This window comes from Streptomyces sp. NPDC047971 (assembly GCF_040653355.1).
Lineage (GTDB): Bacteria > Actinomycetota > Actinomycetes > Streptomycetales > Streptomycetaceae > Streptomyces.
Genome location: NZ_JBEZNW010000012.1, coordinates 114,076 through 170,000, shown reverse-complemented (window position 1 = coordinate 170,000; position 55,925 = coordinate 114,076). Strand labels below are relative to the sequence as shown.

The following is a 55,925-nucleotide window of genomic DNA, read 5'->3' as shown; positions in this document are numbered from 1 at the left end:
GTCGCGATGATCGAGATTCCGCGACCCGCCTCGTCCTCCGTTTCCGCCCTGCGGCGGCGCGGCAGATGGTCGTCGCCGTCCGTGACCTCGATGATCAGGCGCCGGTCGGTGCGGCGCAGGCGCAGGCGCATCGGCGGGGTTCCGTGCTTGAGGGAGTTCGCCACCAGCTCGCTGGTGGCGAGGACGCCGAGGTCGCGCAGTTCGACCGGGAAGCGCCAGCTGGAGAGGACGCCCGACGCGAAGGCACGCGCGCGTGGCGCGGCCTCCACTCCGCCGAGGAGCTCCAGGGCCGCGTTGTGGAAGAGCTCGGCGTCCGCTCCCTTGCGGGCGGGGTGCTGGACGACCAGGACGGCCACGTCGTCGTCGTGCTCGGCGGTGACGCCGAGCGAACGCAGCAGCCGGTCGCAGACGACCTGCGGGGTGCCGAGGGCTCCGGCCAGGGCGCGCTCCAGCGCGGCGACGCCTTCGTCGATGTCCTCGCGGCGGCGTTCGACCAGACCGTCCGTATAGAGGACGGCGGTGGAGCCCGGGGGCAGGGCGATCGTGCCGGAGGTGTGCAGCCAGCCGCCGGTGCCGAGCGGGGGTCCGGTGGGGTCCTCGGCGCGGCGGACCGTGCCGTCCTCGTCCCTGACGAGGATCGGGAGGTGGCCGGCGGAGGCGTAGACGAGCTTGCCCTCGTTGGGGTCGTGGACCGCGTAGACGCAGGTGGCGATCTGGCTGGCGTCGATCTCGGCGGCGAGGCCGTCGAGGAGCTGGAGGACTTCGTGCGGGGGCAGGTCGAGCCGGGCGTAGGCGCGGACGGCCGTGCGGAGCTGTCCCATGACGGCGGCGGCGCGTACGCCGCGGCCCATGACGTCGCCGATGACGAGCGCGGTGCGGCCCGCGCCGAGGGTGATGACGTCGTACCAGTCGCCGCCGACCGCCGCGTCCGTGCCGCCGGGCTGGTACGTGGCGGCGATCCGCAGGTCGTCGGGCTGTTCCAGCTCCTGCGGGAGCAGGGAGCGCTGGAGCGTGACGGCGGTCTCGCGGTGGCGGCGCTCGCTGGCGCGCAGCCGCTCGGCGGCCTCGGCGTGGTCGGTGACGTCGGTGGCGTGGACGAGGACGGCGCCGCCGTCGAGGCGCGGTGAGTCCACGGGCAGGCAGGTGACCGTGTACGAACCGCCGTCCTGGGTCTTGCGCGACTTGACCGTGCGCGGCTTTCCGCTGCGCAGGACCTGGTCCATGAGCGGCAGCAGACCGAGTTCGTGGGCTTCGGGGCAGGCGTCGGCGACGGTGGCCCCGGTGGGGCGGGGGCCGAAGGCGGAGGCGTACGCGTCGTTGACGTAGGCGATGCGGTGCTCGGGGCCGTGCACGAGCGCGACCAGGCCGGGGAGTCGGCCGATGATCTCCCGTACGGAGAAGTCCTCCAGGGCGGGGACCTCGTCGGGGAGGGGCTCAGGCTGCTGCTCGTACTCCCCGCGGGCCGCGGGCACGGAGCCCTCGGTCCCCCGCGCCGCCGTGCGGCGCTGCGTGCCGGGGAGTCGGGCGCTCCAACGGGTGAAGTTCACGGATCTGTATGCCTCGTGGTGTCGTTGGCCGTGCTGAGTCACTCTGTGCAGGTGTGAGCCCACCTATGGTCACACGTCCAGTGTGACCGACCGTACTGACATCGGTGTCAGTCGGGCTTCGGACCGTTCTTGGGCGGCGGCGGCGCGGCTGCGAGTTCGAACTCGGCGCGCGGGTGTTCCAGCGAGCCGAGCGAGACGATCTCCCTCTTGAACAGGCCGGACAGGGTCCATTCGGCCAGGACACGGGCCTTCCTGTTGAAGGTGGGGACGCGGCTGAGGTGGTAGGCGCGGTGCATGAACCAGGCCGGGTAGCCCTTGAGTTTGCGACCGTAGACGTGTGCCACGCCCTTGTGAAGGCCGAGGGAGGCGACGGAGCCGGCGTATTTGTGGGCGTACTCCTTGAGCGGCTGTCCGCGGAGGGAGGCGGCGATGTTCTCGGCGAGCACCTTCGTCTGGCGCAGGGCGTGCTGGGCGTTCGGCGCGCACTCGGCGCCCGGCTCCTGCGCGGTGATGTCGGGGACGGCGGCGGCGTCGCCTGCCGCCCAGGCGTGTTCGACGCCGTCGACGGTGAGCCGGGCGGTGCACTTGAGCCGGCCGCGGCCGTTGAGCGGCAGGTCGGTGGCGGCGAGGACGGGTGCGGGTTTGACGCCCGCCGTCCAGACGACCGTGCGGGTGGGGTGGCGCGTGCCGTCGCTGAGGACGGCGACCCGGTCCTCGCAGGATTCGAGGCGGGTCTCCAGGCGTACGTCGATGTTGCGGCCGCGCAGCTCGCGGATGGCGTACTTGCCCATCTTCTCGCCGACCTCGGGCAGGATCCGGTCCGACGCCTCGACGAGCACCCATTTCAGGTCCTCGGGCTTGACGTTGTGGTAGTACCGCGCGGTGTAGCGGGCCATGTCCTCCAGCTCGGCGAGCGCCTCCACGCCCGCGTAGCCGCCGCCGACGAAGACGAAGGTGAGGGCGGCGTCGCGGAGGGCCGGGTCGCGGGTGGAGGAGGCGATGTCCATCTGCTCGATGACGTGGTTGCGCAGTCCGATGGCCTCCTCGACGGTCTTGAAGCCGATGGCGTAGTCGGCGAGGCCGGGGACGGGGAGGGTGCGGGAGATCGAGCCGGGCGCGATGACCAGTTCGTCGTAGGTGAGCTGGGTGCTCCCGGTTCCTTCCTCCTCGGTGGCGAGGGTGGAGAGCGTCGCGGTGCGCTTGGCGTGGTCGACGGCGTGGACCTCGCCGATGACGATCCGGCACTTGTCGAGGACGCGGCGGAGCGGGACGACGACGTGGCGCGGGGAGATCGAGCCGGCGGCCGCTTCGGGGAGGAAGGGCTGGTACGTCATGTACGGCTCGGGTGTGACCACCACGATCTCGGCCGCACCGCTTCTGAGCTCGGTCTTGAGCTGCCGCTGCAGGCGCAGCGCGGTGTACATCCCGACGTAGCCACCGCCGACAACGAGAATGCGCACAGGTTCGGTCACTGTCCCATGACGCAACGCCGTCCGGGGTTTGTCCACAGGCCCGGCAAATTGTGTGACCGGCGGGGTGTGGAGGCGTGGGGTGGCGCACGCCGTGGGTACTGCGGGAAGTGCGCAGGTCAGAGTGGGCGCGCGAGGGGAATCGGGGGGTCAGAATCGGGAGAGTTCAGGCCCTTGCTCCGATCGGGGGGCGCACCGTGCGGAACTCCCCCTTCTGAATTGACCTCGTCTCAACTATGTTCGTACCTCGTCGGGGTATCGGATCGCTGCGCGTAGACCAGTGCGTGGGTCCGGTCGATCCCGTGTCAGCAGGGCGGGGAGTCTCCGGGGGGAGACATCATGAGCGGGGGAACGCTTATGCACATGCAGGATTCGCGTTGGCAGGCCGTCGTCGGCACGACGGACGGTTCGGTCGACGGACGGATGGGAGTGACGGCGCCGGTGGGCCGCTCGGCTCCGCTGCGGGTGGACGCGCAGCGGAATCTGGAGCACGTCCTGCGCGCCGCGCGCGAGGTCTTCGGTGAACTGGGTTACGGGGCGCCGATGGAGGACGTGGCCCGTCGCGCCCGGGTCGGCGTCGGCACGGTCTACCGTCGCTTCCCGAGCAAGGACGTCCTGGTGCGACGGATAGCCGAGGAGGAGACCTCCCGGCTGACCGACCAGGCCCGTGCCGCGCTCGGGCAGGAGGAGGAGCCCTGGTCGGCGCTCTCGCGCTTCCTGCGCACCTCGGTCGCCTCGGGCGCCGGGCGGCTGCTGCCGCCGCAGATCCTGCGGGTGGGCGTGGACGCGGAGGACCTGGTGCTGCCGGCGCGGTCGGCGGAGGACGCGGCTCGCGTGCCGCACCAGCGGAACGTCGGCGATCAGGCCGAGCAGCGTGTGGCCGGACCGCGTGCGGTGGCGGAGGCGGAGCCGGACGACGCCGGGGCGGCGGAGCTCCTGGAGGTCGTGGGGCGGCTGGTCGAGCGGGCCCGTGAGGCGGGCGAGCTGCGGACGGACGTGACCGTGGCGGACGTCCTGCTGGTCATCGCCACGGCGGCGCCCGCGCTGCCGGACGCGGCGCAGCAGGCGGCGGCCTCGGCGCGGCTCCTGGACATCCTTCTGGAGGGTCTGCGCTCGCGGTAGCGGGGGCCGGCCGGGCTCGTGGCAGCGGGTGCCGGACGAGGCGTCGATCGGTCCGGGCGGACTGTTGAGCATTGCACGAACGGGTGAGCGGTTACGCCCGGATGCAGGAAGTCGCCCCGGACGAGTGGTAAGTGGACGGGAGGGTTCGGCCATTCTGCGCTCTGTGGCACGCTGGGCCGGTGTTCGGGTCTGAGGGTGCGTACGGGGGCTTCCGCGATGAGCGGTGACGGTCGGGACGATGCACTGGGCGTCGGCGGTGCCACGGAGACCGGGAGCCTGTCTTCCCGGCAGGTGCCGAGCCAGGGCGGGCCGGGAGGCTCGTCGGGCGCGCCCGCGGGCGCTTCACTCTCGTCGCCGGGTTCCGCCGGACCGGGGTCCGCCGATCCCAGCGTGCCCGCGCAGCGTGACGGCGGGCTCGGCGCGGCCGGTGACGGTGCCGATGAGTCCGCCTCCGTCCTGCCGCCGCCCCTCGAACTGCCGCCGTCCGACGCCGATCTCGTCCAGTTGATGCGGGACGGCGACGACAGCGCGTACGCGGAGCTGTTCCGCCGCCACTCCGACGCCGTGCGGCGCTATGCCAGGACCTGCTGCCGCGACGCGCACACCGCCGACGACCTGACGGCGGAGGTGTTCGCCCGCACGCTCCAGGCGGTTCGGGGCGGGGCGGGGCCCGAGCAGGCCGTCCGCGCGTATCTGCTGACCACGGTCCGGCGGGTGGCCGCGAACTGGACGCGGACGCAGAAGCGGGAACATCTGGTCGAGGACTTCGCGGTGTTCGCGGCGCAGGCCGCCCGCGGCTCCGAGGTCTCGGACCAGAGCGCGTCCTTCGGGGCGGGCCTCGATCTCGGCGCCGATGTCCTCGCCATGCACGAGGCCGAGCAGTCGCTGGCCTTGCAGGCGTTCCGCTCGCTGCCCGAGCGGTGGCAGGCCGTGCTGTGGCACACCACGGTCGAGGAGGAGTCGCCGAGCGAGGTCGCGCCGCTGTTCGGGCTGACCGCCAACGCCACGGCCGTGCTCGCCAGTCGGGCCCGCGAGGGCCTCAAGCAGGCGTACCTCCAGGCTCATGTCAGCCAGTCCCTGACCGCCGGCGGGGACTGCTCCCGCTATGCCGACCGGCTCGGCGCCTATGCGCGTGGCGGGCTGCGGATGCGGGCCGAGCGCGGGCTGCGCAAGCACCTGGAGGAGTGCGCCAAGTGCCGGCTCGCCGCCGGTGAACTGGCCCATGTCAACGCCGGGATCCCCGCGCTGCTGCCGATCGCCGTCATCGGCTGGTTCGCCGCCGGTTACTCGCTCAAGGCCGCGGGGGTCGTGGCCGGTGGTGTGGCGGGCGCGGCCGGTGCCGGTGCGGCCGCCGCCGCGACGGGAGCCGGTTCGTCGACGTCGGCCGGGGCGTCCTCCGCTGCCGCCGCCGAGGGGCTCGGTGCCCCCGCGAAGGCCGGCATCGCGGCGGCCGTGGCGGTCGCGGCGACCGCGGGTCTGGTGTGGGCGCTGTCCGGCGATCCGCAGCCCGTCGCGCAGCCCGTGCCGTCGCCGCCGGCCGTGGTGCCCGTCGCGCCGCCGGAGCCGACACCGCCGCCGAAGCCGACGCCCACGCCCACTCCGCCGCCGGCGCCGCCCGTACAGGCCCCGGAGCCGACACCGACGCCCACTCCGCCCCCGAAGCCGAGTCCCACGCCCAGCCCGAAGCCGGCCCCGCCGGCTCCCGCCCCGAAGCCGAAGCCCAGCCCCACGCCCACTCCGAAGCCCACCCCGCCGCCCGCTCCGCCCACCGTGTACCAGGTCAACCGGCTGGAGTACGGGATCTTCGGCGACGGCACCGAGCCGGAGGTGCGGCTCGGGGAGAGCGGCTGGATGTGGCAGCGGGACGGTCTGGCGATCGCCGGTACGCGGTACGCGCATGGGGTGAGCGTGCATGCGCCGTCCGCCCTCACGATCGATCTGAACCGCCGGTGCACCGGCTATGACGCGGTCGTCGGCGTCGACGACCTGAGCGCTCCCCTGCGGGTCGGCGGCGTCCGCTTCTCCGTCTACGGCGACGACGAGCGGCTGTGGCGATCCGAGGTGATCCGGCCGGGCGACCCCGCGGTCCCCGTGCACGTCGGCCTCGCCGGCCGGAAGACGATCCGCCTGGTGGTGGAGGAGAACACCCCGTTCGGACGGGCGGCGGTGGCGGACTGGGCGCAGTCCCGGATCAGCTGCGTGTGAGCGGGAGGGACGGGGCTCTGAACTCGGAGGTGTCGCGTGCGAAGGGTGCGACGCTCCCGGCGTAGGCCCGACGCCCGGGCGGGGTTCCGGAGGACGTTCACGCGCGCGAGCGTGCCGTCACGTTGCGTCGAGCAGCCCACCGCGCGTACCCCGTACCCCCGTGGCCCTCACGCCGGAAGCGACCGTGTCGACGGCACCAGCGGGCCCACCACCGCCCGTTGGCGCGGTGGGGCCTCCGTGCCCGTCCAGCAGGTGCCGCGGCGGGCCAGGAGGCGGTGGAGCCAGAGTTCGGTGGAGACGAGGTCGGCGAGGCCGTCCAGGGGGACCGGTTCGCCCTCGGAGGCGGCGCGCAGGGCCTTGCGGACCACGCGGGCCTCGATCAGGCCCGCGTCGGCGAGGAGCGGGGCCGAGAACAGGGCCATGAGGTCGGGGAGCGCGGCGCGCAGGCCCGCGCGGACGGCCGAGGCCGGCACCGCGGGGTTCGGCGTGCCCCAGCCCGGCGGAAGGTCGTGGATGCCCGCGCCCGCGAGGACCGTGCGCAGGACGGCGGCCCTGGCGCCCGGCTGGACCCGCAGTGATTCGGGGAGGTCGCGGCAGGCCCGTACGACCTGGTTGTCGAGGAAGGGCGCGTGCAGCCGCTGGCCGCGGATCTCCGCCGCCTGCTCCAGGACCCGGTGGTCGCCCGCCGCTCTGGCGAGGGCCGCACGCGCGCGTGCCTCCCCCGGCCGCTGCACCGATGTCGGCAGGGTCGCCGCCCGGTTCAGGCGAACCGATACTTCAGCCAGTGCCTCGCCCGTCAGCCACCGCGCGGCGGGACCGGGGCGGGACCAGGTCAGCGCCGAGAGGGACGCCTCCAGGGGACCGAAGGGCGCCTGCCCCGGGCGGTTCGCCTCCAGGAGCCGGGTCGCCGCCACCTCCAGGCCGGACCGGTAAGGGGTACGGGCGAGCCGGCGAGCCGCCCGGTAGACCGTCAGCGGCACCAGCAGCGAACCCGCCGACGGCCCGGTGGCCTTGGCGAGCGCCGTCACCGGCCGCACCAGCGACCTGCGCCGCCGGTCCATCAGCAGATCGGCCAGGCGCGCCGGGTGCGCGTCCAGCACCTGCCGCGCGCCCAGTCCCGTGAAGTGGTCCGCGCTGCCGCCGGCGAGGCGCCGCCGGTGCCGGTCGGCGACCACGAGCGAGGGGCCCGGCTCGTCGGTCAGCGGACCGTCCAGCTCGGCGTAGGGCAGCGCCTCCTCGCCCGCGGCCACGACCACATGGTGCAGCCGCGGGTTCTCCGCGATCGTCCGGGCCCGCTCCAGCTCGGCCTCCGGGACCGACGCGCCGCCCGAAGGCCCCAGAGCGGTCAGGTCGTTGAAGGTGACCGCCAGCAGGCGCTCCCCCGCGCCCGTGCCGTGCCCGAGGATCGTCCCGGGCACGCCCGGGAGGCCGGCCGCCAGCAGCGCGAGCGTGCCCGAGGCGCTGCCACCGGAGAGGTCCGCGCCGATCCCGGGCGCGGGGCCGCCGCCCCGGGCCGCCCGCCGTTCGGCGGGTCCCATGCCGGGGACGGGCCCGGGGTCCGGCAGCGGGAAGTCCGGCGCGTGCCGGGGGGCGGTGAGCCTGGCCCGTACGGCGTCGACCAGCGCGTCCCGTACGCCCTCCACGGCCCGGCGCGGTTCGACCTCGGCCGCGGCGACCGCGAGCGAGGCCACCGGTTCGTACCCGGTGATCTCCCGCGAGCCCTCGCGCAGGATCAGCGCGTGCCCGGGCGGCACCCGCTTCACCCCTTCGTACGGTGTGGAGTCGCGCAGCGCCTCGGGGGTCTCGGGGCAGGCGAGCAGCGCGGCGAGGTGCCCGATGTCGAGCTGGGCCTCGATGAGGTCCGCGAGCGGCAGGGCGGCGGTCGCGTACGCCGTGCCGTTGGCCCACGGGGTGTGGAACACCGGCCGGGCGCCGGCCAGATCGCCCGTGACGGTGATCCGGCGGCCGACCTGCACGACGGCGGTGTAGCTGCCGGCCCAGGCGGTGAGATGGCGCAGTGCGCCCCCGCGCGCGGTCAGGAGCCCGAGCCTCAGCTCCTCGTCGCTCGCCGCGCAGCATCCCAGGACGGCGAGTCGGGTGTGCGTGTCGATGCTGATCAGTCGCACCTCGTCGGGGCGCCAGTCGCCGACCGCCCACAGCGGATCGGGGTCGCCCCAGAGCGGCTGGGCGCCCACCGGCTGGACCGTGCGCCCCTCGGACGACGCACCCCCCACGGCACCGGCCGTTCCCGTCGGACCGAAGCTCGCGGCGACACTGCTCCAGCCCACCAGCCATCGCATCGGCGCCTCCACAAGAGTTCAGTGGAGGAACATGCTGCCACGACAACGGCGCGGAGGAGGGTCTCCGGGGTCGCGCGCGCAAAGGCGAATGCGCCCCTGGCATGGGCCAGTTGTGGCCGGTTCGCGCACCGTCGTCATTCGGCCATTCTCGGCGGCGCGAGGAGTAAGCCGGCCGTCCCTGGGAGAGTCCGGCAGTCCGGGAGGCGCAGTCCGCCTCCCGGAGCCGTCCGCCGCCCGCGGGGAGCGGGGCGGCGGTATCCCCCAGCCCACCGGTCCACAGCCGGGTGGGCCGACCCACGCAGCACTCATGGAAGCGCTCCCGCTCCGACCGGGCGAGAGCGCACGGCCGGGCGCACGGCCACACAACCGGAGCACGCGCCCGGCGCCGCCCCCACGGGCGCCGCCCCGCGATCCGAGCGCCGACGCGGCTACGCCATCCGGCCCCCATCCGTCTGTTCACACAACAATCCCGCCATACGGAACTCCGCCCCTTAACGGTAGGGATGCGGCGAACTACGCTGTGTTTACGAATGCCGCACGCCTATGCCCGGCGTCGTGGCGGCCGTCTTGGGTGTCGAGGGGTGGCGTCATGTCCAGGGAGCAACGCGGGCCGAACGAAAAGCTCGGCACGGTTCTCGCCCTCGCGGGAATCAGCAACGCCGGTCTGGCGCGACGCGTCAACGACCTCGGGGCGCAACGGGGCCTGACGCTTCGTTACGACAAGACCTCGGTGGCCCGCTGGGTGTCGAAGGGCATGGTGCCGCAGGGCGCCGCGCCGCATCTGATCGCCGCCGCGATCGGCCAGAAGCTCGGCCGGCCGGTGCCGCTGCACGAGATCGGCCTCGCCGACGCCGACCCGGCGCCCGAGGTGGGTCTCGCCTTCCCGCGCGACGTGGGCGAGGCGGTCCGCTCGGCCACCGAGCTGTACCGGCTCGACCTCGCGGGCCGACGTGCCGGCGGCGGTGGGATCTGGCAGTCGCTGGCGGGATCCTTCGCGGTCAGCGCCTATGCGACCCCCGCCTCCCGCTGGCTGATAACGCCCGCCGACGCGTCCGTCGAGCGCCTGCTCGACCCCGTCGAGGGCCCGGGGCCCGAGGGACCCGAGACCGGTCCCCACGCGCGCGTGGGCCACAGCGACGTCGCCAAGCTCCGCGAGGCGGCCGAGGACGCGCGGCGGTGGGACTCCAAGTACGGGGGCGGTGACTGGCGTTCCTCGATGGTCCCGGAGTGCTTACGGGTCGACGCCGCACCCCTGTTGCTCGGCTCGTACTCGGACGAGGTCGGCCGGGCGCTCTTCGGCGCCACGGCCGAGCTGACCCGGCTGGCCGGCTGGATGGCCTTCGACACCGGTCAGCAGGAGGCCGCCCAGCGCTACTACATCCAGGCGCTCCGGCTGGCGCGCGCCGCGGCCGACGTGCCGCTCGGCGGATACGTCCTCGCCTCCATGTCCCTCCAGGCCACCTACCGGGGCTTCGCCGACGAGGGCGTGGACCTCGCCCAGGCCGCCCTGGAGCGCAACCGCGGGCTCGCCACCGCCCGCACCATGTCCTTCTTCCGGCTCGTCGAGGCGCGGGCCCATGCCAAGGCCAACGACGGACCGGCGGCCGCGGCCGCGCTGAAGGCGGCCGAGGGCTGGCTGGAGCGGTCCCGGGACGGCGACGCCGACCCGTCGTGGCTCGGCTTCTACTCGTACGACCGGTTCTGCGCGGACGCCGCCGAGTGCTACCGGGACCTGAAGGCGCCGCGCCAGGTGCGCCGCTTCACCGAGCAGGCGCTGTCCCGGCCGACGGAGGAGTTCGTCCGCTCGCACGGGCTGCGGCTCGTGGTGTCGGCGGTGGCCGAGCTGGAGTCGGGCAATCTGGACGCGGCGTGCGCGGCGGGCACGCGCGCGGTGGAGGTGGCGGGCCGGATCTCGTCCGCCCGCACCACCGAGTACGTCAGGGATCTTCTTCACCGACTGGAGCCGTACGGGGACGAGCCGCGGGTCATCGAGCTGCGTGAGCGAGCGCGCCCGCTGCTGATGGCTCCGGCGTGACGCGTGTCCCACCGTGTTTAACCGCATTGTCAGTGGGTCAGTGCACTATCGGGGTGGGAGGTGGTGCAGGTGTCGGTGTCCGCACGGTCGGTACGCGACGTGGACTGCGATGTGCTCGTCGTCGGCGGCGGGATCGTCGGTCTGTCGACGGCGTACGCCCTGACCCGTGCCGCGCCCGGCACCCGCGTGACGGTCCTGGAGAAGGAGCACGGCCCGGCCCTCCATCAGACGGGGCGGAACAGTGGGGTGATCCACAGCGGGATCTACTACCGCCCGGGGTCCCTGAAGGCCCGGTTCGCGGTCGCGGGCGCGGCCGAGATGGTCAAGTTCTGCGCCGAGTACGGCCTGCCGTACGAGGTCACGGGCAAGCTGATCGTCGCGACCGGGCGGGACGAGCTGCCCCGGCTGCACGCGCTCGTGCAGCGCGGCAGGGAGAACGGCATCCCGGTGCGCGAACTCGGCCCCGCGCAGATCAGCGAGTACGAACCGCGCGTGCGAGGGCTCGCCGCGATCCATGTCGGCACGACCGGGATCTGCGACTACGGAGCGGTGGCGGCGCAGCTCGCCGAGTCCTCCGGGGCTCGGATCCTGTACGGCTCCGAGGTCACCGCGGTCGACCGCCGGCCCTGGGGCGTCGCCGTCCGCACGGCCGCCGGGGCGGTGGTGCGGGGACGGGTCCTGGTGAACTGCGCGGGGCTGCACTGCGACCGGGTGGCGCGCCTCGCGGGCGACGAGCCGGGGATGCGGATCGTCCCCTTCCGCGGCGAGTACTACGAGCTGGCGGACCCGTTTCTGGTGCGCGGCCTGGTCTATCCGGTGCCCGACCCGGCCTTCCCCTTCCTCGGGGTCCATCTGACGCGGGGCGTCGACGGCGGCGTGCACGTGGGACCGAACGCGGTGCCGGCGCTGGCCCGCGAGGGATACGGCTGGTCGGCCGTCCGGCCCGGCGACCTGGCGGGGACGCTGGCGTGGCCCGGGGCGTGGCAGATCGCGCGGGAGCACTGGCGGTACGGAGCGGGGGAGCTTCGGCGGTCGCTGTCGAAGCGGGCCTTCACGGAGGCCGTGCGCCGACTGCTGCCGGTGGTGGAGGAAACGGATCTGCGGCGGGCGCCCGCGGGCGTGCGGGCGCAGGCGGTGCTGCGGGACGGCACGCTCGTGGACGACTTCCTGATCCGCGAGGCCCCGCGGACGATCCATGTGCTGAACGCGCCGAGCCCGGCGGCGACGGCCTCCCTCCCGATCGGCCGGGAGATCGCCACGAGGGCCCTGTCGTTCCTGTAGTCAGCGCCACAGCGGAGTGGGGTGAGCGCGCCCGTAGAATTGTGGGCATTGTGTCTGAGTCTCGAGAAACCGCCACCCGCCCCGTCGCCGAGCCCGTCGTCTTCCAGCGGGGCAGCCAGAGGTTCGCCGCCGGGGAAGGGCCGCTGCCCGATCCCGCCGGTTCGCACCACGAACGGCGTATCCGCAGCTTCCAGCCCCGCCGCAGCCGCGTCACCGCGGGGCAGGCCGAGGCGATGCTCAAGCGGTGGCCCGACTGGGGTCTCGACATCGACGGCAAGCGGATCCTGGATCTGCGGGAGATGTTCGGCGGTCTGCCCGTCGTCCTGGAGATCGGCTTCGGCATGGGCGAGGCCACCGCGAAGATGGCCGCCGCCGACCCCGGCACCGGCATCCTCGCCGTGGACGTCCACACCCCCGGGCAGGGCAACCTCCTCGGTCTCGCCGACCGCAACGGCCTCGAGAACGTCCGGGTCGCCAACGGCGACGCGATCATCCTGCTGCGCGAGATGCTCGGCGCCGACGCCCTCGACGGCTGCCGCGTCTACTTCCCGGACCCCTGGCCGAAGAAGCGTCACCACAAGCGGCGCCTGATCCAGCCCGAGTTCCTGACGCTGCTCGCGACCCGGATGAAGCCCGGTGCCGTCCTGCACTGCGCCACCGACTGGGAGGAGTACGCCGAGCAGATGCTCGAGGTGCTCTCCGCCCACCCCGGTTTCGAGAACACCCAGGCCGACGGCGGCTACGCACCCCGCCCGGCCTTCCGCCCCCTCACCCGTTTCGAGGGGCAGGGCCTCGACAAGGGCCACGTCGTGCACGACCTGCTTTTCGCCAGGGCGTAGGAGGCCGGGGGCGGAACTCCCTCGCGGGCTGTCAGTTCCTGTCGTTAGGGTCGCTGACGTGTCGAACCACGTGCCCGTCCCCGCCCGGGACACCGAGGAGCCCGCCTTCCCGGCCGTCCCGGACCGCGCCCAGTGGCGCTACCGGCCCCGCCGCGCCTTCTGGCGCAGCAGGGTGGTCCGGGTGGTCGCCGTGTTCACACTGCTGGCGCTCTGCGCGCTGGTGATCCTCGCGATCGTGCGGGACGAGACCGGCACCGAGGGCTTCCTCGTCGGCCTCGGTCTGGCCGTCCTGCCGGTGCCTCTGCTGGTCGCCGCCTTCCGCTGGCTCGACCGCGTCGAACCGGGCCCCTGGCGGAACCTGATCTTCGCGTTCTGCTGGGGCGCGTTCGCCGCCGCGCTCGTCTCGATCATGGCCAACTCCTTCGCGGTCCGATGGATAGCCACCGCGACCGCCGACCCGGCCTCCGCCGACACCCTCGGCGCCACGGTCGTGGCACCGGTGGTCGAGGAGAGCGCCAAGGCCGCCGCCGTCCTGCTGATCTTCCTGCTGCGCCGCCGCGACTTCACCGGTCTCGTCGACGGCGTGGTGATAGCGGGCCTCACCGCCAGCGGCTTCGCCTTCACCGAGAACATCCTCTATCTCGGCCGGGCCTTCGGGGAGGACCAGGAGATCGGCACGTCCGGCATCGGTTCGATGACCGCCGGCACCTTCTTCGTACGGATCGTGATGTCGCCGTTCGCGCATCCGCTCTTCACCGTGCTCACCGGTCTCGGCTTCGGCTTCGCCGCTCTGGCCACCCGGCGTCAGCGCGTGCGCCGCGTCCTGCTGCCGGTGACCGGGCTCGTCCTCTCGATGGGCGTGCACGCCCTGTGGAACAGCTCGGCGACGGTCCTCGGACCGTGGGGCTTCATCGTGGTGTACGGCATCTTCATGGTGCCCGCCTTCGGGCTGCTGACGTGGCTGGCGATATGGAGCAGGCAGCGGGAGCTGCGGACGATATCCGGGCAGCTCCCGGCGTACGCGGCGGCCGGCTGGCTCTCCCCCGCCGAGCCGCTGGCGCTCTCCTCGATGCGGGCCCGTTCCCTCGCCCGGGACTTCGCCCGCCGTACGTACGGCGCGTCGGCCGCCGTCGCGGTCGGGGAGTACGAGGCGTTCGCGACGACCCTCGCCTTCCTGCGGCACCGCGCTCTGCGCGGCGCGGGCGGCCCGGACTTCATCGCCCGCGAGCAGGAGCTGCTCCACCATCTGTGGCAGCGCAAGTCGGTCGCCTCCCCCGCCCTGACCTACGCGGCGCGGGCGACGGGCCAGGTCTGGGCCCCGCCGCAGTACCTCGACTACGGCGGCTACAACCCCTACCGGAGCTAGGGCCGGTCGGCGGGCCGGGTGCGGCCGGTCCCGACGGGGTCGGGGGTGAAGGGGTGTTCCGGCAGCCCTGACGTCGGGGGGGTGCCGCCAGGACTGCCGGAGTCGTGGGGCCGTGCGCGAGGGACGCGCCCCGCGCGAGGAGCGCGGGAAGGCCGTACGCGAAGACGCGCCCCGGGCGAGGAGCGCGCCGGGGCGCGTCGAAAGGCTCAGTGGCCTCGTCCGCCCGGTGGGGTCAGACCGACAGGCCCTTGTCCCGAAGCCAGGCCGCCGGGTCGATGCCGTCGCCGCCCGCGGTGTGGACCTCCAGGTGCAGGTGCGGGCCGGTCACGTTGCCGGTCGCGCCGACGCGGCCGATCGTCTCGCCGGTGCCCACGGACTGGCCGACGCTCACCGTCATCGAGGACAGGTGCGCGTACCAGACCTCCGTGCCGTCCTCCAGCTCCAGGACGATCCGGTAGCCGTACGAGCCGGACCAGCCCGCGGACTTGATGGTGCCGCCGTGGACCGCCTTGACCGGGGTGCCGGTGGGCGCGGCGAAGTCGAGGCCGGTGTGGTAGCCGGAGGACCACATGGAGCCGGACTGGCCGTACGTGGAGGTGAGGGTGTACGAGGAGGTGGGGAGCGAGTAGCTGGCGGCGAGCTTGGCCAGGCGCTCCGCCTCGGCCTTCGCCGCGGCCTCGGCCTCGGCCTTCTTCTTCGCCTCCGCGGCGGCCTTCTCGGCCGCGTCGGCCTTCGCCGCCGCCTCGGCCGCGGCCTTCTCGGCCGCCTGCTTCTCCGCCTCGGCCTTCTCGGCCGCGTCGGCGGACGCCTGCTGCTGCTCGGCCTGCTGGAGGATGCGGGCGCGCAGTGCCTCGCCGGCGTCGGCGGTGGACTCGGCGGCGGAGCCGCCATCGATCTTCGCGGCGTCGTCGGCCGGGAGGGCGAGGGTGGCGGTGAGCGGCTGCGGGTTGTTCGTCCCGGAACCCGCGCCGTCCTCGTCGGAGATGAGCTCGCCGACGCCCGGCAGTTCGGAGGCGTCCGGGAGGTTCAGGTCCGGGAGCGAGATGGAGACCGGGGGCTTGTCCTTGGCGGTGGCCATGCCACCGGCGCCGACCGCCGCGATGACACCGACGCCGAGGACGGTGGAGGAGCGGGCGAAGGCCGAGCGCTGCTTCACGACACGGTGGCGGCCACCGGAGCGGGCCTGCTGGCGAAGGGAGTCCTCGGTGGGGTTCCACTCCCCCCACGCCGTGGCGTCGTCCGAACCGGCGGCGCCCGGAGCACCGAACGCTTGGAACCCGTCGAAGGTGTCTTCGGGCGCAGGGGTGTTGGACGCCACGGAGGCGTACTCCTTTCCTTCCTTCTCGCCTACCGGGTTAGCTGACGGGTTCGGAGCAGGAAGGTCTCCTACGGGCGGTGTCGCACGGGTGCGACGGTGCCCGATTCACCCCAAGTGGTGGTTCCCCGGTTCCCTTTCAGGATTCGGCGCACGCGCACGGTGCCGTCTCTTGCGACGGCTGGGACGACCGCGCTGCGTTATCGAACGTTAATAGACAGGACGGTGGGATTCCAAGCCGTTCCTCTTGATCGTTCACGAGATTAAGGCGGTACAGACCGATTTGACCACGCTTCAGTAAACCCCTGTACGGAGGGAAAAGAACTGACGGTGTGTCACTTGTTATCTCAGCGGTACCTCTCCACTACGCATGGTCACGGCACCACCGGCATCGTCCGCCGCCGCTCCGGCTGCCCCGTCGCCGGACGGCTCACCGCGAGCAGCGCCATGTCGTCCGTGGAGCCCCCGCCCGTGTACCGGCGGACGTCGTCGACCAGGGCGTCCAGGAGCTCCTCGGGCCCCGGGAAGATCCGCCCCGAGAGCCGCTCGGCCGGATCGTAGAAGACGCCCGCGGAGTCGCGCGCCTCGGAGAGCCCGTCGGTGTAGAAGAGCAGCGTCGCGCCCGGCGGGTAGGCGTTCTCCTCCGCGCGGTCGGGCCACGCGGCCAGTTCGCCCATGCCGAGCGGCAGCGCGGGCTCGCTCGGCGCCAGCAGCTCCAGGGCCCCGTCCGCGTGGAGCAGCAGCGGCTCGGGGTGGCCGCGGTTCAGCACCCGCACCCGTCCGTCGACCCGCGGGATCTCGGCCAGGACGGCCGTGGTGAACCCCTCGAAGGCGTCGAGGCTGGAGCGGCGCATGCCCTCCCGGGCCAACGCCCGCTCCAGCCGCTGGGCCACGCCCTCCAGGGTCGCCTCCTGCTCGGCCGCCTCCCGGAAGGCGCCGATCACGATGGCGACCGCCTCCACCGCGTCCAGCCCCTTTCCCCGCACGTCTCCGACGACGAGCCGCACCCCGTACGGCGTGTCCTGGACGGCGAACAGGTCGCCGCCGATGAACGCGTCCGCCTGTGCTGCCTCGTAGCGAGCCGCCACCTGGAGACCGCCGATCCGCTCGGCCGGCGTCGGCAGGACCGCCTTCTGGGCGGCCGCCGCGATCACCCGGGCCGAGGCCAGCCGCTCGCCGCTGCGCACCACGACGCGGTTGATGAGCAGGGCGAGGGCGGCGACGGTGGCGGTGGTGAACGTCTCGGTGAGGGAGGGGATTTCGGCTGCGGTGTCGTTGTAGAGGTGCAGACCGACGCCGGCGAGGATCGCCGCGATACCGGTGAGCAGGGTCGTCAGCATCGAGAAGAACGGCGCCGCGATGAGCGGAGCGGCCGAGAACATCGGGGCGGCCGTGTACGCGGGCGGGGTGGAGAGGTCGAAGACGACGCCGCCCAGGATGACGAGCGGGGGCAGGGCTCGGATGAACCGTCGGGCCCGCTCGGCTCGGGGCCCCGGACGCACGTCCATCTCGCCGCCGGCACCTCGCTGCCCCTGCCCCACCTGTGCTCTCCTGCCCGGTCCGTACACGGCGACGGACCGTACCGCGCCCTCCCCAGGGTGGCGGGAGCCGCGCCGTGCGGCGACCCCCGCTCGGCCGAGTGGGTGACACCCGCCGAGCCGGGCACTCCCAAGCCCCCGCCCCTCACCTCCGCGCGCCCCCGCCCCTTACCCCCGTGCCTCCGGGGCCGCGTCCGCGCTCAGCCGCCCCCCGCGCCCCAGCGCCCCCACCGCGCCCGCGCACGACAGGCCCACCCCGCACAGCACCAGCCACGGCGTCGCCGACCACCCCGTCACATCGAGCAGCGCGCCCGTTCCCAGGTTCCCCAGGGTGATCCCGACCCCGCAGACGGTGTTGTAGAGCCCGTAGTGCGTGGCCACCCACCGGCCGCCCGAGAGGGCGACGACCGTGTCCATCTCGTACGGGTAGAGCACCGCGTTCGCGACCGCCAGGGCCGCCGCGCACAGCAGCAGTCCGCCGAGCCCGGGCACGAGCACCGGCGGCAGGAAGGCCGCGCCCATCAGCACCAGGCCGAGGACCAGACACCGCTCGCGGGTCAGCCGGCGCCGGCACCAGGCCGTGATCCGCAGCTGGCCGGCCAGCGCCACGAGCGCGGAGACCACGAAGAGCGCGGTCGTCGCCGCCGTGCCGTCCGCCGCGAGCGGCAGCGCCAGATAGACCTGGAAGGACAGGACGTACGAGCCGGTCATCGCCAGCGAGAAGAGCCAGAAGGTGCGGTTGGTCAGCACCGTACGGAACTGGCCCCGCTCCTCGACCGCCTCCGCCGGCTTCCCCTTGACCGGAAGGTGCCGCAGCTGCACCAGCGTCAGAACGGCGAACAGCACCGCCGCCACCACGCACGTCAGCCGGAACGACACCCCCGTCAACGCCACCCCCACCAGCGGTCCGAGCAGGATCCCCGCCTGGTAGTAGGTGTGGAAGAGCGCGAACGCCTCCACGCGCCGCTCCCCCGCCTCCGCCGCGAGGTACGCCCGCACGGCCGGGTTGAACAGCGCCCCCGCGAGGCCCGTCGCCACCGAGGCGGCGACCAGCACCGGAAGCGACTGGGCGAAGGCGAGCGCCCCGAACCCCGCCGTCCGCAGCGCGCAGCCCGCGACGATCAGCGGCTTGAAGCCGAGCCGGTCGGCGAGCGCGCCGCCGACCAGGAACATGCCCTGCTGGGAGAGGTTCCGCACGCCGAGGACGAGCCCGACGGCCCAGGCCGCCATCCCCAGCCCGCCCGCGAGATGCGCGGCGAGGTAGGGCATCAGCATGTAGAAGCCCAGATTGATGGTCAGCTGATTGAGGAGGAGCAGCCGTACCGCGGGCTCGAAGGTACGGCTCTGCCGCCAGATCCCGCCCGTGGCGGGGGCCGGGACCTGCGTGCTCATCGGACCCGCTCCAGGACGCGGCGGGTCCAGCCGTCCACCCGGGCATCGCCCGCGTACGCCGCCGGCTCCTCGCGCGGCGGGGCGTCGAGCAGTCCGTGCGCCGCGCAGAAGTCGTCGCTGAAGACCGTGTCGAAGTACCGCTGCGGCCCGTCGGGGAAGACGGCCGCGATCCGTGTCCCGCGCGGCCTGGTGCGGGCCAGCCACCCGGCGACGAGGGCGACCGCCCCCACGCTCCAGCCCCCCGTGGCGAACTGACGCGAGGCCAGCCGCCGGGCGGCCCTGACCGCGTCCGCCGGGCCGACCCAGTGGATCTCGTCGAAGGCCGCGTGGTCGACGTTCCCCGGATGGATGGAGGAGCCCAGGCCGCGCATGAGCCGTTCGCCGGCCGGGAGACCGAAGACGGTGGAGTGGACGCTGTCGACGCCGACCAGCTCCAGGGCGGGGCTGGACGTGGCCCGCAGCGCGCGGGAGATCCCCGCGGAGTGGCCCCCGGTGCCGACCGCGCAGACCAGGACGTCGATCCGGTCGAGCTGTGCGGAGAGCTCCGCCGCGAGCCCTCCGTACGCCTCGGGGTTGTCGGGGTTGCCGTACTGGTTCGGCCACCACGCGCCGTCGAGGGCCGCGAGCAGCTCCGCCACCCGGTCCATCCGCGCCTGCTGCCAGCCGCCCCGCGGGCTCGGCTCGGGCACGACGTGGACGGTGGCGCCGTGGGCGACGAGCATCCGCTCGACGATCGGTTCGAGACCGGGGTCGGTGACGACGTGGACCGGGTGGCCGTGGAGCACACCGGCCAGCGCGAGGCCGAGACCGAGCGTGCCGGAGGTCGACTCGACGACGGGCGCGCCGGGCCGCAGCTCTCCGCGGCGGCGGGCCTGTTCGACCATGTGGAGGGCGGCGCGGTCCTTGATGCCGCCGAAGTTGAAGCCTTCGAGCTTGGCCCAGTAGCCGTCGTCCATCCACAGCACGGGGGTGTTGCCGACCGTCTGGGCGGCGACGGAGAAGGAGCTGCCGGGCAGCACGTTGTTCATCAGGGGGTACGTCCTTGAAGTGGGTACGCCGAAGGGAGCCTGGTCGTGTCGTGCGACCTGGCTCAGTTCCGGTTCACTCCGAGGGCGATCAGCAGCCGTCCCGGCTCGGGGCCGGGTCCCGCCCGGTCGCGTACGCACAGGGCACGCGGATCGGCGGGGAAGACCTCGTCGTCGGCGAGGAGCACGGCTCCGCCGGCATCGGGCGCCGCGGGCTGCGGGACCGTCTGGGCCGGCAGATGGACGTCGAAGGACCACGTCTCACCGGGCCGCTCGCAGCCGTGCGGCAGGGCGGGGGCGGTGACGGTGGTCGGGTCGCCGGGGAAGGCGAGCGGATGGTGCCCGTTCGTCCCGTGACAGACGCTCACCAGCAGGGTGAGGAGGGCGAGCAGGACGAGGACGGCGGGCGCCCGCCGTCGTACGTCGATCGCTGTCTCGTCACGCATGGTCCGCGTGACGCTACGGTGCGGCAGCGCGCGGCCGCAAAGAGGCGTGCCCGGTTTCGGACACCGTTTATTTCGGGCGAGGCGCGCTACATGTTCCGCTCCGCGTAGACCGTCATCGCGTCGCGGACGAGGAGGGCGGTGCCCTCACCGTGCCGGTCGTAGTTCCGGCCGAAGCGCGGGTCGTCGACGTACATCTGGCCGAGGCCGATCACGTACTCCTTCGTCGGCGTCGTGGTCGTCGACAGCCACGCGACCTGGCGCCGCGCGATCGCCTGGACCTCGTCGCTGTCGGCGGCGAGGCCGTCCCTCGCCGCCTGCCCGAAGTCGCGGGCGATGCCGGCCTGCTCGTCCATGAACGCCTGCTTCTGCTCCGCGTCGAGCGAGCGCCACCAGCGGTCGCCCTTCTCGTACGCGTCGCGGCCCCAGCGCTCGGTGACCTCCTCCTCGTACCGCGTGTGGTCGAATCCGTCGAACACTTCTTCCGCCATGAGTTCTTCTCCGTTCTCCGTCTTGTGGAGAGTGGTCCGCACCGCCGCGATCTGCCGCCCGATCCGCTCCCGCTCCTGTTCGAGCAGGCGCAGATGGGTGTGCAGGGCCGCGGACGTGTCCCGCTGCCCTTCCAGGACCTCGGCGATGGCGGGCAGGGAGAGCCCGAGCTCGCGCAGCAGCAGGATGCGCTGCAGTCGCACGAGCGCCGCCTGGTCGTAGTACCGGTAACCGTTGGCGCCGATCCGGCTCGGCTCCAGCAGTCCGCGCTCCCCGTAGTGGCGGAGGGTGCGGCTGGTGGTGCCGGCTTTCCTGGCGATCTCCTGGATCGACCACTCCATGGGGAAGACGCTAAATCTTGACGTTGCGTAAAGGTCAAGCCCGCTTGTCCCCGGACACGACGAAGGCCCGGATCCAGTGAATGGATCCGGGCCTTCGTTTGCTACTGAGTAGCGGGGACAGGATTTGAACCTGCGACCTCTGGGTTATGAGCCCAGCGAGCTACCGAGCTGCTCCACCCCGCGTCGGTGAATACGACCTTACGGCATGGTGCGCCGATCCCCTAATCGGTTTCCCCGGCACCGGCTCAGCAGCCGCAGTCCTCGGCGTCGACCGGGGCCGTCAGCGGGTCCGCGTCCTTCTTCCCGGGGCCTTCCCACGTCTCGTACGGGAAGCCCTCGCGGACCCAGTACTCGAAGCCGCCGAGCATCTCCTTCACCTGGTAGCCCAGCTGCGCCAGGGCGAGCGCGGCGCGCGTCGCACCGTTGCAACCGGGACCCCAGCAATAGGTGACCACGGGCACGGACCTGTCGAGCAGCTGCTCGGCCTGCTCGGCGATGAGCGCGGTCGGCAGGTGGACCGCCCCCGGGACGTGGCCCTGGTCCCAGGAGGCGGTGGAGCGGGAGTCGAGGACCACGAAGCCGGGGTCGCCTTCGGCGGCGAGGGCGCTCGCGACGTCGGAGACGTCGGCGTGGAAGGCGAGGGCGGCGGAGAAGTACGCGGCCGCGGCCTCGGGAGCGGCGGGCGGCGTACGAAGTACGGCGTTGACCTGCGCGGTTGTCGTCATGCATGAAAATCTACGGTCGAAGATCACGGCGCTGAAGTGGCAATCCCCGGCAGTGAGACCGATCGGCCGGGGAATCCCGGGCGATCGGCGGGGGACGGCAGGGGATCTCACGCAGCGGACGGACGCGGGGTCGGCTGTCACGCTTCGCGGGCGCCGTCCGTCATCCCGGTGACGGGCATCGACGAGGGAGACACCGATGGACGAGAAGGACCTCCTGGCCGAGCGCTTCCAGGCCGACCGCACGCACCTGAAGGCGGTCGCGTACCGGATGCTGGGCTCGCTGAGCGAGGCCGAGGACGCCGTCCAGGAGGCGTGGATCAAGCTCAGCCGCTCCGACGTCGGCGAGGTCCGCAATCTCAGCGGCTGGCTGACGACGGTCGTCGGACGGGTCTGCCTCGACATGCTGCGCTCCCGCTCCTCCCGCCGGGAGGACCCGCTGGAGTACTACGTCCCCGATCCGCTGGTCCGGGGCGCGGAGGGCACCACCCGCGACCCCGAGGAGGAGACGCTGCTCACCGACTCGGTGGGGCTCGCGCTGCTCGTGGTCCTGGAGACGCTGGGCCCCGCCGAGCGGCTCGCCTTCGTGCTGCACGACATGTTCGCGGTCTCCTTCGACGAGATCGCCCCGATCGTGGACCGCACCCCGGCGGCGACGCGCCAGCTGGCCAGCCGGGCCCGCCGGCGCGTGCAGAGCGCCGCGCCGGCCCCGGCGCCCGACCTCACCCGGCAGCGCGAGGTCGTCGGCGCCTTCATGGCCGCGTCCCAGGGCGGCGACTTCGAGGGCCTGCTCGCCGTCCTCGACCCGGACGTGGTGCTGCGGGCGGACGGCGGCAAGGCCCTCGCGGCGGCCTCGAAGCTGATCCGCGGCGCCGAGGCGGTCGTCCACCAGGCGCTCACCTTCGCCCGCTTCCGCCGCGCGCACCGCGACGTCCTGGTCAACGGCGCCCCGGGCATCGTCTCCTACGCGGACGGCCGGGCGGCCGGGCTCATGTCGTTCACGGTCGTCGACGAGCGCATCGTGGGGATCCAGATCATCTTCGACCCCGAGCGGCTGGCGGCGCTGGGAGTACCGGGGCTGGAGGACTGAGCAAAGGGCTGTGACCCAGGGCACACCCCAGGCGCCGATGAGTCCGCCGCTCGCGGTCGGTCATACCCGCGACAGGACCGAAACGAGGAAGGCGCGTCATGACCCACACGCTCGGCACCCCGCACCAGTCCGTGGCCGTTCCGCGTTCGGCGACGAGGGCGCTGCTCACGAGTGCCATGGTGGCGGGCCCCCTGTTCCTCGGCGCGGGCGTCGTCCAGGGGCTCGCACGCGAGGGCTTCCGCTTCGGCCACAACGCGATCAGCCAGCTCGCCCTCGGCGACGCGGGCTGGATCCAGACCGTGAACTTCCTGCTCGCCGGCGCCCTGCTGACCGCGGGGGCGGTCGGGCTGCGCGCGTCCCTGCGAAGAGGGCCGGGCGGGACCTGGGCCCCGGTCCTCGTGGGCGTGTTCGGCGTCTCGTTCCTGGCCGCTGCGGCCTTCCCGGCCGACGCGGGCGCGGGGTTCCCGGTCGGCGCCCCCGAGGCGGTCCCCGCGATGAGCGCGCACGGCGCGGCCCACATGGCCGGCGGGATGGTCGGCTACCTCGCGCTGTGCGCCGCGTTCCTCGTCCTGGCCCGACCGCTCGCCGCCCGCGGCCACCGCGGCTGGGCCCTGGCCTCACGCCTCGTACCCGTCGTCGTCCTCGCCGGCTTCGCGGGCTCCGCCGTCTCCGTCCTCGCCTTCACCGCGGGCGCGGGCCTCGGCCTGCTGTGGCTGACCGCGGTGACGGCCCGTCTGACCACGGACACACGCACCGAATAGCCGGGCCGCGAGGCCCTGGCCATCCTCGACACGACCACGACCACCCACCGACGAAACGGGACACCGCCATGACCGACGCCGTGAAGGGCCCCGCCTCCTACTTCCCCTCGATCGAGAAGAAGTACGGTCGCCCGATCTCCGAGTGGAAGACCCTCATCCGCTCCTCCCCGCTGACGAAGCACATGGAGCTCGTCTCCTGGCTCAAGACCGAACACGGCCTGGGGCACGGCCACGCCAACGCCCTCGTCGCCCACACCCGTGCCGAGGACAGCGGCGAGTAGCCCGCTCAGACACGTCGAAGCGCCCCACCCGGTCGGAACCGGGTGGGGCGCTTCGGCTGATGTAGGCCGTGTGGGACTCGAACCCACAACCAACGGATTAAAAGTCCGCTGCTCTGCCAATTGAGCTAACGGCCCTCGGCACATCACCCCCGAGCATAGCCGCATAGATCCCCGGAACCGATCGGGTATCCGACACGGCTCGTCGGTGGACGTGACGCGCCGACGCCGACGCCGAACGGGGCCGCGCCCACGGCTTCCACGGACTCGGCGCGGCGCACGGCGTCCCCGCGGGCGATGCCGCCCGTCCGGGCCCGGACCCTGGCCCGCCGTGGCACGCGCAGGCGACGCAAAAGTGATTGCGATCGAAACGATGCCCTGAGCTCGACGGCCGAAAGGAGCCAGATCCACGGATTGTTCGGGGATCTTGGAACCGTTCGCATCTGCTTATCGTCGAAGCATTCGAGTTCGACACCGCGCACCAAGACCGTTGCCCGGCAACGCGGTTCGGACCGTCGAGCCCCCAGGGCCCGACGGTCCAGCCGACTCCGACAGCGGCCCCGCCGGCCCCCCGGCCCGACAAACGCGTCCCACCGTCCGAGCACCCGTTCCCCCGGCCGGCACGTGCCGCAGGGCCCGACAGACGAATCTCCTGGAGATCACCTTCATGCATCCGAGACCACACCGACGACGCATGCTCGCCGCCGTTTCCTCGCTGCTGCTGGCCGCGCTCCTCTCGCCGGCCGCGACCGCGAGCGCCACCCCCGCGGCACCCGAGGCGCCGGAGCCCGCCAAGATCAACCTGGTTCTCGACCTGTCCGGTTCGATGAACAAGAACGACGCCGGAGGCCAGACGCGCCTCGCCGCCGCCAAACAGGCGGTCACCCGGATCATCGACACCGCACCCGAGGAAGCCCCGCTGGGACTGCGCGTCTACGGCGCCACCTACCCCGGCAAGGACGAGAAGCGCGGCTGCGCCGACACGCAGCAGGTCCTGCCCGTCGCGGCGATGGACCGGGCGGCGCGCGCCGACGCCAAGAAGCGCGTCGCGGGCTTCAAGGGGGTGGGGTTCACACCGATCGGCGTCGCGCTGCGCGAGGCGGCCGAGGACCTCGGCACGAGCGGGAAGCGCCGCATCGTGCTCGTCTCGGACGGCGACGACACCTGTGCCCCACCGCCGCCGTGCGAGGTGGCCCGCGAACTCAAGACGCAGGGCATCGACCTCGCCGTGGACGTGGTCGGATTCCGGACACCCTCCTCGGCACGTGCGCAGCTGAAGTGCATCGCCGACGTGACCGACGGGTCGTACGCGGACGCCGACGACGCCGACTCGCTGACCGCCGGTCTGGGCGCCCTGTTCCGCAAGGGCTGGCGGACCTACCAGGCCACAGGAAAGCCCGTCGAGGGTTCCCTCGACGGCTGCCGGAACGCTCCGCTGGTCACGCCCGGCCAGTACCTGGACAGCTTCACCGGGGGGCGCGACCTCTACTACAGGGTCAAGAAGCGGCCGGACCAGCGGCTGCAGGTGAGCGCCACCGCCGTCGCCGAGGAGGGGTACTCGCGCGGTTCCCTCATCGCCGTCGCCGCCGGCCCCGCGGGCGACGGCGAACCCCGCGCCTGGCTGCGGGAGTTCGATCAGTCGATGGGCTGGGCGAACATCATCTCCGCCGGCGGCCGCAGCGAGCCCGGATCGGGCGACGAGACGCCCGCGCCGAACGACATCGGCTGCATCCTGGTCGAGAACGAGGTGACCCGGTCCGGCGACAAGCCGATGCCGGTCGAGCTGCTCGTCGGCATCGCCGACAAGACCACCCAGGGGGCCGGCGCGCCGACCCCGCGGCCGCGCACCGGGGCGGACGCCGAGGGCGGCTTCTCCTTCAACAGCGCCACCCCGATCGGACCGGGCACCCACCGTCAGTCGATCGCCGTCGGTGAGGCCCCGTTCTGGCGGGTGGAGCTGAAGGCGGGCCAGAAGCTGACGGTCAAGGGCGGCGTGGACATCCCGGCCGACTTCCCCAACTCCGCCGCCGGGACCGGATGGAGCGTCACCGTCTACAACGCCCAGCGCACGTCGACGCCGTGCAACAAGGACCACGACCTGACCGAGCTCCTCGCGGGCCGGACCGGGCACTTCGAGCGGGTCTGCGGGCCCTGGGAGATCACCGAGCCGGGAGACGGGCAGAGCGGCGGCTCCCAGGGGTACGACGTGCCCGGCACGTACTACATCCAGGCACAGGTCGCCGAGCCGGACGACAAGGCGAGGGGCGTCGTCGTACCGATCTCGCTGACCGTGGACGTCTCCGGCACGGCGCGTCCCGGAACCGGCCCGGTGTTCTTCTTCGGCGACAGCGCGGCCCAGGGCACCTCTCCCTCCGGCGCGGACGGGGCCGGCGAGCAGGGCGGCACCGACGGAAAGGGCGGGACCGGCGACACGACGGCCGCCCGGGACGACGAATCGGCGTGGGCGAAGCTCGCGCTGCCCGTCGGCATCGGCGCCGGGGTCCTCCTGCTCGGCGGTGTGGCCTTCTACGCCCTGAGGCGCCGCGGGGCCTGACCACCACCGCGCCCACGAGGCCGCGGCGGAAGGCCGCCGTGCGCAGAACGCGACAGGGCCCGTACGACACCGACGTGTCGTACGGGCCCTGTCCTGCGTTCTACGCGATGTCAGCCGTTGCGCTTCCAGCGCGGCTTGTCGTCGCGGCGGCCGAAGGAGCCGCCGGTCGAGCCGGTGCCGCGGTGGTCGCCGCCGCGGTGGTCGTCACGACGGCCGTACGGGCGGTCGCCGCCACCGGAGCGGTAGCCGCCCGAGGGACGGTCGTCACGGCGGTCGCGGTTGAACGGACGGTCGCTGCCGCGGTGGCCGCCGGAGGGACGGTCGTCACGGCGGAAGCCGCCGGACGGACGGTCGTCGCGGTTGAAGGAACGGCCGCCACGGTCGTCACGGTTGAAGCCGCCGGAGGGACGGTCGTCGCGACGGAAGCCGCCACGGTCGTTGTCCCGACGCTCGTTGTCACGGCGGAAGCCGCCGGACGGACGGTCGTCGCGGTTGAAGGAACGGCCGCCACGGTCGTCACGGTTGAAGCCGCCCGACGGACGGTCGTCGCGACGGAAGCCGCCGGAGGGGCGGTCGTCGCGGCGGAAGCCGCCACGGTCGTTGTCACGACGCTCGAAGGAACGGCCACCGCGGTCGTCGCGGCGGAAGCCGCCACGGTCGCCACCGCGGTCGTCACGACGGTCGTCGCGGCGGAAGCCGCCACGGTCGCCACCGCGGTCACGACGCTCGTAGTTGCCCCGCTCGTCGCGGAACGCCGGGCGCTGCTCCTCGCGGCGCTCCTGGACCGGCTCGGACGCGACGACGGCCGCGGCGACCTCGGCCTCGGCGGCCTCCGTCACCTCGGCGACAGCGGCCTCCGGGTCCTCGCCCCGCTCGCGCGCGGAACGGGCGACCAGACGGTCGGCCTCCTCGCGGAGCTCGGCGGCGCGGCGCGTCAGACGCTCCAGCTGCTTGGTGAGGTCGGCGACCTCGCGCTCGGCCTGCTTGGCCGCGTTGTTGGCGGAGTCGGCCTGGACCTCGGTGAGCGAACGCGCGCCGGTGATCTCCGCGACCTCCGGGTCGAACGCGCCCGCGCCGCCCACGATGTGACGCGAGGCGTCGACGCCCGCGTCCTCCATCAGACGGAAGATCTGACGGCGCTGGTGCGGCAGGGCCAGGGAGACCACGACGCCGGAGCGGCCGGCACGGGCCGTACGGCCCGAGCGGTGCAGGTAGTCCTTGTGGTCACCGGCCGGGTCCACGTTCAGGACCAGGTCGATGCCGTCGACGTGGATGCCGCGGGCGGCGACGTCGGTGGCGACCAGCGCGTTGACGTAGCCGTCCTTGAAGTCGGCGAGGACGCGGGTACGGGCGCCCTGGGTCATGCCGCCGTGCAGCGCGTCGGCCTTCACGCCGGCCTCGACCAGCTGCTCGGCGATGCGGTCGGCACCCAGCTGGGTGCGGACGAAGATGATCGTGCGGCCCTTGCGGGCGGCGATGGCGGCCGTGACCGGCGCCTTGTCCTTCGGCTTCACGACGAGGACGTGGTGGCTCATGGTGGTGACGTTGCCCTGGGCGCTGTCGACCTCGTGGCTGACCGGGTCGTTCAGGTAGCGCTTGACCAGGGTGCCGATCTCGTTCTCCATGGTGGCGGAGAAGAGCATGCGCTGGCCGCCCTCGGGGACCTGGTCGAGCAGCTCGGTGACCTCGGGCAGGAAGCCCAGGTCGGACATCTGGTCGGCCTCGTCGAGGACGGCGACCTGGACGTTCTCCAGGGAGCAGGCGCCACGGTTGATGATGTCGCGCAGTCGGCCCGGGGTGGCGACGAGGATGTCGACGCCGCGCTCCAGGGCGTAGATCTGGTTGCCCATGGACGTACCGCCGCAGACGACCTTGATCTTCAGGCCGAGCACGTCGCCGTACGGCTGGAGGGCGTCCGCGACCTGCATCGCGAGCTCACGGGTCGGGGTGAGGATGACCGCGCGGGGCTTCTTCTTCTCGGTGTGGCCGCCGGCCAGCTGGGCCAGGGTCGGCAGACCGAAGGAGAGGGTCTTGCCGGAGCCGGTGCGGCCACGGCCGAGGATGTCCTTGCCGGCCAGGGCGTCCGGGATGGTCGCCGCCTGGATCGGGAAGGGGGTGGTCACGCCGTTCTGCGCGAGCTTGCGCACGACGCCCTCGGGCAGGCCCAGGTCGGCGAAGGTGACGGTGGGCTCGGAGGACTCGGCCTCGGCGGCGTCGGAAGCCTCGGTCTCGACGGTCTCGGTGGCCTCAAGGGCCTCGACGATCTCGTCGCTCTCGGGCATGACGGCGTGGTCAGAACTGAAAATGGACATGCGAAATGCGAAACCTTCCGGAGTCTCGGCACGCGCCCGTCAACTCCGTGAAAATCGCAAATCGACCGCCTCAATGCGGTCCAGCCACGGCTAGGGAGAGTACGCGCCACGCGGCGCTCTTCTGTGTCGGCGCCGGGCAATGGGATCAAACGATCTACCACCATACGCACCCTCCCCCACCTATGGCAAACCGGACTCCATCACACCGGTCCCACCTGCGGCGATGCCTCCGGCTCCACCGAGGCACCGGGCCCGTCCGCCGCCTTCATGGCACCCATGTGGGTGTCCGCGCCCGGAGTCGAGGTGGGGGCTCCGGTCGGCTCGGAGGTCGGCTCGGAACTCGGGGTCGGCTCCGGCTCCGGTTCGGGGGTCGGCGTGGGCGTCGGCTCCGGCGGGTCGACCGGCGGTGGCGTGACCTCGCCACCCGGCGCACTGGGCCCACCGGCCCCACCCGCCCCACCGGGCTCCTGGCCCGGCTGCGGCTTGCCCCCCGGGCCCACCGGCGCGGCCGGAGCAGGCTTGCCGGAGGGCGACGCGGACCCGCTCGGGACCGGCGACGCCGACCCGGCGCCGTCCGCGTCCGGCCCGCTCCTCCCGCCCGAACCGCCGCTCCCGCCGTGCCGGCCCGACACCCCGACCCCGCCGTCCGACTCGGCCGCCACGCCCTGCTTCCCCGCGGACTTGCTGGGCGCCGGCTTCGCGCCCTCGTCACTCACACTCATACAGCCGCTCATACCGGCGCAGGCGGCGACCGCCAGCGCGGCGGCGGCCCATCTCACACGGGTGGGCAAAGGGCGCACGGAGGGCACCTCCAGGACACAAGGGGCGGAAAAGCCAGGAAGGGAACGCGTTTCGCTGCCCAACTCCCTTCGCCCCGCCTGGGACACGCCCCCGGGACGAACCCCGGCACCCGAGTCGCTCCGCGATCCCTTCGGCCCTGCGCCCCGCGAGGGGGCGCCCGTCACGGACAATGGCGGTGTGCTGGAGATGACACGCGACGCGTTCGAAGAGCTGGTGGCCGAGGCCCTCGACACGATCCCGCCGGAACTCACGCGGGTCATGGACAACGTGGCCGTGTTCGTGGAGGACGAACCCGACCCCTCGGACCCCGAGCTCCTCGGGCTCTACGAGGGAACGCCGCTCACCGAGCGGGGGGAGTGGTACGCCGGTGTCCTGCCGGACCGCATCTCCATCTACATGGGCCCCACCCTGCGCTACTGCGAGAGCCGGGAGGACGTCGTCCACGAGGTCGCGGTGACCGTGGTCCACGAGATCGCCCACCATTTCGGCATCGACGACGAGCGGCTCCACGAGCTGGGCTGGGGCTGACGGGAGCGGCGGTCCGGGCCCCGGCGTAAACCGTTTTGGCGATAGCGGCCGCCATCCCATATGCTTCTCACGTCCCCGACGCGCTGCGAAGCGCGCAGGTGAGCCCCTAGCCCTCATCGTCTAGTGGCCCAGGACGCCGCCCTTTCAAGGCGGTAGCACGGGTTCGAATCCCGTTGGGGGCACGCAACATCCTGTGCGAGACTAGTGCTCGCACAACGCAAGGTCCTGTGGAGCAGTTGGTTAGCTCGCCACCCTGTCAAGGTGGAGGTCGCGGGTTCAAGTCCCGTCAGGATCGCTGAGGCTGGAAACAGTCTCGTGGCTGGGTAGCTCAGTTGGTACGAGCGATCGCCTGAAAAGCGATAGGTCGCCGGTTCGACCCCGGCCCCAGCCACAGAGAGAAGGCCCCGTTCGAAAGAACGGGGCCTTCTTCGTGTGCGCACCGCGGGGCGGCCGCCGGAAGGAAAGGGCGGGGCACCCGGTCGGCGGACCGGGCGCCCCCCCCACCTCAGACCGCGCGTCGGCGCGCCCGCCACGCCCTGGCCGCGAGCACCACCGCCACCACCGCGACGACGGCCGCCAGCAGGACCCAGTCGGGCACCGAACGGCTCAACGACCCCACCCGCTCCTCCACCGCGAACGAGTCGTCCACCGACAGGAGCCCCGGCAGCGCGGTCGTGCCGTCGAAGACCAGGAAGAGCGTGCCGAGCACGACGAAGAAGAGCCCCGAGAGCAGCGAGGTCGTGTGCAGCTCGAAACGGCCTGCGCGGACCGTCCGCCCGCGCAGCCAGCGCCGCCGGCCCAGCTCGTACCGCTCCCAGACCAGCGCCATGAGGAAGAGCGGCACCGCCATGCCCAGCGCGTACACCGCCAGGAGCAGCCCGCCGTACGCCGGGCTTCCGCTCAGCGCCGCCACGGTCAGGACGCTGCCGAGGATCGGGCCCGCGCAGAAGCCGGCGAGGCCGTAGACCAGCCCGAGGGCGTACACGGAGACCGCCGTCGTGGGGCGGATCCGGCCGCTGACCTCGGCGAGGCGTCGCGAGGCGAAGCCCAACCCGAGGATCTGGAGCACACCGAGCACGATGATCGTCCAGCCGCCGAGCGCCACGAGCAGGTCCCGGTGCCCGTAGAAGAGCCGTCCGGCGAACGAACCGGCCGCGCCGAGCGGGACGAGCGTGGTGGCCAGCCCGGCGTAGAAGATCCCGGTACGGGCGAGGAGCCGGCTCGTCGAGTCGATCGAGTACGCGAAGAAGGCCGGGAGCAGCAGGGCGCTGCACGGGCTGAGCAGGGCGAGGAGCCCCCCGAGGAACGCGGCCAGATAGCCGATGTCGGAGGTCATCGGTTCCCCTTCGCCGCCTTCGCGGCCGCTTCGATCGCCTCCGTGAAGGTCTCGATCGGCTGCGCGCCCGCGATCGGCCGTCCGTTGACCAGGAACGACGGGGTCGAGGTCGCGCCCAGCGAGTACCCCTGCTCCTGGTCCTTGCCGACCGCCGCCCGTGCCGCGGCGCCGTTCGTGTCCTTCGCGAAGCGGGCGAGGTCGGGGACTCCCGCCTCCCTGGCGAGCGCGGTCAGCCGCTCCTCGCCGAAGCCCTTCTCCTTCGCGCCGTCGGCGTACGCGGCCTTGTGGAACTCCCAGAACCGGCCCTGCTGCCCGGCCGCCCACGACGCCCGGGCGGCCGCCTCCGACTCCTCCCCGAAGATCGGGAAGTTCCGCCATTCGATGCGCAGTGTGCCGTTGTCGACGTACTTCCTGATCAGCTCGGGCTCGGTGTCACGGGCGAACTTCCCGCAGTAGCCGCACTTGAAGTCGGCGTACTCGATCAGGACGACGGGTGCGTCGGCCCGCCCCAGGGCCAGCTTGTCGGAGGCGTCGCGGCGGGCGTACGCCTCCAGCTCCGGATAGACGCCGCCGGCCGGGTCGGCGGAGACCTCGGCGACGGACGACGGGCCCGACGAGCCCCCGGACGCGGGCTTGGTCGCGGTGTACGAGACGACTCCGAGGAGCGCGGCGGCTACGGCCACCCCGGAGACGACCAGGATCGGCTTGGACTTGGACTGGGACTGGGACATGCGGAAAGGCTCCTGAGCACGACGGGAGAGAGGACTGACGGCGACGGCGGCCGGCCCTCTACACGCGCAGGATCGACAGTTCCACGGGTGACGGCGGCACGAGCTCCGGTGGCTCGGGACCCGGCAGCGGGTTCCGTGGTGCCGGGTCGGCGCCCCAGACCCCGCCCGCCGTCCGCTCCCCCGCCAGGGCGGGCAGCAGCTCACCGAAGCCGTTCGGGCGCGGCGGCGTGGCCGGCCGGGCGGCTCCGTCGGCGGTGTGACCCTGGCCGCAGCCCGGCGACGCGCTCCCCGCGTCCACGACCACGGCGGTGCTCGCCACGGCCGTCGTCGTCCCGCACGCCAGGACCCCGAGCACCACTCCCACCAGCGCGGCGAGCGCCGCGAGCGCGCGGACGGTGCGGGACATGGGGGTACCTCTCGGCTCGACGTGCCCGAAATATTACGGGCCGGACCCCGGGGAAATCGGTTCGCCCGTTCTCGGCCCGGGGTGCGATCCTGGATTCCGTATGTCTACTTCCTTCGCCGCCCTCCAGTCCGTCCTGGCCGAGGTCTCGCTGCGGGACGCCCACCGGCTCGGCCGCCGCCTCGAGGGCGCCCGCCGCATCCGCAAGCCCGAGGCCCGTGAGGCCGTCCTGGACGAGATCGCCGCCGAGGCCGGCCAGGCCAAGGAGCGCGTCGACGGGCGGGCCTCCCGCGTGCCCGCGGTCACGTATCCCGAGCAGCTGCCCGTCTCGCAGAAGAAGGACGCGATCCTGGAGGCGATACGCGACCACCAGGTCGTGATCGTCGCCGGTGAGACGGGCTCCGGAAAGACGACGCAGATCCCCAAGATCTGTCTGGAGCTCGGCCGGGGCGTCCGCGGCATGATCGGCCACACCCAGCCGCGCCGGATCGCCGCCCGCACGGTCGCCGAACGGGTCGCGGAGGAGCTGAGGACGCCGCTGGGCGAGGCCGTCGGCTGGAAGGTCCGCTTCACCGACCAGGTGAACCCCGACGCGACCTTCGTGAAGCTGATGACCGACGGCATCCTGCTCGCCGAGATCCAGACGGACCGCGAGCTGCGCGCCTACGACACGATCATCATCGACGAGGCCCACGAGCGGTCCCTCAACATCGACTTCCTGCTGGGCTATCTGGCCCAGCTGCTGCCCAAGCGCCCCGACCTCAAGGTCGTCATCACCTCCGCGACCATCGACCCCGAGCGCTTCTCCCGCCACTTCCGCGACGCGCCGATCGTCGAGGTCAGCGGCCGTACGTACCCGGTCGAGGTCCGCTACCGCCCCCTCCTGGAGGAGGACTCCGAGGAGTCGGACCGCGACCAGATCACCGCGATCTGCGACGCCGTCGACGAGCTGCAGAAGGAAGGGCCGGGCGACATCCTGGTCTTCCTCTCCGGCGAGCGGGAGATCCGCGACACCGCGGACGCGCTGCTCAAGAAGAAGCTCTTCAACACCGAGGTCCTCCCCCTCTACGCCCGCCTCTCGCATGCCGAGCAGCACCGCGTCTTCCAGGCGCACACCGGCCGCCGGATCGTCCTCGCCACCAACGTGGCCGAGACCTCGCTGACCGTCCCCGGCATCAAGTACGTGATCGATCCGGGCACGGCCCGCATCTCCCGCTACTCCCACCGGACCAAGGTCCAGCGCCTGCCGATCGAGCCGGTCAGCCAGGCCAGCGCCAACCAGCGCAAGGGCCGCTGCGGCCGTACCTCCGACGGCATCTGCATCCGGCTCTACTCCGAGGACGACTTCCTCACCCGCCCGGAGTTCACGGACGCCGAGATCCTCCGGACGAACCTGGCCTCCGTCATCCTCCAGATGACCGCGGCCGGCCTCGGAGAGATCGAGAAGTTCCCCTTCATCGACCCGCCGGACCACCGCAACATCCGGGACGGCGTGCAGCTCCTCCAGGAGCTCGGCGCGCTGAACCCGGCCGAGAAGGACCCGAAGAAGCGGCTGACCCAGCAGGGCCGCAAGCTCTCCCAGCTCCCCGTCGACCCCCGCCTGGCCCGCATGGTCCTGGAGGCCGACAAGAACGGCTGCGTACGCGAGGTCATGGTCATCGCGGCCGCGCTCTCCATCCAGGACCCGCGCGAGCGCCCCGCCGAGAAGCAGGCCCAGGCCGACCAGCAGCACGCCCGCTTCAAGGACGAGACCAGCGACTTCCTCGCCTTCCTCAACCTCTGGCGCTACATCCGCGAGCAGCAGAAGGAGCGCGGCTCGTCCTCGTTCCGCCGGATGTGCAAGCAGGAGTACCTGAACTTCCTGCGCATCCGCGAGTGGCAGGACATCTACGCGCAGCTGCGCACGGTCGCCAAGCAGATGGGGATCCATCTCAACGAGGAGGACGCGCCGGAGCAGTCCGTGCACACCTCGCTCCTCGCCGGCCTGCTGAGCCACATCGGCATGAAGGACGTGAAGGAGGGCGCGAAGAACGAGTACCTGGGCGCCCGCAGCGCAAAGTTCGCGGTCTTCCCGGGTTCGGCGCTCTTCAAGAAGCCCCCGCGCTTCATCATGTCGGCCGAGCTGGTGGAGACCTCGCGCCTGTGGGCCCGGGTCAACGCCAGGATCGAGCCGGAGTGGATCGAGCCGCTCGCCCAGCACCTGATCAAGAAGACGTACAGCGAGCCGCACTGGGAGAAGGACCAGGCTGCCGTGATGGCGATCGAGAAGGTCACGCTCTACGGCGTGCCGATCGTCACCGACCGCAAGGTGAACTACGGCCGGATCGACCCCGAGGCGAGCCGCGACCTCTTCATCCGCAACGCGCTCGTCGAGGGCGACTGGCGCACGCACCACAAGTTCTTCGCCGACAACCGCAAGCTCCTCACCGAGGTCGAGGAGCTGGAGCACCGGGCGCGGCGCCGGGACATCCTGGTCGACGACGAGACGCTCTTCGACTTCTACGACAAGCGGGTGCCCGAACACGTCGTGTCGGGCGCGCACTTCGACTCCTGGTGGAAGCACAAGCGCCGTGAGGAACCGGAGTTCCTCGACTTCGAGCGCGAGATGCTCATCAACGAGAAGGCCGCCGGGGTCACGAAGGACGACTATCCGGACTCCTGGCGGCAGGGACCGCTGAAGTTCCGGGTGACGTACCAGTTCGAGCCGGGCGCCGACGCCGACGGTGTGACCGTCCACGTCCCGCTTCAGGTCCTCAACCAGGTCACGGACGAGGGCTTCGACTGGCAGATCCCGGGCCTGCGGGAGGAGGTCGTCACGGAGCTGATCCGCTCGCTCCCGAAGCCGATCCGCCGCAACTACGTACCGGCGCCGAACTTCGCGACCCGGTTCCTCGACTCGGCCGTGCCCCGCCAGGAGCCGCTGCCGGTGACGCTCGCCCGTGAGCTGCACCGCATGGGCGGAGTACCGGTCTCGCCGGAGGACTTCGACCTGTCCCGCGTCCCCGACCACCTGAAGATCACCTTCCGGATCGTCGACGAGCGGCGCCGCAAGCTGGCCGAGGACAAGGACCTGGAGGCGCTGAAGCTGAAGCTGCGCCCCAAGGCCCGCCAGGCCCTCTCCAAGGCCGCTGCGGCGGCCACGGCGGGCCCGGACGGCTCCGGGCAGTCCCTGGAGCGCACGGGGCTCACGGAGTGGACGATCGGCACGCTCACGAAGGTCTTCGAGACCAAGCGGGCCGGGCAGCCGGTCAAGGCGTACCCGGCGCTCGTCGACTCCGGCGACACCGTCTCCGTACGGCTCTTCGACACGGAGGCCGAGCAGGCGCAGGCGATGTGGCGCGGCACCCGGAAGCTGATCCTGCTGAACATCCCGGTGAACCCGGCGAAGTTCGCCTCGGACAAGCTCACCAACCAGCAGAAGCTCGCCCTGTCCCGGAACCCGCACGGCTCGATCCAGGCGCTCTTCGACGACTGCGCGACCGCCGCCGCCGACAAGCTGATCGCCGACCACGGCGGTCCGGTCTGGGACGAGGAGTCCTTCCGGAAGCTGTACGACAAGGTCCGCGCGGACCTCGTCGACACGACCGTCCGCACGGTGGGCCAGGTCCAGCAGATCCTGGCGGCCTGGCAGGCCTGTGAGCGGCGTCTGAAGGCCACGAACAGCCTGGCCCTCATGCGGAACCTGGCCGACGTGCGCGAGCAGCTGGCGTGGCTGATGCCGGCCGGCTTCGTCACGAAGACCGGGCTGGGGCGGCTGCCGGACCTGATGCGCTATCTGGTGGCGGTGGACCGGCGTCTGCAGCAGATGCCCACGGGCGTCCAGCGGGACACCACGCGCATGGAGAAGGTCCACGAGATGCAGGACGAGTACGCCTGGCTGCTCGAACAGCTCCCGAAGGGGCATCCGGTGCCGAAGGAGGTCACCGACGTCCGGTGGATGGTCGAGGAGCTCCGGGTCAGCTATTTCGCCCATGCCCTGGGCACGGCGTACCCGGTCTCGGACAAGCGGATCGTGAAGGCCATCGACGCCCTCGCGCCCTGACGGCGACTCCGCCGGCCCCCGGCCGGGAGTGTCGCCTTGCGCCGGTTCGACCTCACCCTCTGACCTGCTGTACAGTCTTCCTCGCAGCCCCACACGAGGCTGCGAGCAAGGTCCTGTGGAGCAGTTGGTTAGCTCGCCACCCTGTCAAGGTGGAGGTCGCGGGTTCAAGTCCCGTCAGGATCGCTTCCAGAAGGCCCGCACCGTTCGGTGCGGGCCTTCTTTGTTGCGTTCCCGTGTATTGACGCGGCCCGCCGGGCGCCGGTACCCCGGACATCAGGGAATCGGGGGCCCACAGGAGGTGGTCGCGCATGGCCGCGGCATCCGCAGCACGTGAGTCGAGACACGAGATACGCGCGCTGCTGCGCGCCCATCTGGCGGCCGCGTCCCGCTACGGGCACGTCACACGGCAGTGTTCGGTCTGCCATCGCCTCCTGGCGCTCGCCATCGAGCTGGAGCGCGCCGAGGACGAAAGTCCCACCAGCCCATGACCAACGGCGGGTTGGAGCCCGCCGCGGGAGTGGGAGGCTGTTCGTTGGCAAGACTTGGCCAGTGTGACGGGAGTCACCGAACGAGTTTCAGAAACCGGTTCACTTACACCCTCCCTACATGTGCCCCATTTAATATGTGCAATTGCACCAGACTCCGACAGGCGTGATCGGGCACAAAAAAGATCGCGCTGGACCCGGCGGAGTCCAGCGCGATCAGTGACGAAGAGCCTGTTGGGGCAGGCGCCCGTCGGCAGTGCTTGGGTGGGCGATCCAGGTTGGGGGACCCGGAGATGCCCGGTGGAGCGGGGTGTTGCGCGTACCTCAGGCCTCGCTGCGCTGCTGCGGAATGCCCGCCAGCAGGGCGCGGACCTCAGCCTCGCGGTACCGGCGGTGTCCACCCAGCGTGCGGATGGACGTGAGCTTTCCTGCCTTCGCCCAACGGGTCACCGTCTTCGGGTCCACGCGGAACATCGTGGCAACCTCGGCGGGGGTCAGCAGCGGCTCGGCATCAGGGGTGCGAGCGGTCATGAGCGGCCTCCTCGGGAGAACCGAACCTTCTCGGTTCTTTCCTCTAAATTCTGCACCTTGACCCGCGTTGCCCGAAATGGCAGAAGCGGGCCGAGTCGGTTATAGGACGAACGGCTTGTCCTCGGCACTACAACTACACCATCCGTCCAGCCACGTCGGCCAAACCGATGGAATTGCCCTCGCAGGTGTTCATCAGCGGCGGAAGTCGATGGACCATGCCATAACGGACAGTCACGCCACTGTGACGATCAGTCACAGAGCGATCAGGAGTCCTCAGACCCCCCATAGAGTGCAATGCTGAGCGTTCCGCCCATACTTGGACGGAAGGAACCCTCCCCGGACTCCTTGTCCTATTTTGGCACGAGGGAGGGCGATGGACGCAAGGGCGCGGTAAGTGCTGTCCGTCACGCTTGAGCCAAAGGCCCGGATCGGGACCTACGTCCCGCCACGGACTCACCAAGGTCCCCCCAAGGACCCACCAAGGACCCGCGGCGCTAGATGATCATTTACATCAGCCGGACATGTCCTGTCGATGGTCAATTGGCGAACTGCAGGTTCCGGACCTCCCGCCAGCGCTCCGCGAGCCGCCCGTACGCCTCGCTCGCGCCCTCCCCGTCGCCGTCCCGCAGCGCCGCAATCCCCTCGGCCACATCCGCCGCCGAGCGGTCCTCCGCCAGCCTCTCCGCCGGCACCGCGTGCACCAGGCCGCCGTAGTCCAGCTCCACCAGCGCCCGCGGGTGGAACTCCTCCAGCCACCGGCCCACCTCGACCAGACCCTCCGTCAGCGGACCCTCGTCGATCGACTCCCGCAGCGCCCGCAGCGCCCGCGCCAGCCGCCGCCGCGCCTGCACCATCGGCGTCCGGTAGCGGAACACCGTCGGCTTCCCCGCGTCCCCGGGCACGTACTCCCGCTCCTCGTCCGCGAAGAGCGTGAACCAGCGCACCGGCACCTGCCACACCGCCGTACGGATCCACGGACGCGCGTCCGGGTTCCGCTCCCGCCAGCGTTCGTGGTCCGCCGCCACCTGGGCGCGCACCACGGGCGGCAGCATCGCGTCGAGCACCACCCCGGGCAGCGAACGTCCCGGCTCGGCCTCCCGCGCCCGCCCCAGCTCCTCCAGGGCCAGCCAGCCCCGCATCCGGGTCCGCCACGGGCAGATCACGACCACCCCGTCGAGATCCGCGACGAAGGCGTCACCGCTCTCGTGGACCGGCACCGGGACCGGCGGGGTCGGCACCAAGTCCGCCAGCGAGCGACGCAGTTCGTCCTGGGCCGTCGGGGTGTCCGTCCGGGCCGCGTACCGGGCCCAATGTCTGCGCTCCGGCTCGGGAAAGGCCACCAGCGGCTCGTAGACCCGCAGATAGGAGGCGTACGGGACGAGGATCGAGGAGGCGACCGACATGTCGCGATCCTTCCACGGCGATACTCCGGGAGTGGGTGATCCTGAGCACTGCGGCAGATCTACGCACGCGTAGGACTTACTCTCTTGCCGAACCGGTCCCGCCACCACCCGCAGGGGGGACCGGCGTAACCGCCGCTTCGTACTTGGGAGTCACCACCGTGACCGATGTGACCGGCGTTCCTGCTGCTGACGTACTGCACACCCTGTTCCAGTCGGAACAGGGTGGCCACGAGCAAGTCGTGCTCTGCCAGGACCGCGCCTCCGGCCTCAAGGCCGTCATCGCCCTCCACTCCACCGCCCTGGGCCCCGCCCTCGGCGGCACCCGGTTCTACCCGTACGCCACCGAGGGCGAGGCAGTCGCCGACGCGCTGAACCTCTCCCGGGGCATGTCGTACAAGAACGCCATGGCCGGCCTCGACCACGGCGGCGGCAAGGCCGTCATCATCGGCGACCCCGAGAAGATCAAGTCCGAGGAGCTGCTGCTCGCCTACGGACGCATGGTCGCCTCCCTCGGCGGCCGCTACGTGACGGCCTGCGACGTCGGCACCTACGTCGCCGACATGGACGTCGTGGCACGCACCAACCGGTGGACCACCGGCCGCTCCCCCGAGAACGGCGGCGCGGGCGACTCCTCGGTCCTCACCGCCTTCGGCGTCTTCCAGGGCATGCGCGCCTCCGCGCAGACCCTCTGGGGCGACCCCACGCTGCGCGACCGCAAGGTCGGCGTCGCGGGTGTCGGCAAGGTCGGTCACTACCTGGTGGAGCACCTTCTGTCCGACGGCGCGGAGGTGTGGATCACCGACGTCCGCGAGGAGTCGATCCGCCGGATCACGGACAGGTTCCCGCAGGTCAAGGTCGTCGCGGACACCGACGAGCTGATCCGCGTCGAGGGCCTCGACATCTACGCGCCGTGTGCGCTCGGCGGCGCCCTGAACGACGAGACCGTGCCGGTCCTCACCGCGAAGATCGTCTGCGGCGCGGCCAACAACCAGCTCGCCCACCCCGGCGTCGAGAAGGACGTCGCGGACCGCGGCATCCTCTACGCGCCCGACTACGTGGTCAACGCCGGTGGCGTGATCCAGGTCGCCGACGAGCTCCACGGCTTCGACTTCGACCGGTGCAAGGCCAAGGCCACGAAGATCTTCGACACCACCCTCGAGATCTTCGCTCGTGCGAAGTCGGACGGCATCCCGCCGGCCGCCGCCGCCGACCGGATCGCCGAGCAGCGGATGGCCGAGGCTCGCCGCGGCTGATTCTTGACAGGGCCGGCCCGCGGGGCGCTCCCAAGGGTGAACTTTGTAGGTTCACCCCAATCGAGAGATGACTCACCCCGGTCGGCGGGTCGGCCCTCAAGAAGAGGTTAAAATCGCGATTGACCAGCGAGGACAGGGCACCTCGATGGTTCTGTACCGGGTCATGTGATGCGTGCGGCGTACCGTATGGCCACGGAAGCAGGTACCGTTGAAGCCCTACGGACCGGTCTCTCTGTCGAGAGCCCGTTCCGAATCATGAACGCGTGTCAAGACTCTGGGGCCGTCGAGCCCCGTCACCGAGGGGGTCGAGCCATGGGGCGCGGCCGGGCAAAGGCCAAGCAGACGAAGGTCGCCCGCCAGCTGAAGTACAGCAGCGGCGGGACTGACCTGTCGCGTCTGGCCAGCGAGCTGGGCGCTTCGACTTCGAGCCAGCCGCCGAATGGCGAGCCGTTCGAGGACGACGACGAGGAAGACGACCCGTACGCGCAGTACGCGGATCTCTACAACACGGACGACGAGGACGAGGACGACGAGTCCGGTCCCGACGCGTCCCAGCGTCGCGCTTGACCTCTTAAACAGCGCTGCTTCACCACAGAACCCGGTCCGGGCCACCCGGACCGGGTTTCTGTGCGTTCGCGAGACGCTCCGGCGGAGAGCAGATCGGGCGGGCACCAAGGCCCGCCCATCCGATCGAACGTGTCAGACCGCGTAGTCGCCGACCAGCTCGGCACCGGTCGTGCGGTCGCCGCGCTCGGTGATCTCACCCGCGACCCAGGCGTCGACGCCCCGGTCCTCCAGGGTCGCCAGGGCCACGTCCACGGACTCGGCCGGCACGACGGCCATCATGCCGACGCCCATGTTCAGGGTCTTCTCCAGCTCGAGGCGCTCGACCTTGCCGGCCTTGCCGACCAGCTCGAAGATGGCGCCCGGGGTCCACGTCGAGCGGTCCACCGTGGCGTGCAGCCCGTCCGGGATGACCCGCGCCAGGTTGGCGGCCAGGCCACCACCGGTGATGTGGCTGAAGGCGTGCACCTCGGTGGTCCGGGTGAGCGCCAGGCAGTCCAGCGAGTAGATCTTGGTGGGCTCCAGGAGCTCCTCGCCCAGGGTCCGGCCGAGTTCCTCGACACGCTGGTCGAGGGTCATGCCGGCGCGGTCGAAGACCACGTGCCGGACGAGCGAGTACCCGTTGGAGTGAAGGCCGGAGGACTCCATCGCGATGACGGCGTCACCCGTACGGATGCGATCGGGGCCGAGCAACCGGTCCGCCTCCACCACGCCCGTGCCGGCGCCGGCGACGTCGAAGTCGTCCGGGCCGAGAAGGCCGGGGTGCTCGGCGGTCTCGCCGCCGACCAGGGCGGTGCCGGCCAGGACGCAGCCCTCGGCGATGCCCTTGACGATGGCGGCGACCCGCTCGGGGTGGACCTTGCCGACGCAGATGTAGTCGGTCATGAAGAGCGGCTCGGCGCCGCAGACGACGATGTCGTCCATGACCATCGCGACCAGGTCGTGGCCGATGGTGTCGTAGACACCCATCTGGCGGGCGATGTCGACCTTCGTGCCGACACCGTCGGTGGCGGAGGCGAGCAGCGGACGCTCGTAGCGCTTGAGGGCGGAGGCGTCGAAGAGGCCGGCGAAGCCGCCGAGGCCACCGAGGCCGGCGACCTCGGGGCGCTGCGTCTTCTTCACCCACTCCTTCATGAGCTCGACGGCGCGGTCGCCCGCCTCGATGTCGACGCCCGCAGAGGCGTAGCTGGCACCGGTGGTCTCAGGCATGCTGAAGAACTTTCGTGTCGTGTTACTGCGGGTCTGCAGCGGGGTCTTACGGGCGGCGCAGCGCGTCGGCGGCCGCGGTGGCGGCCGGACCGGCGGCGAGCTCGGTCTCCAGGAGCTGCTTGCCGAGCAGCTGGGGGTCCGGAAGCTCCATCGGGTACTCGCCGTCGAAGCAGGCCCGGCAGAGGTTCGGCTTGTCGATGGTGGTCGCCTCGATCATCCCGTCGATGGAGATGTACGAGAGCGAGTCCGCGCCGAGCGACTTGCCGATCTCCTCGACGGACATGCCGTTGGCGATCAGCTCCGCGCGGGTGGCGAAGTCGATGCCGAAGAAGCACGGCCACTTCACGGGCGGGGAGGAGATCCGGATGTGGACCTCCGCGGCGCCCGCCTCGCGGAGCATCCGGACGAGGGCGCGCTGGGTGTTGCCGCGGACGATCGAGTCGTCGACGACCACGAGCCGCTTCCCCTTGATGACTTCCTTGAGGGGGTTCAGCTTCAGCCGGATGCCCAGCTGGCGGATGGTCTGCGAGGGCTGGATGAAGGTCCGGCCCACGTAGGCGTTCTTCACCAGACCGGCGCCGAACGGGATGCCGGAGGCCTCCGCGTATCCGATCGCGGCCGGGGTGCCGGACTCCGGCGTCGCTATGACCAGATCGGCCTCGACCGGGGCCTCGGCGGCGAGGCGGCGGCCCATCTCGACGCGGGAGAGGTAGACGTTGCGGCCGGCGATGTCCGTGTCCGGGCGGGCCAGGTACACGTACTCGAAGACACAGCCCTTGGGCTTCGCTTCCGCGAATCGCGAGGTGCGGATGCCGTTCTCGTCGATCGCGATCAGCTCGCCGGGCTCGACCTCGCGGACGAAGCTGGCGCCGCAGATGTCGAGGGCGGCGGACTCGGAGGCGACGACCCAGCCGCGCTCCAGGCGGCCGAGGACCAGCGGGCGGATGCCCTGCGGGTCGCGGGCCGCGTAGAGGGTGTGCTCGTCCATGAAGACGAGCGAGAAGGCGCCCCGGACATCGGGAAGGACCTTCGCGGCCGCCTCCTCGATCGTGAGCGGCTTGCCGTCGTCGTCGACCTGGGCGGCGAGCAGCGCGGTCAGGAGATCGGTGTCGTTGGTGGCCGCGACGCGGGTCGTGCGGCCTTCCTGCTTGGGCAGGTCAGCGACCATCTCGGCGAGCTGCGCCGTGTTCACCAGGTTGCCGTTGTGGCCGAGCGCGATGGAGCCGTGGGCGGTCGCCCGGAACGTCGGCTGCGCGTTCTCCCACACGGAGGCACCCGTGGTCGAGTAGCGGGCGTGACCGACCGCGATATGACCTTGGAGGGAACCGAGAGAGGTCTCGTCGAAGACCTGGGACACGAGGCCCATGTCCTTGAAGACGAGGATCTGGGAGCCGTTGCTGACCGCGATTCCCGCGGATTCCTGACCCCGATGCTGGAGGGCGTAGAGCCCGAAGTACGTGAGCTTTGCGACCTCTTCACCCGGAGCCCAGACACCGAAGACGCCACAAGCGTCCTGGGGGCCTTTCTCGCCGGGGAGCAGATCGTGATTGAGTCGACCGTCACCACGTGGCACGCCTCCGAGTGTAGGCGAGGTCGACCACTGGTCCGAATTGGGGAAATCCGGAGGTCGCCGTAGTCGTGGGATCGTACGAACTGATCGATTGACGTGCGTAGACACCCTCTCGCCCAGGCGGGAGCGGGGTCCTGCCCGCGCACGGGAACGCAAGCGGACGCTCGTACGGGACCCCGGGCGGGCCGGGAGTGTGACGGGAGTCGCACCCGGCGGGCCGCTTCTCGCGGACGGGTGCCCGGAGAGGGGCGTTCCGGGGACTGGGACGGCCGTTGACAGGTGCACGCGCTCTGGGCCAGGCTCCCCGCCATGCAGCCTGTGCGTGACCGTGCGGTCACCCTCGTCGCGCGCCGACACGTGGACCTCGTCCGTGTCGCCAGCGCCATCTGTCGCTGCGCCTGATCCCACCCACGCGCCCCTGATCGCGGGAGTCCGCACGGATCCCCGCGGCCGCCGCCTGCGCGGCGTCCGGGGCGCCCCTTCCTGAGCCACGGCCCGCGTCCGTCCCGCGCCGCCGCGCGCCGTCCCGCGCCGCCGCGCCCGTCCGGGCCCGCCCGCGCCTTCCCGCACCCCGCACCCGTCAAGGAGCCCCCATGCCCACGCCCAAGATCCCCCTGTCGCGACGCGCCTTCGGCGGGGCAGCCGTCGGAGCCGCCGCCACCGGCGCGCTGGGGGCCGGCACCGGCACCGCACAGGCCGCCGCCGACCGGCCGCAGGCCGGGGAGAGGCCGTTCCGGGCCGCTCGCGGACGGCACTCCCGGCGACCGAACATCCTCTTCATCCTGGCCGACGACCTCGGCTGGGCCGATCTGTCCTCCTACGGCTCCCCGCACATCCGGACCCCGCACCTGGACCGCCTCGCCCGCCAGGGCGTCCGCTTCACGAACGCCTACTCCGGTTCCGCGACCTGCTCCCCGACCCGCTTCAGCCTCTACACGGGCCGCTTCCCCGGCCGTACGAAGGGTGGGCTCGCCGAGCCGATCGCCGACAAGTCCGTCGGCCTGGAGCCGAACCACCCCACGCTCGCCTCCCGGCTGAGCGACGCCGGCTACGCCACCGCCCTCATCGGCAAGTGGCACTGCGGCTATCTACCGGACTACTCCCCCACCCGCTCGGGCTGGGACGAGTTCTTCGGCAACTTCGGCGGCGCCCTGGAGTACTACTCCAAGCTCGGCCTCGGCGGCGAGTACGACCTGTACGAGGGGGACGCCCAGTACAAGGACCTGCGCTACTACACCCGGATCCTGACCGAGCGGGCGAGCGAGTACGTGGCCCGTGACCAGGAGAAGCCCTGGCTGCTCAACCTGAACTTCACCACGCCCCACTGGCCGTGGATCGCCGACGGCGACGAGGAGACGAGCGCCGAGATCGTCCGGCGGATCAAGGCCGGCGACCGCTCCGCCCTCTGGCATCAGGACGGCGGCTCGATCGAGAAGTACAAGGAGATGGTCGAGGACCTGGACCGGTCGGTGGGCGAGGTCCTGCGGGCGCTGAGGCGCTCGGGACAGGAGGAGGACACGCTCGTCTTCTTCGCCAGCGACAACGGCGGCGAGCGCTTCTCCTACAACTGGCCGCTCGCGGGGAACAAGGGCTCCCTCCAGGAGGGCGGCATCCGTGTGCCGTCCCTCCTGCGCTGGCCCGCCCGGATCGACGGCGGGCAGGTCAGCGATCTGCCGGTGTACACCCCCGACTGGACGGCGACCCTGCTCGAACTGGCCGGGGCCCGCCCGCACCCCGCCTACCCGCTGGACGGCACCAGCCTCGCCGGCCACCTGCTGCGCGGCGAGCGGGTGGCCGAGCGTGACCTGTTCTGGCGGGTGCGGGGCGAGCGGGCGCTGCGCCGCGGCGACTGGAAGTACTACCGCGGCAAGAGCGGCCGCGACCAACTCTTCCGGCTGTCCGAGGACGCCCGCGAGCAGGCGGACCGGGCCCCGTACGAGCGGGAGCGGCTCGCCGAACTCCGGGCGGCGTGGGAACGGACGGACGCCGGTCTGCTGCCCTACGGCTCCTGAGCCCCTGAGGCCCTAAGGCGTCGCGGTCGCGGCCGGCTTCGCGGTCGCGGCGAACCCCTTGCCGTCGGCGCCGGTGAGGGTCAGCGTGCGGTGGCGCAGCTCGTACGAGAGCGGTCCGTCGAGGAGCTCGTACAGCTTCGTCTCCAGCTCCATCTGAGGGCCGGAGCAGATCATGCGCGTGGTCGCGACCGGTCCGGTGACGGTGAGGGTCTCCGCGGTGACCTTCGCCGAGGCCGTGAACCGGTTGCAGCCCAGGTTGCCGCGGATCCGGCCGTCCTTGTCGATGACGAAGTCGGCCTTGCCCTCGCTGCCCTTGGGCAGCGAGGAGGCCGTCTGGCCGGAGACCAGGGAGTCGACGCTCCACGTGGTGCCGTTCAGCGGGGCGGGCGGCTCGGACGTCAGCGCGACGACGTTCTTTCCGTCGTCCGAGGTGAGGGTGAGCCGGTCGCCGTCCAGGCGGGCCTTCAGCGAACCGGCGAAGACCTTCTGGAGCACGGCCTCGAAGGCGCCCTGCTCGCCCGGACACGCCATCTCGGTGCCCTGGCCCTGCTTGACGGTGACCTTGTCTCCCTCGACCGACACCTCGGCGCCGAAGCCGTTGCACCCGCTGTTCCCCGATGCCCGGCCGTTCGCGGCGATCTCGATGTGGGCGCCGTCGGGCGCCCGGGTCTCCTTGCCGGCCACGGTGACCGTGTCGAAGGCCCAGTGGACTCCGGTGACCGGCACGTCCGGGGCGACGGTACCGGCGCCCGGATCGGATCCGGCCTTCTCGGTGCCGCACGCCGAGAGCACGACGAGCGAGGCCAGGACTGCGGTGGCTGCGATGGGACGTGTCTTCAGCATGGGGATGGGACGGGCGAGCGGTACGGACGGTTCCGCCCCCGTACCGGACAGTGCCCGTCAGCCCATGAGCGGAAGCAGCGCGGAGAGGTCGGCCCGCTCCCCGCTCGCGCTGACCCGTGCCCCGTCGAGCGCCTCCGGCCAGTCGACACGGCCGGTGGCGAGGCGGATCCAGGTCAGCGGGTCGGTCTCGACGACGTTGGGCGGAGTGCCGCGGGTGTGCCGCGGTCCCTCCACGCACTGCACGACCGCGTAAGGGGGGATCCGCACCTCGACGGCGCCGCCCGGGGCCTTCACCGCGAGCGCGTCGGCGAGCAGCCGGGTGCAGGCGGCCAGGGCCTGCCGGTCGTACGGGACATCCAGTCCGGTCGCCGCGTTGAGGTCGTCGGTGTGGACGACGAGTTCGACGGTGCGGGTCACCAGGAAGTCCGCCAGCCGCATGGCGCCGAAGCTGATCGGAAGGAGCCGGTCGTCACCGGCGCCCGCGATCCCCTCCTCGTACGCCTCCAGCGTCCGCTCGTACAGCGCCGGCAGATCGGAGGAGTCGATCCCCCGGGTGTGCTCGTCGATCCGCCCGGCGCCGGAAGCGGTCGCGAACGGCCAGTCGAGCAGGGCGAGTTCCTGCTTCGCCGGCTCGGGCATCCCCAGGCAGTGCGGGACGGAGTCGACCATCCACGCGATGTGCGCCGCCAGCTCCCGTACGGTCCACTCCCCCAGCCGGGTCGGCCCGTCGAGCTGCTCGGGCGAGAGCGCGAGCAGCCCCTCGCGGACGTTCCGGAACTGGGCGAGCACGGCGGCCCGCGTCTTGGCGGAGTCGTAGCTGCGGGTGCGCTTCTTGGCCGGTGGCATGGGGGCGAGGGTAGTCGGAGACTGAAGAGGGAGGGCTTCCAGCAGACAGCCACACGCAGGAGAGGGGTCGATCAGCCATGGCCGAGCACCCTGACACCGTCCTGGTCCGCCGGGGCTACGAAGCGTTCACCCAGGGAGACATGGACACCATCCGGTCGCTGATGACCTCGGACTGCACGCACCACGCACCGGGCGACAACCGGATATCCGGACACCACAAGGGTGTGGACAACTGCATCGCCTACTACCAGCAGCTCGGCGCGCTCACCGACGGCACCATGCGGGTGGAGCTCGAAAGCATCACCGTCGACGGCCGCGGCCACGCGATAGCGGCCCACAAGTTCCACGCCGACCGCGGCGACCGCGGTATCGAGATGCACGGCGCTCTCTTCTTCACCATCGTCGGCGGCAAGATCACCGACGTCGACGAGTGCGTCGAGAGCATGGCCGACAACGACGCCTTCTGGGGTCAGGCCGAGTAGGCGGAGTCCCGCCCCGCCACGAACGTCTCCCCGTTCCTCGGCACACCGACACCGCGCCAGGTGAACGGCACGCCCCGCGCCGTGTCCAGGTCGGGGCCGTCCATCAGCTGGAAGTGCACGTGCGGCTCGGTGGAATTGCCGGAGTTGCCGCACCGGGCCAGCTCCTGGCCGGCCACCACCCGCTCGCCCGCGCGGACGCCGAGCGAGCCGCGCTGCAGATGCGCGTACATCGCGTACGTGCCGTCCCCGAGATCGAGGACGAGGTGGTTGCCGGTGACCCGGCGGGCTCCCGAGAGCGCCCGGACGGTCGACTCGACCAGCATCAGATAGGCCAGGGCCGGCAGCGAGTTGCGGCTGAGGTGGTCCCGCTGGCCGTCCTCGGCGTGGACGACGGTCCCGTCGGCGACCGCGAGCAGCGGCGCGCCGAAGGCCGGGAAGTCCTCGCTCCGGCGGAACACCGGCCACAGCCGGGCGAAGGGCGGCCGGGGCCGCGCCTCGTCCTCCGCCACGATGTCGATGGCGTACGTCTGGCCGAGCTGGTGGGTGCCGTGGCTGGGCGTCCGGTCCGCCGGGCTGTTGAGCGCGGACCAGGCACCGGTGACCGGCGGATCCACCTCGACCGTGGCCCGCGCCGCGGCCCTGACCCGGCCGCCCGCGGTCCTGGCGAGCGTGATCCCGAGCGCCGCCGCGGCGATCGCCGGCAGCCAGCCCACCGCGTACGGATAGGGCAGGTCGACGAGGACCGAGGCGATCGCCTGCACGACGAACACCAGCCAGAGCGTGCGGTGGAGGACCACCGCGGTCTTACGTGACGACATGGACGTTCCCCCTGAACGATCGCGGTTACGGCCGGGCGGCGGTGAGCACCACCAGGAGCGGGACGACCCGGGCTCCCGGGACCTCGTAGCGACCACGGCCGATGGTGTGGAGCCAGCCGGCGGCGGTCAGCTGGCGCAGGTGGTGGTAGATCTGGCCGGTCGTGCCGATCTCCTCCAGCTCCGCCAGCTCGGCGGCGGTGCGCCGGCCGCCGATGATCTCCCGCAGCAGCCGCAGCCGTACGGGATGACCGAGCGCCGCGAAGGAGTCGGCGGTCTCGGCCCACTCCTCGTCGAACAGCCGCTCGGCGAAGGCGCCGAACTGCCACTCGTACCGCTCCTGGGTCGGCAGTCGCACCGATCCCGTGAAGAGCACGGCGCCGTCCTCGCCCCGCGCCCCCGCCTCCACCAGCTGCGCCTTGAGCCCTTCCAGGGCCCAGAAGGTGGCGTCCACGGTCTCGGGTGCGGGGCGCTCGGCGCCCTCCAGGGCCGCCATCCGGCGTTCCAGCTCGGCGACCCGCTCTTCCAGCTCCATGTGTAGAGATTACGTAATTACGTAATCTCGCGCAAGGAGGGAACGAGAAAGCCCCCGTCCGGACCCGAAGGTCCGGACGGGGGCTCCCGTACCGCTGTGTGCCGGCCTTCGCTCAGACCAGCAGGCCCGGGATGGTCGCCTCGTGGGCCGCGCGCAGCTCCTCCAGGGAGACGCTGAACTCGCCCTGCACGTCGACCTCCTCGCCGTCCACGACACCGATCCGCGTCGCGGGCAGCCCCCGCGCGCCGCACATGTCGGTGAAGCGGAGCTCCTCGCTGCGCGGGACGGCGACGACCGCACGGCCGGCCGACTCGCTGAACAGGAAGGTGAAGGCGTCCAGGCCGTCCGGGACGACCAGGCGCGCGCCCGTGCCGCCGCGCAGGCAGGACTCGACGACCGCCTGGACCAGACCGCCGTCGGACAGGTCGTGCGCCGCGTCGATCATGCCGTCGCGGGAGGCAGAGATCAGGATCTCGCCGAGCAGCTTCTCCCGGTCGAGGTCCACGGCCGGCGGCAGACCGCCGAGGTGCTTGTGGACGACCTCGGACCAGGCCGAGCCGCCGAACTCCTCACGCGTGTCGCCCAGCAGGTAGAGGAGCTGGCCCTCTTCCGCGAAGGCGATCGGCGTGCGGCGGTTCACGTCGTCGATCACACCGAGCACGGCCACGACCGGCGTCGGGTGGATGGCGATCTCGCCCGTCTGGTTGTACAGCGAGACGTTGCCACCGGTCACCGGAGTGCCCAGCTGGAGGCAGCCGTCCGCGAGACCACGGGTGGCCTCGGCGAACTGCCACATCACGGCCGGGTCCTCGGGCGAACCGAAGTTCAGGCAGTCCGAGATCGCCAGCGGCTTGGCGCCGGAGGCGGCGACGTTGCGGTACGCCTCCGCCAGCGCGAGCTGCGCACCGGTGTACGGGTCGAGCTTCGCGTACCGGCCGTTGCCGTCGGTGGCCATGGCCACGCCGAGGTTGGTCTCCTCGTCGATACGGACCATGCCCGCGTCCTCGGGCTGCGCGAGAACGGTGTTGCCCTGCACGAACCGGTCGTACTGGTCCGTGATCCAGGACTTCGACGCCTGGTTCGGGGAGGAGACCAGCTTCAGGACCTGGTCCTTCAGCTCCTCGCCGTTCTGCGGCCGGGGCAGCTTGTTCGCGTCGTCGGCCTGGAGCGCGTCCTGCCACTCCGGACGGGCGTACGGCCGGTGGTAGACCGGGCCCTCGTGGGCGACCGTGCGCGGCGGGACGTCGACGATCTGCTCGCCGTGCCAGAAGATCTCCAGCCGCTCGCCGTCGGTCACCTCACCGATGACGACGGCGATGACGTCCCACTTCTCGCAGATCTCCAGGAAGCGGTCGACGTGCTCGGGCTCGACGATCGCGCACATGCGCTCCTGCGACTCGCTCATGAGGATCTCCTCGGGCGAGAGCGTGGCGTCGCGCAGGTGGACCCGGTCGAGCTCGACGCGCATGCCGCCGGACCCGGCCGAGGCGAGCTCGGAGGTCGCGCAGGAGAGCCCGGCGCCACCCAGGTCCTGGATGCCCGCGACCAGCTTCTCCTTGAAGATCTCCAGGGTGCACTCGATGAGGAGCTTCTCCTGGAACGGGTCGCCGACCTGGACCGCGGGGCGCTTGGTGGGCTTCGTGTCGTCGAAGGTCTCGGACGCGAGGACCGAGACGCCGCCGATGCCGTCGCCGCCGGTGCGGGCGCCGTAGAGGATCACCTTGTTGCCGGGGCCGGAGGCCTTGGCCAGGTGGATGTCCTCGTGCTTCATGACACCGATGCAGCCGGCGTTGACCAGCGGGTTGCCCTGGTAGCACTCGTCGAAGACGACCTCGCCGCCGATGTTCGGCAGGCCGAGGCAGTTGCCGTACCCGCCGATGCCCGCGACGACTCCGGGGAGCACGCGCTTGGTGTCGGGGTGGTCGGCCGCGCCGAAGCGCAGCGGGTCCACGACGGCGACCGGACGGGCGCCCATGGCGAGGATGTCGCGGACGATGCCGCCGACGCCGGTCGCCGCGCCCTGGTAGGGCTCGATGTACGAGGGGTGGTTGTGCGACTCGACCTTGAAGGTGACCGCGTAGCCCTGGCCGACGTCGACGACGCCGGCGTTCTCGCCGATGCCGACGAGCATCGCGTCGTTCTCGGGCACCTTCTCGCCGAACTGCTTCAGGTGGACCTTGCTGCTCTTGTACGAGCAGTGCTCGGACCACATGACGGAGTACATGGCGAGCTCGGCGCCGGTGGGACGGCGGCCGAGGATCTCGCGGATGCGCGCGTACTCGTCCTCCTTGAGGCCGAGCTCCTTCCAGGGCTGCTCGCTGTCCGGCGTCTCGGTCGCGTGCTTGACCGTGTCCAGAGTCATCAGGCGTTGACCAGCTTCTTGAGGATCGAGGTGAAGAATCCGAGCCCGTCGGTCTTGCCGGTGCCGATCAGCGGCTCGACGGCGTGCTCGGGGTGCGGCATGAGGCCGACGACGTTGCCCGCGGCGTTGGTGATGCCCGCGATGTCGCGGAGCGAGCCGTTGGGGTTCATGTCCAGGTAGCGGAAGGCCACCCGCCCCTCGGCCTCCAGCTCGTCGAGCGTGCGCTCGTCGGCGACGTAGCGGCCGTCCATGTTCTTGAGCGGGACCTCGATCTCCTGGCCCTGCTCGTAGTCCACGGTCCACGCGGTGTCCGCGTTCTCCACCCGCAGCTTCTGGTCGCGGCAGATGAAGTGCAGGTGGTTGTTGCGCAGCATCGCGCCCGGCAGCAGATGGGCCTCGGTGAGGATCTGGAAGCCGTTGCAGATGCCGAGGACGGGCATGCCCGCCTTCGCCTGCTCGATGATCGTCTCCATCACCGGCGAGAAGCGGGAGATGGCTCCGGCCCGCAGGTAGTCGCCGTAGGAGAAGCCGCCGGCCAGGACCACGGCGTCGACCTGCTTGAGGTCCTTGTCGCGGTGCCACAGCGAGACGGGCTCGGCGCCCGCGAGGCGGGCCGCGCGCAGCGCGTCCTGGTCGTCGAGCGTTCCGGGGAACGTGACGACCCCGATGCGTGCGGTCACGACTCGACCTTCACGACGAAGTCTTCGATCACGGTGTTGGCGAGGAAGGTTTCGGCCATCTCATGGATGCGGGCGAGGGCGGCGTCGTCGACCGGTCCCTCCACCTCCAGCTCGAAGCGCTTCCCCTGACGGACGTCGGCGATTCCGGCGAATCCCAGGCGGGGCAGTGCACGCTGCACCGCCTGCCCCTGGGGGTCGAGGATCTCCGGCTTGAGCATGACGTCGACTACGACGCGTGCCACTGGCACTCCCGGTGGTGTGTTGCGTGGGCGGTTCCCTCAGCGTACCTGCCTCCAAATTCTACGCGGGTAGAAGTCTGGAGGACCCTACAAAGAGACCCAAAGATCCTCACGGAAAATTCAAGTGAAATATCGTGCCGCCCATTGCGGCGGGACACGCTGATGCAATTGGCTGGGCTTCACAATGCGACGCCTGTCGCTGTACAAAGGAATACAGAGGAAAGCAACACTTCCCCGGGGCAGCCGTAAAGCCGGTGTCGCCGCACGTCAGAGGCGTTCCAAACGCCGACACGACACGGCGGACCGACACGAAAGGACCGATATCCGTGGCTCAGCGAGTAGTGGTCACTCTCTTCGACGACATCGACGGCGGAGAAGCGGCGGAAACGGTTGCGTTCGGGCTCGACGGGAAGACGTACGAGATCGACCTGAATCCCGCCAATGCAAAGAAACTGCGCAAGGCACTGGCGCCGTACCTCGCGGCGGGCCGGAAGCTGACCGGGAAGGCCGCGGCCGGCAGGGCCCGCGGCTCGGCCGCGTCCGTGGCTTCGTACAAGCACACCGCCCTGGCCCCCGACCCGGCCGCGGTCCGCGCCTGGGCGCAGTCCAACAAGATGGACGTGCCCGCCCGCGGACGTATCCCCAAGCGGGTCTACGAAGCCTTCCGCGAGGCGAGTTGAGCCGGCGGACCGCCCCGAGCCGGAAGTCGAGTTGCGCTGCACCCCCGCCGATCGGCTAGAGTCTGGATCACGCCGAGGGGCGAGGCCGCAGGGCCGGACCTCACGCAGCGTGCGGGTGTAGTTCAGTAGTAGAACATCCCCCTTCCAGGGGGAAGGCGCAGTGTGCAATTCCTGTCACCCGCTCTGCATCGCATTACCGACTCCACTTGTGGATCAGGTACAGTGGTGCTCGCACCGCCCAGTGAGAGCTGAGCGGCAGCAATGCGGACGTGGCTCAGTTGGTAGAGCATCACCTTGCCAAGGTGAGGGTCGCGAGTTCGAATCTCGTCGTCCGCTCGGGAGCAAAGGCCCCGGTTCTCAGGAACCGGGGCCTTTGTCGTGCGACCGGACGGCGGCCGGGTGGCCGATCTGCGCGCGGGAGGCCGTGCGCGCCGATCTCCGCGCCGGAGGCCGCGCATTGCCCGCCCGCGCGGACCGCTGTCGTGCGGGCCGGTTCCCCGCGCCGGAGGCCGCGCATTGCCCGCCCGCGCGCAGCGCCGTCGTGCGGGCCGGTTCTCCGCACGGCCGCCGTCGCGCGTGCCGCACCGCAGCACCAGCTGACATTTGTCATGCGCGGCGATGACAGCGCGCACTGCCGACCGGCTCCGGCGGCCGCGAAGCTGAGGTCATGACCAACGTGATCGAGGCCGACGACCTCCGCCGGACCTACGCCGGCGGCTTCGAAGCCGTCAACGGGATCTCCCTCGCCGTCCCCCGGGGCGAGATCTTCGCCCTGCTCGGGACCAACGGAGCCGGCAAGACCTCCACGGTCGAGCTCCTCGAGGGCCTCGCCGCTCCCAGCGGCGGCACGGTCCACGTCCTCGGCCACGACCCCTACCGCGAACGGGCCGCCGTCCGGCCCCGGATCGGGATCATGCTCCAGGAGGGCGGGTTCCCCTCCGACCTGACCGTGGCCGAGACCGTACGCATGTGGGCGGGGTGCACCACCGGCGCACGGCCGACCGGTGAAGCACTCGAACAGGTCGGCCTCGGCCCCCGCGCCCAGGTACGGATCAAGCAGCTCTCCGGCGGCGAACGGCGCCGCCTCGACCTCGCGCTCGCCCTCCTCGGCCGCCCCGAGGTCCTCTTCCTCGACGAACCGACCACCGGACTCGACGCCGAGGGCCGGCGCGACACCTGGGCGCTCGTCCGGACGCTGCGGGACGCGGGCACGACCGTCGTCCTCACCACGCACTACCTGGAGGAGGCCGAGTCGCTCGCCGACCGGCTCGCGATCATGAACCAGGGCCGGATCGTGCTCTCGGGCACCCCCGCGGAGGTCACCGCCGCCCGGCCCGCCCGCATCCGCTTCGTCCTCCCCGAGGACGTGGCGCCCGGCCGGATCCCGCTCGGGCTGAAGGCCGCCGCCGAAGGCCGCCGCGTGGAGATCCGCACGCACCAACTCCAGGACGCCCTCGGCGAACTCCTCGGCTGGGCCCGCGAGGCCGGCGTACGGCTCGACGGGCTCGACGCCCGCTCCGCCTCCCTCGAAGAGGCGTTCCTGGAGATCGCCTCCCGCAACGACGCCCTGGAGACTGTTCGATGAACGCGACCGCACGCCGGATGACGTCACTGGGACGGGCCGAACTCACCCTCCTCGGGCGGAACAAGAACAACCTCTTCATCGCCCTCCTGATGCCGCTGCTGATGATCTTCACCCTGCGGTCGACGCTCACGCAGACGGGCACCGGCGAACTGCCCATGGGAATGGCGGGAGCCACCCTCATCGGCGGGACGGGGCTGGTCCTCATCCTCGTCGTCTACATGGGGCTGACGTCCGCCCTCGTGGCCCGGCGCGAGGAGCTCGTCCTCAAGCGGCTGCGTACGGGCGAGGCGAGCGACCTGGAGATCCTCGCCGGCACCGCGCTCCCCTCCTCCGCCATCGCGCTCGCCCAGTGCGCCGTGCTGACCGTCGGCGGCGCGGCCGCCCTCGACGTACCCGCGCCGCAACGGCCCGAGCTGCTCGTCCTCGGACTGCTCGCCGCGATCGTCCTGCTCGCCGGACTCGCCGCCGCGACCACCGCCATCACCCGGAACGTCGAGAGCGCGGGCCTCACCACGCTGCCGTTCTTCCTGATCTCGGCCGTCGGCTCGGGGCTGATGCTGCCCCGCGACATCCTCCCGGGCCTGGCCGCGGACATCGCGGGACTGCTGCCGCTCAGCGGCGTCATGGAACTCGTCCGCATCGGCTGGCTCGGCGTCGGCGACACCAAGGACCTGCTGACCGCCGTCCTCAACACATTGGCCTGGGGCGTGATCACCGTGTTTGCTGTCCGACGGTGGTTCCGCTGGGAACCGCGGCGCTAGAAAGGGGGCCGGGCGCGTGTCCAGGCTGACGGGGTGGTGGAGCGGCCGCAGCAGTGCGGCCAAGGTCGAGCTGTACACCCGGTGGAGCTTCCACTTCTTCGCCGTCATCGAGATCGGCGCCATCGGTCTGGTGCCGATCTCCGGGGCAGGGCAGGACAAGGTCGACGTTCCCCTCGCCCTGGCTCTCTCCCTGCTGGTCTGCGCCCACGCCGTGCTGACCGCCGTGCTCTCCTCGCGCGCCCTCGACTGGGCCCTGGACCGGCGCGACCGGCCGGTCCGCCTCGCGACCGGCGTGGTCGCCCTGACGGCGGCCGGCGCGCTGATCGTGATCGCACTGCGGGCCACGGGGGTGCTCGCGGACATCTCGGTCGCCGCCGCCGTCGTCACCGGCCTGGTCACCTTCACCCTGGGCAGCCTCGTGCTCTGCGTACGACGTCCCCGGCGGATGGTGTACGTCGCCCCGACCGCCGCGCTCGCCACCGGCGCCGCCGTCGCGGCCATGGGCATCCACCCCGGGGAGGCGCTCGGCTACGCGATCGGCATCCTCCTGGGCGGCGGCGGCCTCGTCGCCGCCTGCGGGTTCTCCTGCTGGCTGATGAAGATCGTCTGGGAGCTGGAGCGCTCCCGCGATCTGAAGGCCCGGCTCGCCGTCGCCGAGGAGCGCCTCCGCTTCGGCCGCGACCTCCACGACGTCATGGGCCGCAACCTGTCGGTGATCGCGCTCAAGAGCGAACTCGCCGTACAGCTCGCCCGGCGCGAACGCCCCGAGGCCGTCGACCAGATGATCGAGGTGCAGCGGATCGCC

General features: G+C 71.8%; 48 protein-coding genes, 8 tRNA genes and 1 riboswitch (2 of these 57 only partly in view). Of the genes, 28 read left to right on the top strand and 28 right to left on the bottom strand.

Annotated features, from left to right (window positions below; all coding sequences use genetic code 11):
- A protein-coding gene (locus AB0D99_RS14800) for a SpoIIE family protein phosphatase (protein ID WP_362360574.1) crosses the window boundary here: on the bottom strand, positions 1–1,547 show its 5' portion. It extends 79 nt beyond the left edge of the window; the window shows 1,547 of its 1,626 coding nt (coding positions 1–1,547); it begins with the start codon at positions 1,545–1,547; its stop codon lies off the left edge, out of view.
- Positions 1,548–1,654: 107 nt separating this feature from the next.
- Positions 1,655–3,055, bottom strand: coding sequence for an NAD(P)/FAD-dependent oxidoreductase (locus AB0D99_RS14795; RefSeq protein WP_362360571.1), 1,401 nt, complete (start codon positions 3,053–3,055; stop codon positions 1,655–1,657).
- A gap of 318 nt (positions 3,056–3,373) precedes the next feature.
- Between AB0D99_RS14795 and AB0D99_RS14790 the strand changes: the two genes are divergently transcribed.
- The gene (locus AB0D99_RS14790) at positions 3,374–4,138 is read left to right on the top strand and encodes a helix-turn-helix domain-containing protein (protein WP_362360568.1); all 765 of its coding nucleotides are present in this window, start codon (positions 3,374–3,376) and stop codon (positions 4,136–4,138) included.
- 216 nt (positions 4,139–4,354) lie between these two features.
- Entirely contained in the window at positions 4,355–6,343 is a 1,989-nt protein-coding gene (locus AB0D99_RS14785) for a sigma-70 family RNA polymerase sigma factor (protein WP_362360565.1), read from the top strand.
- A 167-nt stretch (positions 6,344–6,510) separates the two neighbouring features.
- On the opposite strand, the gene AB0D99_RS14780 is transcribed toward AB0D99_RS14785, so the two are convergent.
- A complete protein-coding gene (locus AB0D99_RS14780) occupies positions 6,511–8,643 on the bottom strand; it encodes an asparagine synthase-related protein (RefSeq protein ID WP_362360562.1) in 2,133 nt (710 codons plus the stop codon).
- 589 nt (positions 8,644–9,232) lie between these two features.
- Here AB0D99_RS14780 and AB0D99_RS14775 point away from each other — a divergent pair.
- The 4 genes from AB0D99_RS14775 (at position 9,233) to AB0D99_RS14760 (ending at position 14,164) form a co-directional block, all read left to right on the top strand.
- The gene (locus tag AB0D99_RS14775) at positions 9,233–10,678 is read left to right on the top strand and encodes an MFS transporter (protein WP_362360559.1); all 1,446 of its coding nucleotides are present in this window, start codon (positions 9,233–9,235) and stop codon (positions 10,676–10,678) included.
- Positions 10,679–10,747: 69 nt separating this feature from the next.
- Positions 10,748–11,959 carry an L-2-hydroxyglutarate oxidase gene (lhgO, locus tag AB0D99_RS14770; RefSeq protein WP_362360556.1) on the top strand — a complete coding sequence of 404 codons (1,212 nt, stop codon included), beginning with the start codon at positions 10,748–10,750 and terminating at the stop codon, positions 11,957–11,959.
- A 50-nt stretch (positions 11,960–12,009) separates the two neighbouring features.
- Complete coding sequence (gene trmB / locus AB0D99_RS14765) at positions 12,010–12,798, top strand: tRNA (guanosine(46)-N7)-methyltransferase TrmB (RefSeq protein WP_362360553.1); 789 nt, start codon at positions 12,010–12,012, stop codon at positions 12,796–12,798.
- 58 nt (positions 12,799–12,856) lie between these two features.
- Positions 12,857–14,164 (top strand): PrsW family intramembrane metalloprotease, encoded by a 1,308-nt coding sequence (locus tag AB0D99_RS14760; protein ID WP_362360550.1) that lies wholly within the window; start codon positions 12,857–12,859, stop codon positions 14,162–14,164.
- A gap of 232 nt (positions 14,165–14,396) precedes the next feature.
- Here AB0D99_RS14760 and AB0D99_RS14755 read toward each other — a convergent pair whose 3' ends face one another.
- The 8 genes from AB0D99_RS14755 to AB0D99_RS14720 form a co-directional block, all read right to left on the bottom strand.
- Positions 14,397–15,482 carry a M23 family metallopeptidase gene (locus AB0D99_RS14755; RefSeq protein WP_362360547.1) on the bottom strand — a complete coding sequence of 362 codons (1,086 nt, stop codon included), beginning with the start codon at positions 15,480–15,482 and terminating at the stop codon, positions 14,397–14,399.
- Positions 15,483–15,493: 11 nt separating this feature from the next.
- Positions 15,494–15,641, bottom strand: a riboswitch (cyclic di-AMP (ydaO/yuaA leader).
- Positions 15,642–15,853: 212 nt separating this feature from the next.
- Complete coding sequence (locus AB0D99_RS14750; protein WP_362360544.1) at positions 15,854–16,987, bottom strand: PP2C family protein-serine/threonine phosphatase; 1,134 nt, start codon at positions 16,985–16,987, stop codon at positions 15,854–15,856.
- Positions 16,988–17,185: 198 nt separating this feature from the next.
- Positions 17,186–18,409, bottom strand: a complete 1,224-nt coding sequence (locus AB0D99_RS14745) for an MFS transporter (protein ID WP_362360542.1) — start codon at positions 18,407–18,409, stop codon at positions 17,186–17,188.
- Entirely contained in the window at positions 18,406–19,437 is a 1,032-nt protein-coding gene (locus AB0D99_RS14740; protein WP_362360539.1) for a PLP-dependent cysteine synthase family protein, read from the bottom strand. The genes AB0D99_RS14745 and AB0D99_RS14740 overlap by 4 nt, the downstream gene beginning before the upstream one ends.
- Before the next feature lie 62 nt (positions 19,438–19,499).
- Complete coding sequence (locus AB0D99_RS14735) at positions 19,500–19,880, bottom strand: hypothetical protein (RefSeq protein ID WP_362360536.1); 381 nt, start codon at positions 19,878–19,880, stop codon at positions 19,500–19,502.
- Positions 19,881–19,966: 86 nt separating this feature from the next.
- Positions 19,967–20,707 (bottom strand): MerR family transcriptional regulator, encoded by a 741-nt coding sequence (locus AB0D99_RS14730; protein ID WP_362360533.1) that lies wholly within the window; start codon positions 20,705–20,707, stop codon positions 19,967–19,969.
- Positions 20,708–20,816: 109 nt separating this feature from the next.
- Positions 20,817–20,890, bottom strand: a tRNA-Met gene (locus tag AB0D99_RS14725).
- Positions 20,891–20,952: 62 nt separating this feature from the next.
- Positions 20,953–21,432 carry a rhodanese-like domain-containing protein gene (locus AB0D99_RS14720; RefSeq protein WP_362360530.1) on the bottom strand — a complete coding sequence of 160 codons (480 nt, stop codon included), beginning with the start codon at positions 21,430–21,432 and terminating at the stop codon, positions 20,953–20,955.
- 196 nt (positions 21,433–21,628) lie between these two features.
- Here AB0D99_RS14720 and sigJ point away from each other — a divergent pair, with 196 nt between their 5' ends.
- The 3 genes from sigJ to AB0D99_RS14705 all read left to right on the top strand — a co-directional run bounded on the left by sigJ (position 21,629) and on the right by AB0D99_RS14705 (position 23,561).
- Positions 21,629–22,519: an RNA polymerase sigma factor SigJ gene (gene sigJ / locus AB0D99_RS14715; RefSeq protein ID WP_362360527.1), complete on the top strand. Its 891-nt coding sequence runs from the start codon at positions 21,629–21,631 to the stop codon at positions 22,517–22,519.
- 98 nt (positions 22,520–22,617) lie between these two features.
- Positions 22,618–23,280, top strand: a complete 663-nt coding sequence (locus AB0D99_RS14710; RefSeq protein WP_362360524.1) for a DUF998 domain-containing protein — start codon at positions 22,618–22,620, stop codon at positions 23,278–23,280.
- A 68-nt stretch (positions 23,281–23,348) separates the two neighbouring features.
- A complete protein-coding gene (locus AB0D99_RS14705) occupies positions 23,349–23,561 on the top strand; it encodes a DUF4287 domain-containing protein (protein ID WP_362360521.1) in 213 nt (70 codons plus the stop codon).
- Between the two features lie 62 nt (positions 23,562–23,623).
- Here AB0D99_RS14705 and AB0D99_RS14700 read toward each other — a convergent pair.
- A tRNA-Lys gene (locus tag AB0D99_RS14700) sits at positions 23,624–23,696 on the bottom strand.
- 556 nt (positions 23,697–24,252) lie between these two features.
- Here AB0D99_RS14700 and AB0D99_RS14695 point away from each other — a divergent pair.
- Positions 24,253–26,112 carry a VWA domain-containing protein gene (locus tag AB0D99_RS14695; RefSeq protein ID WP_362360518.1) on the top strand — a complete coding sequence of 620 codons (1,860 nt, stop codon included), beginning with the start codon at positions 24,253–24,255 and terminating at the stop codon, positions 26,110–26,112.
- A gap of 110 nt (positions 26,113–26,222) precedes the next feature.
- Here the strand turns inward: AB0D99_RS14695 and AB0D99_RS14690 are convergent, their stop codons facing one another.
- Together AB0D99_RS14690 and AB0D99_RS14685 are read right to left on the bottom strand one after the other, a co-directional pair.
- Complete coding sequence (locus AB0D99_RS14690) at positions 26,223–28,424, bottom strand: DEAD/DEAH box helicase (protein WP_362360515.1); 2,202 nt, start codon at positions 28,422–28,424, stop codon at positions 26,223–26,225.
- A 200-nt stretch (positions 28,425–28,624) separates the two neighbouring features.
- Positions 28,625–29,146 (bottom strand): hypothetical protein, encoded by a 522-nt coding sequence (locus AB0D99_RS14685; RefSeq protein WP_362360512.1) that lies wholly within the window; start codon positions 29,144–29,146, stop codon positions 28,625–28,627.
- Positions 29,147–29,402: 256 nt separating this feature from the next.
- On the opposite strand from AB0D99_RS14685, the gene AB0D99_RS14680 reads away from it, so the two are divergent.
- The 4 genes from AB0D99_RS14680 to AB0D99_RS14665 all read left to right on the top strand — a co-directional run bounded on the left by AB0D99_RS14680 (position 29,403) and on the right by AB0D99_RS14665 (position 30,144).
- Positions 29,403–29,753 carry a metallopeptidase family protein gene (locus AB0D99_RS14680; protein ID WP_362360509.1) on the top strand — a complete coding sequence of 117 codons (351 nt, stop codon included), beginning with the start codon at positions 29,403–29,405 and terminating at the stop codon, positions 29,751–29,753.
- Between the two features lie 109 nt (positions 29,754–29,862).
- A tRNA-Glu gene (locus AB0D99_RS14675) sits at positions 29,863–29,935 on the top strand.
- Between the two features lie 39 nt (positions 29,936–29,974).
- Positions 29,975–30,048 (top strand) — tRNA-Asp (locus tag AB0D99_RS14670).
- A 22-nt stretch (positions 30,049–30,070) separates the two neighbouring features.
- A tRNA-Phe gene (locus AB0D99_RS14665) sits at positions 30,071–30,144 on the top strand.
- Between the two features lie 114 nt (positions 30,145–30,258).
- On the opposite strand, the gene AB0D99_RS14660 is transcribed toward AB0D99_RS14665, so the two are convergent.
- Genes AB0D99_RS14660 through AB0D99_RS14650 form a run of 3 tightly spaced genes read right to left on the bottom strand, consistent with a single transcriptional unit; the run spans position 30,259 to position 32,226 of the window.
- Positions 30,259–31,089, bottom strand: coding sequence for a cytochrome c biogenesis CcdA family protein (locus AB0D99_RS14660; protein ID WP_362360506.1), 831 nt, complete (start codon positions 31,087–31,089; stop codon positions 30,259–30,261).
- On the bottom strand, positions 31,086–31,820 hold the full coding sequence (locus AB0D99_RS14655) for a thioredoxin domain-containing protein (protein ID WP_362360503.1): 735 nt from the start codon (positions 31,818–31,820) through the stop codon (positions 31,086–31,088). Before AB0D99_RS14655 ends, AB0D99_RS14660 begins: the two co-directional genes overlap by 4 nt.
- Positions 31,821–31,878: 58 nt before the next feature.
- Complete coding sequence (locus AB0D99_RS14650; protein WP_362360500.1) at positions 31,879–32,226, bottom strand: hypothetical protein; 348 nt, start codon at positions 32,224–32,226, stop codon at positions 31,879–31,881.
- A gap of 100 nt (positions 32,227–32,326) precedes the next feature.
- On the opposite strand from AB0D99_RS14650, the gene hrpA reads away from it, so the two are divergent.
- The 3 genes from hrpA (at position 32,327) to AB0D99_RS14635 (ending at position 36,753) form a co-directional block, all read left to right on the top strand.
- Positions 32,327–36,265 (top strand): ATP-dependent RNA helicase HrpA, encoded by a 3,939-nt coding sequence (hrpA, locus tag AB0D99_RS14645; RefSeq protein WP_362360497.1) that lies wholly within the window; start codon positions 32,327–32,329, stop codon positions 36,263–36,265.
- Between the two features lie 109 nt (positions 36,266–36,374).
- A tRNA-Asp gene (locus AB0D99_RS14640) sits at positions 36,375–36,448 on the top strand.
- Positions 36,449–36,573: 125 nt separating this feature from the next.
- Complete coding sequence (locus AB0D99_RS14635; protein ID WP_362360494.1) at positions 36,574–36,753, top strand: DUF6274 family protein; 180 nt, start codon at positions 36,574–36,576, stop codon at positions 36,751–36,753.
- 321 nt (positions 36,754–37,074) lie between these two features.
- On the opposite strand, the gene bldC is transcribed toward AB0D99_RS14635, so the two are convergent.
- Entirely contained in the window at positions 37,075–37,281 is a 207-nt protein-coding gene (bldC, locus tag AB0D99_RS14630; protein ID WP_003949541.1) for a developmental transcriptional regulator BldC, read from the bottom strand.
- 536 nt (positions 37,282–37,817) lie between these two features.
- A complete protein-coding gene (locus AB0D99_RS14625; RefSeq protein ID WP_362360491.1) occupies positions 37,818–38,684 on the bottom strand; it encodes a hypothetical protein in 867 nt (288 codons plus the stop codon).
- 158 nt (positions 38,685–38,842) lie between these two features.
- Between AB0D99_RS14625 and AB0D99_RS14620 the strand changes: the two genes are divergently transcribed.
- Positions 38,843–39,937 carry a Glu/Leu/Phe/Val dehydrogenase dimerization domain-containing protein gene (locus tag AB0D99_RS14620; RefSeq protein ID WP_362360488.1) on the top strand — a complete coding sequence of 365 codons (1,095 nt, stop codon included), beginning with the start codon at positions 38,843–38,845 and terminating at the stop codon, positions 39,935–39,937.
- Positions 39,938–40,249: 312 nt separating this feature from the next.
- The gene (locus tag AB0D99_RS14615) at positions 40,250–40,504 is read left to right on the top strand and encodes a DUF3073 domain-containing protein (RefSeq protein ID WP_362360485.1); all 255 of its coding nucleotides are present in this window, start codon (positions 40,250–40,252) and stop codon (positions 40,502–40,504) included.
- 132 nt (positions 40,505–40,636) lie between these two features.
- Here the strand turns inward: AB0D99_RS14615 and purM are convergent, their stop codons facing one another.
- On the bottom strand, positions 40,637–41,710 hold the full coding sequence (gene purM, locus AB0D99_RS14610) for a phosphoribosylformylglycinamidine cyclo-ligase (RefSeq protein WP_362360482.1): 1,074 nt from the start codon (positions 41,708–41,710) through the stop codon (positions 40,637–40,639).
- Between the two features lie 46 nt (positions 41,711–41,756).
- Positions 41,757–43,283 (bottom strand): amidophosphoribosyltransferase, encoded by a 1,527-nt coding sequence (gene purF / locus AB0D99_RS14605; RefSeq protein ID WP_362360479.1) that lies wholly within the window; start codon positions 43,281–43,283, stop codon positions 41,757–41,759.
- Between the two features lie 306 nt (positions 43,284–43,589).
- Here purF and AB0D99_RS14600 point away from each other — a divergent pair, with 306 nt between their 5' ends.
- Together AB0D99_RS14600 and AB0D99_RS14595 are read left to right on the top strand one after the other, a co-directional pair.
- The gene (locus tag AB0D99_RS14600) at positions 43,590–43,682 is read left to right on the top strand and encodes a putative leader peptide (protein WP_352189727.1); all 93 of its coding nucleotides are present in this window, start codon (positions 43,590–43,592) and stop codon (positions 43,680–43,682) included.
- Positions 43,683–43,873: 191 nt separating this feature from the next.
- The gene (locus AB0D99_RS14595; protein ID WP_362360475.1) at positions 43,874–45,292 is read left to right on the top strand and encodes a sulfatase-like hydrolase/transferase; all 1,419 of its coding nucleotides are present in this window, start codon (positions 43,874–43,876) and stop codon (positions 45,290–45,292) included.
- A 12-nt stretch (positions 45,293–45,304) separates the two neighbouring features.
- Here the strand turns inward: AB0D99_RS14595 and AB0D99_RS14590 are convergent, their stop codons facing one another.
- Together AB0D99_RS14590 and AB0D99_RS14585 are read right to left on the bottom strand one after the other, a co-directional pair.
- Positions 45,305–46,135: an META domain-containing protein gene (locus AB0D99_RS14590; protein WP_362360472.1), complete on the bottom strand. Its 831-nt coding sequence runs from the start codon at positions 46,133–46,135 to the stop codon at positions 45,305–45,307.
- 57 nt (positions 46,136–46,192) lie between these two features.
- Positions 46,193–46,981, bottom strand: coding sequence for a sterol carrier family protein (locus AB0D99_RS14585; protein WP_362360469.1), 789 nt, complete (start codon positions 46,979–46,981; stop codon positions 46,193–46,195).
- Between the two features lie 77 nt (positions 46,982–47,058).
- Here AB0D99_RS14585 and AB0D99_RS14580 point away from each other — a divergent pair, with 77 nt between their 5' ends.
- Positions 47,059–47,463 (top strand): nuclear transport factor 2 family protein, encoded by a 405-nt coding sequence (locus tag AB0D99_RS14580; protein WP_362360466.1) that lies wholly within the window; start codon positions 47,059–47,061, stop codon positions 47,461–47,463.
- On the opposite strand, the gene AB0D99_RS14575 is transcribed toward AB0D99_RS14580, so the two are convergent.
- From AB0D99_RS14575 to purS, 5 genes are all read right to left on the bottom strand, one after another.
- The gene (locus AB0D99_RS14575) at positions 47,451–48,281 is read right to left on the bottom strand and encodes a M23 family metallopeptidase (RefSeq protein WP_362360463.1); all 831 of its coding nucleotides are present in this window, start codon (positions 48,279–48,281) and stop codon (positions 47,451–47,453) included. The two genes, AB0D99_RS14580 and AB0D99_RS14575, sit on opposite strands and share 13 nt — an antisense overlap.
- A gap of 25 nt (positions 48,282–48,306) precedes the next feature.
- Positions 48,307–48,813 (bottom strand): helix-turn-helix domain-containing protein, encoded by a 507-nt coding sequence (locus AB0D99_RS14570; protein WP_362360460.1) that lies wholly within the window; start codon positions 48,811–48,813, stop codon positions 48,307–48,309.
- 112 nt (positions 48,814–48,925) lie between these two features.
- Positions 48,926–51,175: a phosphoribosylformylglycinamidine synthase subunit PurL gene (gene purL / locus AB0D99_RS14565; RefSeq protein WP_362360457.1), complete on the bottom strand. Its 2,250-nt coding sequence runs from the start codon at positions 51,173–51,175 to the stop codon at positions 48,926–48,928.
- Positions 51,175–51,855, bottom strand: coding sequence for a phosphoribosylformylglycinamidine synthase subunit PurQ (purQ, locus tag AB0D99_RS14560; protein WP_362360454.1), 681 nt, complete (start codon positions 51,853–51,855; stop codon positions 51,175–51,177). Before purQ ends, purL begins: the two co-directional genes overlap by 1 nt.
- A complete protein-coding gene (gene purS / locus AB0D99_RS14555; protein WP_015035032.1) occupies positions 51,852–52,097 on the bottom strand; it encodes a phosphoribosylformylglycinamidine synthase subunit PurS in 246 nt (81 codons plus the stop codon). The genes purQ and purS overlap by 4 nt, the downstream gene beginning before the upstream one ends.
- Before the next feature lie 323 nt (positions 52,098–52,420).
- On the opposite strand from purS, the gene AB0D99_RS14550 reads away from it, so the two are divergent.
- The 6 genes from AB0D99_RS14550 to AB0D99_RS14525 form a co-directional block, all read left to right on the top strand.
- Positions 52,421–52,774 carry an Lsr2 family protein gene (locus AB0D99_RS14550; protein ID WP_362360451.1) on the top strand — a complete coding sequence of 118 codons (354 nt, stop codon included), beginning with the start codon at positions 52,421–52,423 and terminating at the stop codon, positions 52,772–52,774.
- A 111-nt stretch (positions 52,775–52,885) separates the two neighbouring features.
- Positions 52,886–52,957: transfer RNA gene (locus tag AB0D99_RS14545), tRNA-Gly, on the top strand.
- 80 nt (positions 52,958–53,037) lie between these two features.
- Positions 53,038–53,110, top strand: a tRNA-Gly gene (locus AB0D99_RS14540).
- Positions 53,111–53,441: 331 nt separating this feature from the next.
- The gene (locus tag AB0D99_RS14535) at positions 53,442–54,359 is read left to right on the top strand and encodes an ABC transporter ATP-binding protein (protein WP_362360448.1); all 918 of its coding nucleotides are present in this window, start codon (positions 53,442–53,444) and stop codon (positions 54,357–54,359) included.
- Positions 54,356–55,120: an ABC transporter permease gene (locus AB0D99_RS14530; RefSeq protein WP_362360445.1), complete on the top strand. Its 765-nt coding sequence runs from the start codon at positions 54,356–54,358 to the stop codon at positions 55,118–55,120. The genes AB0D99_RS14535 and AB0D99_RS14530 overlap by 4 nt, the downstream gene beginning before the upstream one ends.
- Before the next feature lie 16 nt (positions 55,121–55,136).
- Positions 55,137–55,925, top strand: partial view of a histidine kinase gene (locus tag AB0D99_RS14525; RefSeq protein ID WP_362360442.1) — the 5' portion only. 438 nt of this gene lie beyond the right edge of the window; 789 of the gene's 1,227 nt are visible here — the first part of the coding sequence; the start codon lies at positions 55,137–55,139; its stop codon lies off the right edge, out of view.

Bases quoted from the DNA above. Each gene is read 5' to 3' on its own strand.
- AB0D99_RS14575 (WP_362360463.1), bottom strand. From the start codon at position 48,281: ATGTCGTCACGTAAGACCGCGGTGGTCCTCCACCGCACGCTCTGGCTG.
- AB0D99_RS14655 (WP_362360503.1), bottom strand. From the start codon at position 31,820: ATGTCCCAGTCCCAGTCCAAGTCCAAGCCGATCCTGGTCGTCTCCGGG.
- AB0D99_RS14535 (WP_362360448.1), top strand. From the start codon at position 53,442: ATGACCAACGTGATCGAGGCCGACGACCTCCGCCGGACCTACGCCGGC.
- purL (WP_362360457.1), bottom strand. From the start codon at position 51,175: ATGACTCTGGACACGGTCAAGCACGCGACCGAGACGCCGGACAGCGAG.
- hrpA (WP_362360497.1), top strand. From the start codon at position 32,327: ATGTCTACTTCCTTCGCCGCCCTCCAGTCCGTCCTGGCCGAGGTCTCG.
- AB0D99_RS14790 (WP_362360568.1), top strand. From the start codon at position 3,374: ATGCACATGCAGGATTCGCGTTGGCAGGCCGTCGTCGGCACGACGGAC.
- AB0D99_RS14785 (WP_362360565.1), top strand. From the start codon at position 4,355: ATGAGCGGTGACGGTCGGGACGATGCACTGGGCGTCGGCGGTGCCACG.
- AB0D99_RS14705 (WP_362360521.1), top strand. From the start codon at position 23,349: ATGACCGACGCCGTGAAGGGCCCCGCCTCCTACTTCCCCTCGATCGAG.
- AB0D99_RS14695 (WP_362360518.1), top strand. From the start codon at position 24,253: ATGCTCGCCGCCGTTTCCTCGCTGCTGCTGGCCGCGCTCCTCTCGCCG.
- AB0D99_RS14745 (WP_362360542.1), bottom strand. From the start codon at position 18,409: ATGAGCACGCAGGTCCCGGCCCCCGCCACGGGCGGGATCTGGCGGCAG.
- AB0D99_RS14730 (WP_362360533.1), bottom strand. From the start codon at position 20,707: ATGGAGTGGTCGATCCAGGAGATCGCCAGGAAAGCCGGCACCACCAGC.
- AB0D99_RS14660 (WP_362360506.1), bottom strand. From the start codon at position 31,089: ATGACCTCCGACATCGGCTATCTGGCCGCGTTCCTCGGGGGGCTCCTC.
- AB0D99_RS14750 (WP_362360544.1), bottom strand. From the start codon at position 16,987: ATGGACGTGCGTCCGGGGCCCCGAGCCGAGCGGGCCCGACGGTTCATC.
- AB0D99_RS14585 (WP_362360469.1), bottom strand. From the start codon at position 46,981: ATGCCACCGGCCAAGAAGCGCACCCGCAGCTACGACTCCGCCAAGACG.
- AB0D99_RS14530 (WP_362360445.1), top strand. From the start codon at position 54,356: ATGAACGCGACCGCACGCCGGATGACGTCACTGGGACGGGCCGAACTC.
- AB0D99_RS14580 (WP_362360466.1), top strand. From the start codon at position 47,059: ATGGCCGAGCACCCTGACACCGTCCTGGTCCGCCGGGGCTACGAAGCG.
- AB0D99_RS14780 (WP_362360562.1), bottom strand. From the start codon at position 8,643: ATGCGATGGCTGGTGGGCTGGAGCAGTGTCGCCGCGAGCTTCGGTCCG.
- sigJ (WP_362360527.1), top strand. From the start codon at position 21,629: ATGGACGAGAAGGACCTCCTGGCCGAGCGCTTCCAGGCCGACCGCACG.
- AB0D99_RS14685 (WP_362360512.1), bottom strand. From the start codon at position 29,146: ATGAGTGTGAGTGACGAGGGCGCGAAGCCGGCGCCCAGCAAGTCCGCG.
- bldC (WP_003949541.1), bottom strand. From the start codon at position 37,281: ATGACCGCTCGCACCCCTGATGCCGAGCCGCTGCTGACCCCCGCCGAG.
- AB0D99_RS14595 (WP_362360475.1), top strand. From the start codon at position 43,874: ATGCCCACGCCCAAGATCCCCCTGTCGCGACGCGCCTTCGGCGGGGCA.
- AB0D99_RS14740 (WP_362360539.1), bottom strand. From the start codon at position 19,437: ATGAACAACGTGCTGCCCGGCAGCTCCTTCTCCGTCGCCGCCCAGACG.
- AB0D99_RS14635 (WP_362360494.1), top strand. From the start codon at position 36,574: ATGGCCGCGGCATCCGCAGCACGTGAGTCGAGACACGAGATACGCGCG.
- AB0D99_RS14720 (WP_362360530.1), bottom strand. From the start codon at position 21,432: ATGACGACAACCGCGCAGGTCAACGCCGTACTTCGTACGCCGCCCGCC.
- AB0D99_RS14625 (WP_362360491.1), bottom strand. From the start codon at position 38,684: ATGTCGGTCGCCTCCTCGATCCTCGTCCCGTACGCCTCCTATCTGCGG.
- AB0D99_RS14615 (WP_362360485.1), top strand. From the start codon at position 40,250: ATGGGGCGCGGCCGGGCAAAGGCCAAGCAGACGAAGGTCGCCCGCCAG.
- AB0D99_RS14570 (WP_362360460.1), bottom strand. From the start codon at position 48,813: ATGGAGCTGGAAGAGCGGGTCGCCGAGCTGGAACGCCGGATGGCGGCC.
- AB0D99_RS14590 (WP_362360472.1), bottom strand. From the start codon at position 46,135: ATGCTGAAGACACGTCCCATCGCAGCCACCGCAGTCCTGGCCTCGCTC.
- AB0D99_RS14650 (WP_362360500.1), bottom strand. From the start codon at position 32,226: ATGTCCCGCACCGTCCGCGCGCTCGCGGCGCTCGCCGCGCTGGTGGGA.
- AB0D99_RS14690 (WP_362360515.1), bottom strand. From the start codon at position 28,424: ATGTCCATTTTCAGTTCTGACCACGCCGTCATGCCCGAGAGCGACGAG.
- AB0D99_RS14710 (WP_362360524.1), top strand. From the start codon at position 22,618: ATGACCCACACGCTCGGCACCCCGCACCAGTCCGTGGCCGTTCCGCGT.
- AB0D99_RS14775 (WP_362360559.1), top strand. From the start codon at position 9,233: ATGTCCAGGGAGCAACGCGGGCCGAACGAAAAGCTCGGCACGGTTCTC.
- AB0D99_RS14600 (WP_352189727.1), top strand. From the start codon at position 43,590: ATGCAGCCTGTGCGTGACCGTGCGGTCACCCTCGTCGCGCGCCGACAC.
- AB0D99_RS14735 (WP_362360536.1), bottom strand. From the start codon at position 19,880: ATGCGTGACGAGACAGCGATCGACGTACGACGGCGGGCGCCCGCCGTC.
- purM (WP_362360482.1), bottom strand. From the start codon at position 41,710: ATGCCTGAGACCACCGGTGCCAGCTACGCCTCTGCGGGCGTCGACATC.